General features: G+C 47.6%; 68 protein-coding genes, 1 rRNA gene and 1 other annotated feature (1 of these 70 running past the window's edge). Of the genes, 3 read left to right on the top strand and 66 right to left on the bottom strand.

Translation table 11 applies throughout. The features are described 5' to 3' along the window. The 32 genes from ACFVU8_RS29080 to ACFVU8_RS28925 form a co-directional block, all read right to left on the bottom strand. On the bottom strand, positions 1 to 778 hold the 5' portion of the coding sequence (locus ACFVU8_RS29080; protein WP_175370338.1) for a DNA-directed RNA polymerase subunit alpha. Its footprint begins 167 nt before the window's first position; 778 of the gene's 945 nt are visible here — the first part of the coding sequence; the start codon lies at positions 776 to 778; its stop codon lies off the left edge, out of view. A gap of 130 nt (positions 779 to 908) precedes the next feature. Next, on the bottom strand, positions 909 to 1,304 hold the full coding sequence (gene rpsK / locus ACFVU8_RS29075; protein ID WP_066367554.1) for a 30S ribosomal protein S11: 396 nt from the start codon (positions 1,302 to 1,304) through the stop codon (positions 909 to 911). A gap of 19 nt (positions 1,305 to 1,323) precedes the next feature. Then, positions 1,324 to 1,692 carry a 30S ribosomal protein S13 gene (gene rpsM, locus ACFVU8_RS29070; RefSeq protein WP_066367557.1) on the bottom strand — a complete coding sequence of 123 codons (369 nt, stop codon included), beginning with the start codon at positions 1,690 to 1,692 and terminating at the stop codon, positions 1,324 to 1,326. Between the two features lie 19 nt (positions 1,693 to 1,711). Continuing rightward, complete coding sequence (rpmJ, locus tag ACFVU8_RS29065; RefSeq protein WP_003322638.1) at positions 1,712 to 1,825, bottom strand: 50S ribosomal protein L36; 114 nt, start codon at positions 1,823 to 1,825, stop codon at positions 1,712 to 1,714. Between the two features lie 53 nt (positions 1,826 to 1,878). Next, the gene (infA, locus tag ACFVU8_RS29060; RefSeq protein WP_006212898.1) at positions 1,879 to 2,094 is read right to left on the bottom strand and encodes a translation initiation factor IF-1; all 216 of its coding nucleotides are present in this window, start codon (positions 2,092 to 2,094) and stop codon (positions 1,879 to 1,881) included. A 2-nt stretch (positions 2,095 to 2,096) separates the two neighbouring features. Next, on the bottom strand, positions 2,097 to 2,405 hold the full coding sequence (locus tag ACFVU8_RS29055) for a KOW domain-containing RNA-binding protein (protein WP_066367562.1): 309 nt from the start codon (positions 2,403 to 2,405) through the stop codon (positions 2,097 to 2,099). A gap of 11 nt (positions 2,406 to 2,416) precedes the next feature. Further along, positions 2,417 to 3,169, bottom strand: a complete 753-nt coding sequence (gene map / locus ACFVU8_RS29050; protein WP_175370339.1) for a type I methionyl aminopeptidase — start codon at positions 3,167 to 3,169, stop codon at positions 2,417 to 2,419. Positions 3,170 to 3,173: 4 nt separating this feature from the next. Beyond that, the gene (locus ACFVU8_RS29045; protein ID WP_066367572.1) at positions 3,174 to 3,818 is read right to left on the bottom strand and encodes an adenylate kinase; all 645 of its coding nucleotides are present in this window, start codon (positions 3,816 to 3,818) and stop codon (positions 3,174 to 3,176) included. 96 nt (positions 3,819 to 3,914) lie between these two features. After that, complete coding sequence (secY, locus tag ACFVU8_RS29040; protein ID WP_175370340.1) at positions 3,915 to 5,213, bottom strand: preprotein translocase subunit SecY; 1,299 nt, start codon at positions 5,211 to 5,213, stop codon at positions 3,915 to 3,917. Beyond that, a complete protein-coding gene (gene rplO, locus ACFVU8_RS29035) occupies positions 5,213 to 5,653 on the bottom strand; it encodes a 50S ribosomal protein L15 (RefSeq protein ID WP_066367583.1) in 441 nt (146 codons plus the stop codon). The genes secY and rplO overlap by 1 nt, the downstream gene beginning before the upstream one ends. A 41-nt stretch (positions 5,654 to 5,694) precedes the next feature. Beyond that, positions 5,695 to 5,880 carry a 50S ribosomal protein L30 gene (rpmD, locus tag ACFVU8_RS29030; RefSeq protein ID WP_175370341.1) on the bottom strand — a complete coding sequence of 62 codons (186 nt, stop codon included), beginning with the start codon at positions 5,878 to 5,880 and terminating at the stop codon, positions 5,695 to 5,697. Between the two features lie 14 nt (positions 5,881 to 5,894). Next, entirely contained in the window at positions 5,895 to 6,392 is a 498-nt protein-coding gene (gene rpsE / locus ACFVU8_RS29025) for a 30S ribosomal protein S5 (protein ID WP_066367590.1), read from the bottom strand. Positions 6,393 to 6,419: 27 nt separating this feature from the next. Next, positions 6,420 to 6,788 carry a 50S ribosomal protein L18 gene (rplR, locus tag ACFVU8_RS29020; RefSeq protein WP_175370342.1) on the bottom strand — a complete coding sequence of 123 codons (369 nt, stop codon included), beginning with the start codon at positions 6,786 to 6,788 and terminating at the stop codon, positions 6,420 to 6,422. 83 nt (positions 6,789 to 6,871) lie between these two features. Further along, the gene (rplF, locus tag ACFVU8_RS29015) at positions 6,872 to 7,414 is read right to left on the bottom strand and encodes a 50S ribosomal protein L6 (protein WP_066367610.1); all 543 of its coding nucleotides are present in this window, start codon (positions 7,412 to 7,414) and stop codon (positions 6,872 to 6,874) included. Between the two features lie 30 nt (positions 7,415 to 7,444). Next, positions 7,445 to 7,843 (bottom strand): 30S ribosomal protein S8, encoded by a 399-nt coding sequence (rpsH, locus tag ACFVU8_RS29010; protein ID WP_039877390.1) that lies wholly within the window; start codon positions 7,841 to 7,843, stop codon positions 7,445 to 7,447. A gap of 32 nt (positions 7,844 to 7,875) precedes the next feature. Beyond that, on the bottom strand, positions 7,876 to 8,061 hold the full coding sequence (locus tag ACFVU8_RS29005) for a type Z 30S ribosomal protein S14 (protein ID WP_036589425.1): 186 nt from the start codon (positions 8,059 to 8,061) through the stop codon (positions 7,876 to 7,878). 48 nt (positions 8,062 to 8,109) lie between these two features. Continuing rightward, positions 8,110 to 8,652, bottom strand: coding sequence for a 50S ribosomal protein L5 (gene rplE, locus ACFVU8_RS29000; protein WP_066367613.1), 543 nt, complete (start codon positions 8,650 to 8,652; stop codon positions 8,110 to 8,112). A gap of 30 nt (positions 8,653 to 8,682) precedes the next feature. Continuing rightward, positions 8,683 to 9,036 carry a 50S ribosomal protein L24 gene (rplX, locus tag ACFVU8_RS28995; protein WP_083205138.1) on the bottom strand — a complete coding sequence of 118 codons (354 nt, stop codon included), beginning with the start codon at positions 9,034 to 9,036 and terminating at the stop codon, positions 8,683 to 8,685. Positions 9,037 to 9,085: 49 nt separating this feature from the next. After that, the gene (rplN, locus tag ACFVU8_RS28990) at positions 9,086 to 9,454 is read right to left on the bottom strand and encodes a 50S ribosomal protein L14 (RefSeq protein ID WP_066367616.1); all 369 of its coding nucleotides are present in this window, start codon (positions 9,452 to 9,454) and stop codon (positions 9,086 to 9,088) included. A 38-nt stretch (positions 9,455 to 9,492) separates the two neighbouring features. Beyond that, entirely contained in the window at positions 9,493 to 9,759 is a 267-nt protein-coding gene (gene rpsQ, locus ACFVU8_RS28985) for a 30S ribosomal protein S17 (protein WP_066367620.1), read from the bottom strand. 43 nt (positions 9,760 to 9,802) lie between these two features. Beyond that, entirely contained in the window at positions 9,803 to 10,000 is a 198-nt protein-coding gene (gene rpmC, locus ACFVU8_RS28980; protein WP_066367623.1) for a 50S ribosomal protein L29, read from the bottom strand. Next, a complete protein-coding gene (rplP, locus tag ACFVU8_RS28975; RefSeq protein ID WP_066367625.1) occupies positions 9,990 to 10,424 on the bottom strand; it encodes a 50S ribosomal protein L16 in 435 nt (144 codons plus the stop codon). Before rplP ends, rpmC begins: the two co-directional genes overlap by 11 nt. A gap of 2 nt (positions 10,425 to 10,426) precedes the next feature. After that, the gene (gene rpsC, locus ACFVU8_RS28970) at positions 10,427 to 11,092 is read right to left on the bottom strand and encodes a 30S ribosomal protein S3 (RefSeq protein WP_175370343.1); all 666 of its coding nucleotides are present in this window, start codon (positions 11,090 to 11,092) and stop codon (positions 10,427 to 10,429) included. A gap of 14 nt (positions 11,093 to 11,106) precedes the next feature. Continuing rightward, on the bottom strand, positions 11,107 to 11,439 hold the full coding sequence (gene rplV / locus ACFVU8_RS28965) for a 50S ribosomal protein L22 (protein WP_019908228.1): 333 nt from the start codon (positions 11,437 to 11,439) through the stop codon (positions 11,107 to 11,109). Between the two features lie 31 nt (positions 11,440 to 11,470). Next, positions 11,471 to 11,749 (bottom strand): 30S ribosomal protein S19, encoded by a 279-nt coding sequence (rpsS, locus tag ACFVU8_RS28960; RefSeq protein ID WP_019908227.1) that lies wholly within the window; start codon positions 11,747 to 11,749, stop codon positions 11,471 to 11,473. Positions 11,750 to 11,825: 76 nt separating this feature from the next. Beyond that, positions 11,826 to 12,656 (bottom strand): 50S ribosomal protein L2, encoded by an 831-nt coding sequence (rplB, locus tag ACFVU8_RS28955; RefSeq protein ID WP_066367631.1) that lies wholly within the window; start codon positions 12,654 to 12,656, stop codon positions 11,826 to 11,828. Positions 12,657 to 12,683: 27 nt separating this feature from the next. After that, on the bottom strand, positions 12,684 to 12,977 hold the full coding sequence (gene rplW / locus ACFVU8_RS28950; protein ID WP_019908225.1) for a 50S ribosomal protein L23: 294 nt from the start codon (positions 12,975 to 12,977) through the stop codon (positions 12,684 to 12,686). Continuing rightward, the gene (gene rplD, locus ACFVU8_RS28945) at positions 12,977 to 13,600 is read right to left on the bottom strand and encodes a 50S ribosomal protein L4 (protein ID WP_387432056.1); all 624 of its coding nucleotides are present in this window, start codon (positions 13,598 to 13,600) and stop codon (positions 12,977 to 12,979) included. The genes rplW and rplD overlap by 1 nt, the downstream gene beginning before the upstream one ends. A 25-nt stretch (positions 13,601 to 13,625) precedes the next feature. Further along, entirely contained in the window at positions 13,626 to 14,249 is a 624-nt protein-coding gene (rplC, locus tag ACFVU8_RS28940; RefSeq protein WP_066367635.1) for a 50S ribosomal protein L3, read from the bottom strand. A 41-nt stretch (positions 14,250 to 14,290) separates the two neighbouring features. After that, entirely contained in the window at positions 14,291 to 14,599 is a 309-nt protein-coding gene (gene rpsJ / locus ACFVU8_RS28935) for a 30S ribosomal protein S10 (RefSeq protein ID WP_017692074.1), read from the bottom strand. A 245-nt stretch (positions 14,600 to 14,844) separates the two neighbouring features. After that, positions 14,845 to 16,095, bottom strand: coding sequence for a protoglobin domain-containing protein (locus tag ACFVU8_RS28930; protein ID WP_387432053.1), 1,251 nt, complete (start codon positions 16,093 to 16,095; stop codon positions 14,845 to 14,847). A 318-nt stretch (positions 16,096 to 16,413) separates the two neighbouring features. Then, positions 16,414 to 17,139 carry a Crp/Fnr family transcriptional regulator gene (locus tag ACFVU8_RS28925; RefSeq protein WP_387432050.1) on the bottom strand — a complete coding sequence of 242 codons (726 nt, stop codon included), beginning with the start codon at positions 17,137 to 17,139 and terminating at the stop codon, positions 16,414 to 16,416. 167 nt (positions 17,140 to 17,306) lie between these two features. Here ACFVU8_RS28925 and ACFVU8_RS28920 point away from each other — a divergent pair, with 167 nt between their 5' ends. Next, positions 17,307 to 17,753 (top strand): V4R domain-containing protein, encoded by a 447-nt coding sequence (locus tag ACFVU8_RS28920; RefSeq protein ID WP_387432048.1) that lies wholly within the window; start codon positions 17,307 to 17,309, stop codon positions 17,751 to 17,753. Positions 17,754 to 17,786: 33 nt separating this feature from the next. Then, positions 17,787 to 18,128 carry a cupin domain-containing protein gene (locus ACFVU8_RS28915; protein WP_387432045.1) on the top strand — a complete coding sequence of 114 codons (342 nt, stop codon included), beginning with the start codon at positions 17,787 to 17,789 and terminating at the stop codon, positions 18,126 to 18,128. A gap of 167 nt (positions 18,129 to 18,295) precedes the next feature. Here the strand turns inward: ACFVU8_RS28915 and tuf are convergent, their stop codons facing one another. From tuf to ACFVU8_RS28790, 25 genes are all read right to left on the bottom strand, one after another. Further along, the gene (gene tuf / locus ACFVU8_RS28910) at positions 18,296 to 19,486 is read right to left on the bottom strand and encodes an elongation factor Tu (protein ID WP_387432042.1); all 1,191 of its coding nucleotides are present in this window, start codon (positions 19,484 to 19,486) and stop codon (positions 18,296 to 18,298) included. A gap of 106 nt (positions 19,487 to 19,592) precedes the next feature. Next, complete coding sequence (gene fusA / locus ACFVU8_RS28905) at positions 19,593 to 21,671, bottom strand: elongation factor G (protein WP_387432039.1); 2,079 nt, start codon at positions 21,669 to 21,671, stop codon at positions 19,593 to 19,595. 47 nt (positions 21,672 to 21,718) lie between these two features. Then, positions 21,719 to 22,189 (bottom strand): 30S ribosomal protein S7, encoded by a 471-nt coding sequence (gene rpsG, locus ACFVU8_RS28900; protein WP_019908219.1) that lies wholly within the window; start codon positions 22,187 to 22,189, stop codon positions 21,719 to 21,721. Between the two features lie 43 nt (positions 22,190 to 22,232). Next, the gene (gene rpsL / locus ACFVU8_RS28895) at positions 22,233 to 22,652 is read right to left on the bottom strand and encodes a 30S ribosomal protein S12 (RefSeq protein ID WP_066367672.1); all 420 of its coding nucleotides are present in this window, start codon (positions 22,650 to 22,652) and stop codon (positions 22,233 to 22,235) included. A 136-nt stretch (positions 22,653 to 22,788) separates the two neighbouring features. Beyond that, complete coding sequence (locus ACFVU8_RS28890; protein WP_066367675.1) at positions 22,789 to 23,040, bottom strand: ribosomal L7Ae/L30e/S12e/Gadd45 family protein; 252 nt, start codon at positions 23,038 to 23,040, stop codon at positions 22,789 to 22,791. 180 nt (positions 23,041 to 23,220) lie between these two features. Continuing rightward, entirely contained in the window at positions 23,221 to 26,832 is a 3,612-nt protein-coding gene (gene rpoC, locus ACFVU8_RS28885; RefSeq protein ID WP_175370350.1) for a DNA-directed RNA polymerase subunit beta', read from the bottom strand. A gap of 114 nt (positions 26,833 to 26,946) precedes the next feature. Next, complete coding sequence (rpoB, locus tag ACFVU8_RS28880; RefSeq protein ID WP_379469883.1) at positions 26,947 to 30,492, bottom strand: DNA-directed RNA polymerase subunit beta; 3,546 nt, start codon at positions 30,490 to 30,492, stop codon at positions 26,947 to 26,949. Between the two features lie 424 nt (positions 30,493 to 30,916). Then, positions 30,917 to 31,513, bottom strand: a complete 597-nt coding sequence (locus ACFVU8_RS28875; RefSeq protein WP_379469885.1) for a class I SAM-dependent methyltransferase — start codon at positions 31,511 to 31,513, stop codon at positions 30,917 to 30,919. Positions 31,514 to 31,655: 142 nt separating this feature from the next. Next, positions 31,656 to 32,015, bottom strand: coding sequence for a 50S ribosomal protein L7/L12 (rplL, locus tag ACFVU8_RS28870; protein WP_175370353.1), 360 nt, complete (start codon positions 32,013 to 32,015; stop codon positions 31,656 to 31,658). Between the two features lie 66 nt (positions 32,016 to 32,081). Next, positions 32,082 to 32,585 carry a 50S ribosomal protein L10 gene (gene rplJ, locus ACFVU8_RS28865; protein ID WP_175370354.1) on the bottom strand — a complete coding sequence of 168 codons (504 nt, stop codon included), beginning with the start codon at positions 32,583 to 32,585 and terminating at the stop codon, positions 32,082 to 32,084. Positions 32,586 to 32,649: 64 nt separating this feature from the next. Beyond that, positions 32,650 to 32,802, bottom strand: a sequence feature (ribosomal protein L10 leader region). A gap of 68 nt (positions 32,803 to 32,870) precedes the next feature. Continuing rightward, positions 32,871 to 33,563: a 50S ribosomal protein L1 gene (rplA, locus tag ACFVU8_RS28860; RefSeq protein ID WP_175370355.1), complete on the bottom strand. Its 693-nt coding sequence runs from the start codon at positions 33,561 to 33,563 to the stop codon at positions 32,871 to 32,873. A gap of 80 nt (positions 33,564 to 33,643) precedes the next feature. Next, positions 33,644 to 34,069 (bottom strand): 50S ribosomal protein L11, encoded by a 426-nt coding sequence (gene rplK / locus ACFVU8_RS28855; protein WP_175370356.1) that lies wholly within the window; start codon positions 34,067 to 34,069, stop codon positions 33,644 to 33,646. 75 nt (positions 34,070 to 34,144) lie between these two features. After that, the gene (gene nusG, locus ACFVU8_RS28850) at positions 34,145 to 34,678 is read right to left on the bottom strand and encodes a transcription termination/antitermination protein NusG (protein WP_066367701.1); all 534 of its coding nucleotides are present in this window, start codon (positions 34,676 to 34,678) and stop codon (positions 34,145 to 34,147) included. Between the two features lie 21 nt (positions 34,679 to 34,699). Then, on the bottom strand, positions 34,700 to 34,891 hold the full coding sequence (gene secE / locus ACFVU8_RS28845) for a preprotein translocase subunit SecE (protein WP_066367704.1): 192 nt from the start codon (positions 34,889 to 34,891) through the stop codon (positions 34,700 to 34,702). A 21-nt stretch (positions 34,892 to 34,912) separates the two neighbouring features. Further along, the gene (rpmG, locus tag ACFVU8_RS28840) at positions 34,913 to 35,062 is read right to left on the bottom strand and encodes a 50S ribosomal protein L33 (protein WP_076099620.1); all 150 of its coding nucleotides are present in this window, start codon (positions 35,060 to 35,062) and stop codon (positions 34,913 to 34,915) included. Between the two features lie 400 nt (positions 35,063 to 35,462). After that, positions 35,463 to 36,107 (bottom strand): RNA polymerase sporulation sigma factor SigH, encoded by a 645-nt coding sequence (gene sigH, locus ACFVU8_RS28835; RefSeq protein ID WP_066367714.1) that lies wholly within the window; start codon positions 36,105 to 36,107, stop codon positions 35,463 to 35,465. A 166-nt stretch (positions 36,108 to 36,273) separates the two neighbouring features. Continuing rightward, positions 36,274 to 36,795, bottom strand: coding sequence for an NYN domain-containing protein (locus ACFVU8_RS28830; RefSeq protein ID WP_387432036.1), 522 nt, complete (start codon positions 36,793 to 36,795; stop codon positions 36,274 to 36,276). 2 nt (positions 36,796 to 36,797) lie between these two features. Further along, positions 36,798 to 37,559, bottom strand: a complete 762-nt coding sequence (gene rlmB, locus ACFVU8_RS28825) for a 23S rRNA (guanosine(2251)-2'-O)-methyltransferase RlmB (protein WP_175370358.1) — start codon at positions 37,557 to 37,559, stop codon at positions 36,798 to 36,800. 37 nt (positions 37,560 to 37,596) lie between these two features. Continuing rightward, positions 37,597 to 38,034 (bottom strand): Mini-ribonuclease 3, encoded by a 438-nt coding sequence (locus ACFVU8_RS28820; RefSeq protein WP_379469892.1) that lies wholly within the window; start codon positions 38,032 to 38,034, stop codon positions 37,597 to 37,599. Continuing rightward, a complete protein-coding gene (gene cysS, locus ACFVU8_RS28815; RefSeq protein WP_387432033.1) occupies positions 38,031 to 39,437 on the bottom strand; it encodes a cysteine--tRNA ligase in 1,407 nt (468 codons plus the stop codon). The genes ACFVU8_RS28820 and cysS overlap by 4 nt, the downstream gene beginning before the upstream one ends. A 53-nt stretch (positions 39,438 to 39,490) precedes the next feature. Beyond that, positions 39,491 to 40,186: a serine O-acetyltransferase gene (gene cysE, locus ACFVU8_RS28810; RefSeq protein WP_066367735.1), complete on the bottom strand. Its 696-nt coding sequence runs from the start codon at positions 40,184 to 40,186 to the stop codon at positions 39,491 to 39,493. A gap of 603 nt (positions 40,187 to 40,789) precedes the next feature. Then, the gene (gltX, locus tag ACFVU8_RS28805; protein ID WP_387432030.1) at positions 40,790 to 42,253 is read right to left on the bottom strand and encodes a glutamate--tRNA ligase; all 1,464 of its coding nucleotides are present in this window, start codon (positions 42,251 to 42,253) and stop codon (positions 40,790 to 40,792) included. A 52-nt stretch (positions 42,254 to 42,305) separates the two neighbouring features. Beyond that, positions 42,306 to 42,794: a 2-C-methyl-D-erythritol 2,4-cyclodiphosphate synthase gene (gene ispF / locus ACFVU8_RS28800; RefSeq protein ID WP_066367737.1), complete on the bottom strand. Its 489-nt coding sequence runs from the start codon at positions 42,792 to 42,794 to the stop codon at positions 42,306 to 42,308. Next, complete coding sequence (gene ispD, locus ACFVU8_RS28795; protein WP_387432028.1) at positions 42,791 to 43,489, bottom strand: 2-C-methyl-D-erythritol 4-phosphate cytidylyltransferase; 699 nt, start codon at positions 43,487 to 43,489, stop codon at positions 42,791 to 42,793. The genes ispF and ispD overlap by 4 nt, the downstream gene beginning before the upstream one ends. A 95-nt stretch (positions 43,490 to 43,584) precedes the next feature. Continuing rightward, positions 43,585 to 44,673, bottom strand: a complete 1,089-nt coding sequence (locus ACFVU8_RS28790; protein ID WP_379469900.1) for a PIN/TRAM domain-containing protein — start codon at positions 44,671 to 44,673, stop codon at positions 43,585 to 43,587. Between the two features lie 212 nt (positions 44,674 to 44,885). On the opposite strand from ACFVU8_RS28790, the gene ACFVU8_RS28785 reads away from it, so the two are divergent. Then, positions 44,886 to 45,281, top strand: coding sequence for a nucleoside triphosphate pyrophosphohydrolase family protein (locus tag ACFVU8_RS28785; RefSeq protein ID WP_379469902.1), 396 nt, complete (start codon positions 44,886 to 44,888; stop codon positions 45,279 to 45,281). Positions 45,282 to 45,500: 219 nt separating this feature from the next. On the opposite strand, the gene pssA is transcribed toward ACFVU8_RS28785, so the two are convergent. The 9 genes from pssA to rrf all read right to left on the bottom strand — a co-directional run. After that, entirely contained in the window at positions 45,501 to 46,238 is a 738-nt protein-coding gene (pssA, locus tag ACFVU8_RS28780; RefSeq protein WP_175370365.1) for a CDP-diacylglycerol--serine O-phosphatidyltransferase, read from the bottom strand. 65 nt (positions 46,239 to 46,303) lie between these two features. Beyond that, the gene (gene disA / locus ACFVU8_RS28775; RefSeq protein WP_066367769.1) at positions 46,304 to 47,377 is read right to left on the bottom strand and encodes a DNA integrity scanning diadenylate cyclase DisA; all 1,074 of its coding nucleotides are present in this window, start codon (positions 47,375 to 47,377) and stop codon (positions 46,304 to 46,306) included. Positions 47,378 to 47,390: 13 nt separating this feature from the next. Then, entirely contained in the window at positions 47,391 to 48,758 is a 1,368-nt protein-coding gene (gene radA / locus ACFVU8_RS28770) for a DNA repair protein RadA (protein WP_175370366.1), read from the bottom strand. Positions 48,759 to 49,028: 270 nt separating this feature from the next. Further along, a complete protein-coding gene (gene clpC, locus ACFVU8_RS28765) occupies positions 49,029 to 51,497 on the bottom strand; it encodes an ATP-dependent protease ATP-binding subunit ClpC (RefSeq protein ID WP_175370367.1) in 2,469 nt (822 codons plus the stop codon). 36 nt (positions 51,498 to 51,533) lie between these two features. Continuing rightward, positions 51,534 to 52,598, bottom strand: a complete 1,065-nt coding sequence (gene mcsB, locus ACFVU8_RS28760; RefSeq protein ID WP_175370368.1) for a protein-arginine kinase McsB — start codon at positions 52,596 to 52,598, stop codon at positions 51,534 to 51,536. A gap of 28 nt (positions 52,599 to 52,626) precedes the next feature. After that, positions 52,627 to 53,151: a protein-arginine kinase activator protein McsA gene (mcsA, locus tag ACFVU8_RS28755; RefSeq protein ID WP_379469907.1), complete on the bottom strand. Its 525-nt coding sequence runs from the start codon at positions 53,149 to 53,151 to the stop codon at positions 52,627 to 52,629. Between the two features lie 30 nt (positions 53,152 to 53,181). Next, positions 53,182 to 53,643 carry a CtsR family transcriptional regulator gene (locus tag ACFVU8_RS28750; protein ID WP_066367794.1) on the bottom strand — a complete coding sequence of 154 codons (462 nt, stop codon included), beginning with the start codon at positions 53,641 to 53,643 and terminating at the stop codon, positions 53,182 to 53,184. A gap of 426 nt (positions 53,644 to 54,069) precedes the next feature. Then, on the bottom strand, positions 54,070 to 55,245 hold the full coding sequence (locus ACFVU8_RS28745; protein ID WP_387432025.1) for a GNAT family N-acetyltransferase: 1,176 nt from the start codon (positions 55,243 to 55,245) through the stop codon (positions 54,070 to 54,072). A 412-nt stretch (positions 55,246 to 55,657) separates the two neighbouring features. Next, positions 55,658 to 55,751 (bottom strand): 5S ribosomal RNA (rrf, locus tag ACFVU8_RS28740); the annotation flags it as partial.

Here is a 55,751-nt window from a genome sequence, read left to right as displayed (position 1 = left end):
CAGAAAGATCAAGCTCTTCGATTGTCATCTCAAGCACTTTTTCTTTTTTGTCTTCTTCTTTTTCAACCATAATTTCGGCGTCTTTCGCTTCATCCGTAAGTCCTACGAACAATACGAGGTGCTCGTTCAAAATTTTGGCTCCGAGGCTTACAGCCTCTTCCGGTCTGATACTACCATCTGTCCAGATCTCAAGCGTCAATTTGTCATAGTTGGTTACTTGGCCAACACGAGTGTTGTCAATGACGTAGTTAACACGAGAGATAGGTGTGTAGATGGAGTCAACCGGGATAACGCCGATTGGCTGGTCTTCGCGTTTGTTCCGGTCCGCTTGGACATAGCCACGACCACGGCCTGCAAAAATTCGCATGTGAAGTCTCGCACCAGGTCCCAGCGTTGCAATATGAAGATCCGGGTTCAGGATCTCAACGTCGCTGTCCGCACGGATATCACCTGCGGTCACGACGCCTTCCCCTTCAGCATCAATCTCGAACACTTTCTCCTCATCTGAATGAATCTTCAGGGAGAGAGCTTTCAGGTTCAAAATGATTTCCGTCACATCTTCCATTACGCCAGGAACGGTGGAGAACTCATGCAGAACACCGTCAATTTGGACCGAAGTCACTGCGGCTCCCGGTAGGGAGGACAGCAGTATCCGGCGAAGCGAGTTCCCCAGAGTCGTGCCATATCCACGTTCCAGCGGTTCAACTACGAATTTCCCATAGGTTCCTTCTTCATTGGCTTCTACGGTCTCAATCTTCGGCTTTTCAATTTCTATCACGAGTGTACCCCTCCTTCAAACGTCGCTCCTATATGAAACTGTCACCCATCAGGTGCATCATGTAGTATGCCTAAACACCTATTATTAGCAGATGCGTCAGAATTATACCACAATCACGATACTGATTTCACTATACGCGGCGGCGTTTTGGCGGACGGCATCCATTGTGAGGAACTGGAGTAACGTCTTTAATGAGGTTAACTTCAAGACCAGCGGCTTGAAGGGAACGGATGGCTGCTTCGCGGCCCGCACCCGGTCCTTTAACCATAACTTCAACGGATTTCATGCCGTGTTCCATAGCGGCTTTCGCTGCTGTCTCGGCTGCCATTTGCGCTGCATATGGAGTCGATTTACGGGAACCTCTGAATCCTTGGCCGCCGGAGCTAGCCCAGGAAATTGCATTACCGTGAGGATCCGTGATGGTAACGATGGTGTTGTTGAACGTGGAACGAATGTGTGCCACGCCACTCTCGATATTTTTACGGTCGCGACGTTTGGTACGTACGACTTTTTTCGGTTTAGCCATTGTCTCTTATCCCCCCTTATTATTTCTTTTTGTTTGCTACCGTACGACGCGGGCCTTTCCGGGTACGGGCATTCGTTTTAGTACGTTGACCGCGAACAGGCAATCCACGACGGTGACGAACACCGCGGTAACAGCCGATCTCAGTAAGACGCTTAATATTTAAGGAAATTTCACGACGAAGGTCACCTTCAACCTTAACGGACTTGTCGATCGTTTCACGCAGTTTGCTGACTTCATCTTCCGTCAAATCACGGACACGTGTATTAGCGCTAATGCCTGTTTCATTAAGAATTTTCTGGGAAGTCGTTTTACCGATTCCGAAAATATAAGTCAAGGCGATCTCAACGCGTTTGTCACGTGGCAAATCCACTCCAGCTATACGAGCCATTTTACGCTACACCCCCTTCTTAACCTTGTTTTTGTTTGTGTTTCGGATTTTCGCAAATTACCATAACAGTCCCTTTGCGGCGGATGACTTTGCATTTCTCGCAAATGGGCTTTACAGAAGGTCTTACCTTCATGCTAATTACCTCCTCAAAGTTTTGCGAAGCAAAACTTTTTTCGTAGTTCCCATCTATTTACGGTAAGTTATACGACCTTTAGTTAAATCATAAGGCGATAACTGCACGACCACTTTGTCTCCGGTCAATATACGGATAAAGTGCATCCGCAATTTACCGGATACATGGGCAAGTATTTGATGACCGTTTTCCAGTTCAACCTTAAATGTTGCATTCGGCAACGGCTCAATGACCGTACCTTCCACCTCAATGACATCTTCCTTAGCCACAGTTAGTCTCCTTTCTCTTTCGCGCTTATTCCTTCGGGATCACCATATTTAGTCACTGCAAAACGCAGCTTTCCATTGGTTACCCTTCCTGTCTCTTTCAAACTGTCCACAACCTCACTGCTGATGAAAGGTATGAGCTCCAGATGAAGAATATTCTTCTTCTTCGGCCCGTCAAACTTGCGTTTGTCCCCATCGGCAATGTATACAAATCTGCTGTCAACAACTGCGATAACAATGGCAGCCTCTCCGGCATCCTTGCCTTTGAGAATTCTCACCAATTGACCAACCTGCGGGCTGCTCCCAGTACTCAAATGAAGATCACCTACGCATTCAGTTTTGTGAAAATTTCCATGCCGTCCGGAGTAACTGCTACTGTATGCTCAAAATGGGCACACAATGAACCATCCACCGTAACGACCGTCCAGTTATCTTCCAGCGTTTTGACATACCGTTCACCCACGTTTACCATCGGCTCAATCGCCAGCACCATGCCAGGTTTAAGCCTTGGTCCGCGGTCCGCTACGCCATAATTAGGAATTTGCGGTTCTTCATGCAGTTCTGCCCCAATGCCATGACCAACATACTCGCGTACCACCGAAAACCCGGCTTCTTCAATGTATTTCTGTATGGCGTGGGAGATTGTAAACAAGCGCACATCCGGCTTAACTAACGCCAGTCCTGCGTACAGGGAGCCCTCCGTAACGTCCAGCAAACGCTGAGCCTCTTCGGAAATGCTGCCCACCCCGTAGGTCCAGGCGGAATCACCGTGATAACCGCGGTACTCTGCGCCGATATCCAGCGTAACGATATCGCCTTCGATCAGCTTGCGTTTACCCGGAAATCCATGCACCAATTGTTCATTGACTGAAGCGCAAATGCTGGCAGGAAAACCGTTGTAGCCTTTGAAAGACGGCACAGCACCTTGACTGCGAATGTATTGATCGGCGATTCTGTCGAGCTCTCCGGTTGTGATCCCTGGCTCAATGGCCTGTGATATCAATCGGTGACTCTCGGCAACAATTCGACCAGCTTCCCTCATAAAGGCAAGTTCCTGTTCGGACTTACATATGATCATTACACTAACCTCGCAGTAAAGACACTATTTCGGAAGAAACGACATCGATTTCGTTTTCCCCGTTCACCTGACGCAAAAGACCTTTATTTTCATAAAACGTGAGCAGAGGCGCTGTCTTGTTGTCGTACTCATCCAGACGCTTTCCTACGCTCTCTTCGTTGTCATCTGGACGTTGATAAAGCTCGCCGCCATCAATGTCGCAAATGCCTTCTTGCTTTGGCGGGTTGAAGATCAGATGATAGGATGCTCCACACACACTGCAAATTCGACGTCCCGTAAGACGTGCCATAAGCAGGCCGCGGTCAACATTCAAGTTGATCACATGATCCAAGGAAGTGTTCAAACGACTCAGGATTCCATCCAGCGCTTCCGCTTGCGAAAGGGTTCTTGGAAAACCGTCCAATAAAAAACCTTTTTCGCAATCGGACTGCTGAAGCCGTTCTTCCACGATTCCAATGGTCACATCATCTGGTACAAGCAAACCCTGATCGATATAGGACTTGGCCTTAAGTCCCACTGGAGTTTCCTGCTTGATTGCCAAGCGAAAGGCGTCTCCAGTTGAGATATGAGGAATACCAAGTTCCTTCACGACCACAGCTGCTTGTGTTCCCTTGCCTGCCCCAGGAGGGCCCATGAATAAAAAGTTCACGATTTCTCTCTCCCTCCAAAGTTCGCCACCAAGCAAGAAACAGCACAATAGGTGCCGGGAAGTCTTCGTTGCTTAAGCCTCACCGGAACCTATCGCCTATTTATTGATGAAGCCTTTGTAATGGCGTTTGATCAAATGGCTCTCAATCTGTTTCATTGTATCCAATGCCACCCCGATCACGATCAGAATCGATGTACCACCGATTTGAACCGAATCAGGCAACCCGGAGATCTTCCCGAAGAATACAGGAAGTACGGAAATCAGAGCCAGGAACAACGCGCCTGACATAGTCAGACGGGACATTACCTTGGTCAAGTATTTCTCCGTAGCTTTACCAGGACGAATTCCCGGAATGTATCCACCATTCTTCTTCATGTTGTCAGCCATCTGCTGTGGGTTCATCTGAACGAACGTATAGAAGAACGTAAATCCGATGATCATCACAATATACAGAACCATACCGAGGGGCTCATTAAACTTCAGGTTGCCAGCAACCCATTTTGCCCACTCATGTGTTGACCAGAAGCTGGAGAGTACAACTGGGAATTGCAGTAGGGATACAGCGAAAATGACAGGGATAACGCCCGCTGCGTTAATCTTCAGCGGAATATGCGTGTTCTGTCCACCATACATCTTGTTGCCGACTACGCGTTTGGCATATTGTACAGGAATTTTCCGTATACCTTGTTGTACAAAGATTACTCCTGCAACAATAGCCACAAGCACGATCACAACAATCACGACTTTAAGAATATTCAGGAACATCTGATCCGGCTGAATAAAGCTGGACTGAGCCGTAGCTGCTATATGTCCCGGAACGCCTGCGACGATTCCCGCAAAAATCAGGATCGAGATCCCGTTTCCGATACCCTTTTCAGTGATTTGTTCACCTAGCCACATCAGGAAGGAAGTACCCGCCGTCAGTATGATGGCAACCAGCAAGTAATCGGCAAACGTTGCATTCGGCATCATCTCAGCACTATAAATCCGGTTAAACCCGATAGACGTGGCAAAACCTTGGATCAAAGCTAATACTACAGTACCATAGCGCGTAATTTGGGCCAGTTGTTTTTTCCCGTGCTCCCCTTGTTTTGCCCATTCAGCAAACTTAGGAACAACATCCATCGACAGTAACTGCACGATGATGGATGCTGTGATGTACGGGTAAATACTGATCGCAAATATTGAGAAGTTCTTGAGCGCTCCTCCGGAGAAGGTGTTCAAAAGACTCATCAACGCTTCGCCTGTCTGATTAGCCGACTGCAAAACATCCTTGTTTACACCTGGAACCGGTACATACGATCCAATGCGGTAGATGATCAAAACGAACAGGGTGAATAGGATCTTTTTGCGCAAATCTTCAACATGCCATATATTCTTAAGCGTCTTGAACATTAGATCACCTCGGTTTTACCGCCGGCAGCCTGGATTTTCTCTACCGCAGATTGAGAGAACTTATTTGCTTGTACAGTCAATTTAACGGATAGTTCACCGTTGCCGAGGATTTTGATACCGCTCTTGGAGTTCTTGACAACGCCTGTTTCCAGCAACAATGCAGGAGTTACTTCAGTTCCTTCTGCGAAGTTGTTCAGATCTTCAAGGTTCACAATCGCATACTCTTTACGGGTAGGATTGATGAAACCACGTTTAGGCAGACGACGGTAGAGTGGGTTTTGACCACCCTCGAAGCCCGGACGAACACCACCGCCGGAACGGGAGTTTTGACCCTTATGACCGCGACCGGAAGTTTTACCGTTACCGCTACTAGGACCGCGACCAACGCGGTTGCGTTCTTTACGGGACCCTGGAGCAGGAGCAAGTTCATGTAACTTCATCGTTTGCACCTCCTTATTGTTGTTAATTTATTACGAAGGATTTAGCCTTCGATTTCAGTAACAGATACCAAATGGCTCACTTTGTTGATCATTCCGCGAATTGCGGGATTGTCATTGTGAACCACTGTCGAATTGAGTTTACGCAGGCCGAGCGTCTTAACTGTAACACGTTGTGTTTCAGGACGTCCAATTACGCTGCGTACGAGGGTAATCTGCAATTTTGCCATTGACGTTCCCCTCCTTAACCGCGCAGTTCTTCGACAGATTTGCCGCGAAGTTTCGCGACCTCTTCAATGCGCTTCAGACGGGAAAGACCCTCCAAAGTTGCATTGACCATATTCATGGAGTTCGAAGAACCCAAAGATTTTGTCAAGATGTCGCCAACGCCTGCCAATTCCAATACCGCACGAACTGGTCCGCCAGCGATAACGCCCGTACCTTCGGATGCTGGTTTCAGCAACACGCGTCCTGCGCCGAAGTGACCAGTAACCAAGTGAGGAATCGAAGTTCCTACGATTGGAATGTGAATCAGGTTTTTCTTAGCATCTTCAATGCCTTTGCGGATGGCTTCCGGTACTTCGCCGGCTTTACCGATACCCGCTCCGACGTAGCCGTTGCCATCGCCCACAACAACCAATGCACTAAAGCTGAAACGGCGTCCGCCTTTTACAACTTTAGCAACCCGGTTAATGTGTACAACTCTTTCTGTCAGCTCTAAACTGTTCGGATCTACACGCAAGTCGTTAACCTCCTTTTAAGAATTATTCTAGAATTCAAGACCAGCTTCGCGAGCTGCATCTGCCAATGCTTGAATCCGTCCATGGTACAAGTATCCACCGCGGTCAAATACAACCACTGCGTGACCTTTTGCTTTAGCGCGCTCAGCGATCAATTGACCTACTTTGCTTGCAGCTTCAACACTGCCGCCATTACCGATGCTACCGCTCAGTTCTTTATCAAGTGTAGAGGCAGATACGATAGTAACGCCTGTAACATCATCGATCAATTGAGCGTAAATGTGTTTCGAAGAACGGAACACATTCAAACGTGGACGCTCAGTAGTTCCCTGAATTTTCTTACGAACACGCAGGTGTCTTTTGAGACGAGCCTTGTTTTTGTCCTCTTTTGTAATCATGCTTCCCTTTCACTCCCTTCAGTTTGCCGTAAACAGCTTCACTTTAAGATGCACGGGGTATCTTACAATTAAGATTGGGCCGATTATTTCTTCTTACCGGCTTTACCTTCCTTGCGGATGATACGCTCGCCTTCATATTTGATACCTTTACCTTTATACGGTTCAGGTTCACGTACGGAACGGATTTTGGCAGCATAAGCGCCTACGCGTTCTTTGTCGATACCTTTAACGATGATCTTCGTGTTCGCAGGAACTTCGAACTCGATACCCGCTTCCGGTGTAATTTCAACCGGGTGGGAGTAACCAACGTTCAGAACGATTTTATCTCCGGATTTGCTTGCACGATATCCGACCCCAACCAGTTCCAGAGATTTCGAGAAACCTTCAGTCACACCACTCACCATGTTGTTGACAACGGAGCGGGTTGTGCCGTGAAGTGAACGATGCAATTTGTTATCCGACGGGCGAACAACAGTGATTTCGTTATTTTCAACCGTAATCTTCATGTCTTTATGAAGCTCACGAGTCAAAGTGCCTTTAGGGCCTTTTACTGTAATAACGGCGTTGTCCAAAGTGACATCTACACCGCTAGGTACTGCGATTGGTTTGCGACCAATACGAGACATGTGTTGCACCTCCTTATCTTGTGACGTTTATTACCAAACGTAGCAGACAACTTCTCCGCCCGATTTAGATTGACGAGCTTCTTTGTCGGTCATAACTCCCTTGGATGTGGAGATAATCGCGATTCCAAGGCCACCGAGTACACGAGGAACTTCATTGCTCTTCGTGTAAACGCGAAGGCCTGGCTTACTGATTCTTTTCAAACCAGAAATAACGCGCTCTTGGTTAGGGCCGTATTTCAAGAAGATACGGATAATCCCTTGTTTGCTATCCTCAACGAATTCAGCATCACGAATGAAGCCTTCACGCTTCAAGATGTCCGCGATTTGTTTCTTCATTGTAGAAGCAGGCATTTCTACTGTCTCGTGACGCACAATGTTAGCGTTACGAATACGAGTTAGCATATCTGCGATAGGATCAGACATAGTCATGTGTGTAAACCTCCTTCCCGTTTATAAACTTCTTACCAACTTGCTTTTTTCACGCCAGGGATCTGGCCTTTATAAGCTAATTCACGGAAACAAATTCTGCAAATTTTGAACTTTTGCAGTACCGAATGTGGACGACCGCAACGCTCGCAGCGTGTATATGCACGCACTTTAAACTTAGGCTCACGTTGTTGTTTAACTTTCATTGAAGTTTTTGCCACTTAGCCTGACACCTCCTAAACATTTTCGGAGAAATGGATTAACCGACTTTATTTTGCGAAAGGTGCTCCCAGTTGCGTAAGCAACTCACGGGATTCCTCATCAGTCTTTGCCGTCGTTACGATAACGATGTCCATACCGCGGACTTTATCCACTTTGTCATATTCGATCTCGGGGAAGATCAATTGTTCTTTAAGACCAAGCGTGTAGTTACCACGACCGTCAAAAGCTTTGGTCGAAATACCACGGAAGTCACGTACGCGTGGAAGCGTTACGTTGAACAATTTGTCCAGGAAGTAATACATACGCTCACCGCGAAGTGTTACTTTAACCCCAATCGGCATATTTTCGCGCAGTTTGAAACCGGCGATGGATTTTTTAGCTTTAGTGATAACTGGCTTTTGACCAGCGATCAATTGCATATCGTTAACTGCTGCATCAAGTACTTTGGAGTTTTGAACAGCGTCACCCACACCCATGTTGATGACAATCTTCTCGATCTTAGGTACTTGCATAACAGTCGAATAGTTAAACTTCTGCATCAAAGCAGGTGTAATTTCGTTCAGAAAACGTTCTTTCATTCTTGCTGCCATGAAGATTTAACCTCCTTTCCTTAAGGGTGATTAGTCGATAATCTCTCCGGATCTCTTAGCAACCCGTACCTTTTTACCGTTATCCAATACTTTGTAACCGATGCGGGTTACTTTACCACTCTTCGGATCAATGTGCATTACGTTGGACACATGGATCGAAGCTTCCTGCTCGATGATTCCACCTTGTGGATTCAACTGGTTCGGCTTTTGGTGTTTTTTCACCAAGTTCACGCCTTCAACCAGGACTCTGTTTTGGCGAGGATAAGCAGCGATGACACGGCCTTTTTTACCTTTGTCTTTCCCGCTGATCACAAGCACCACGTCGTCTTTTTTCACGTGCAGTTTATTGTTATGGGATTCCAGAACTTTTTTCACTCTAGGCATTTATTACACCTCCTATGACTAACCTTCGGTTTTATTAGAACCGTGTGTATTAGATAACTTCCGGTGCCAAGGAAACGATCTTCATGTAGTCTTTATCGCGAAGTTCGCGAGCAACTGGTCCGAAGATACGCGTTCCGCGTGGGCTTCTGTCGTCTTTAACAACAACAGCTGCGTTTTCGTCAAAAGAGATGTAAGATCCGTCTTTACGACGTACCGAACGTTTAGTACGAACAACTACTGCTCTAACTACATCACCTTTTTTGACAACGCCGCCTGGTGTTGCTTGTTTTACCGAGCAAACGATCAGATCGCCAATTGCTGCTGTACGGCGTCCAGTACCACCCAGTACGCGGATACACATCAGTTCCTTCGCACCAGAGTTGTCAGCCACATGCAAACGTGTAAATGGTTGAATCATTATATTTTCCTCCTTCCGGAAAGGCTTTGTTAGCTATCTTAGATAATAATCGCTTTTTCTACCACTTCAACCAGTCTCCAACGTTTGTCCTTAGACAATGGACGAGTTTCCATGACTTTAACGACATCACCAATCTTAGCTACATTCTCTTCATCATGTGCTTTGAATTTCTTCGTAGACTTGATGCGTTTGTGATACAAATTGTGCTTCTTATAGGTTTCAACAGCAATTACGATGGTTTTATCCATTTTGTCGCTGACTACTTTACCAACCAGCACTTTACGTGCATTACGCTCTTCACTCATAGTTAGCCTCCTTCCTGAATTCGGATACTATATCCGCCCTCACTTAACTAATCCCAAGTACTCTTTGATGGATAATGGTTTTAGCACGAGCTATTTCCTTACGCACATCACGAATCCGAGTCGGGTTGTCCAGTTGGCCAGTTGCCAATTGAAAACGGAGATTGAAAAGCTCTTCCTTGAATCCGGCGATCTTTTGTTCAATCTCGGCAGTGGTTAAGTTGCGAAGTTCATTAGCTTTCATTTGCTTCACCACCCACTTCTTCACGTTTCACAAACTTAGTTTTAACAGGCAGCTTGTGAGCGGCAAGACGCATAGCTTCACGAGCGATTTCTTCCGAAACGCCTCCGAGTTCGAACATAATCTTGCCCGGTTTAACTACGGCTACCCATTTCTCAACGTTACCTTTACCACTACCCATACGAACCTCAAGAGGCTTTTGAGTAATTGGCTTATCCGGGAAAATCTTAATCCACACTTGACCGCCACGTTTGATGTAACGTGTCATTGCGATACGTGCAGCTTCGATTTGACGGTTAGTGATCCAAGATGGCTCCAGAGCTTGCAGACCGTATTCGCCGAAGTTCAGCGTGGTGCCGCCTTTTGCCATACCTTTCATGTGACCGCGTTGTTGCTTGCGGTGTTTAACGCGTTTTGGTACCAACATGATTAGTTGCCTCCTTCCTGAGCAGCTTGTTTCTTAGCTGGGGGAAGAACTTCTCCACGGTAGATCCATACTTTTACGCCGATACGGCCGTAAGTTGTATGTGCTTCAGCCGTTCCGTAATCGATATCGGCACGAAGCGTATGAAGTGGAACTGTTCCTTCGCTATAACCTTCTGAACGGGCAATCTCAGCGCCGCCAAGACGTCCGCCAACTTGTGTTTTAATCCCTTTTGCACCGGAACGCATAGTTCTTTGAATTGCTTGTTTCAACGCACGACGGAACGATACGCGACGCTCCAATTGTTGTGCAATGCTTTCAGCAACCAGAATTGCATCCAATTCAGGGTGTTTGATTTCATTGATGTTGATGTGTACTTTCTTACCGCCGGCAATAGCAGTAACTGCGCTACGAAGAATTTCTACTTCTGCGCCGCCCTTACCAATAACCATACCTGGCTTAGCAGTATGAATTGTTACGTTCACACGGTTTGCCGCTCTTTCAATCTCGATGCGGGAAACAGCGGAATCTTTCAATTTGCCTTTAAGGTATTCACGGATTTTGACGTCTTCCATTAAAAGAGTACCGAAATCTTTACCTGCATACCATTTAGATTCCCAATCGCGAATAATACCGACCCGGAGTCCGACTGGATTTACCTTTTGACCCACACGTTATCCCTCCCTTATTTCTCAGATACCACCAAAGTAATGTGGCTTGTGCGTTTATTGATCCGGCTAGCGCGGCCCATGGCGCGTGGACGGAAACGTTTCATTGTAGGACCCTGGTTAACGAAAACTTCGCTAACGAACAAGCTGTTCACGTCCATAGAATAGTTGTGCTCAGCATTCGCAATTGCCGAGTTAAGCAACTTCTCAACCACTGGAGAAGCCGACTTCGGAGTGTGGCGAAGAATTGCAATCGCTTCTCCAACTTGCTTACCGCGAATCAAGTCAACAACCAATTTCGCTTTACGAGCAGAAATGCGCACCGATCTAGCATGTGCTTTTGCTTCCATTGTTTTCCCTCCTCTCGAACGAAGAACTTAATTATCTTCTTGTTTTCTTATCGTCACCCGCGTGGCCTTTGTAAGTACGTGTTGGCGCGAACTCGCCCAATTTGTGACCTACCATATCTTCCGTTACGTATACTGGCACGTGTTTACGGCCGTCATATACACCAAACGTATGTCCGATAAACTGAGGGAAAATAGTGGAGCGACGGGACCAAGTTTTAACAACGACTTTCTTGTCTGCCGCGTTCAGTTCCTCAACTTTTTTCAGCAGGTAACCATCGATAAATGGTCCCTTTTTCAAACTGCGACCCATGTATGAATCCTCCCTTCATGACAAATCTTCAAACCGCGAATCGACGCTTCGCGCTTAACTTACTGCCAGAAGCGTCTTATTTCGTGCGGCGGCGAACGATATATTTATCAGATGCCTTGTTTTTCTTACGCGTTTTGTAACCAAGGGTTGGTTTACCCCAAGGAGACATAGGCGATTTACGTCCGATTGGAGCGCGGCCTTCACCACCACCGTGTGGGTGATCGTTAGGGTTCATTACTACCCCTCGAACTTCAGGACGTTGGCCAAGCCAGCGACTGCGTCCAGCTTTACCGATTTTGATCAATTCGTGATCTTCGTTACCTACGGAACCAATCGTTGCGCGGCAAACGCTCAGGATCTTACGAACTTCACCGGAGTTCAAGCGAACGGATACGTATTTCTCTTCTTTACCAAGCAATTGAGCTTCTGTACCAGCAGCACGAACCAATTGTCCGCCTTTACCTGGTTTCAACTCAATGTTGTGGATAACTGTACCAACCGGAATGTTTTCCAGTGGAAGGGTGTTACCAATTTTGATGTCGGCTTTAGGGCCAGACTCGATCTTATCCCCAACTTTAAGGCCTTTAGGAGCGATGATGTAGCGTTTCTCTCCATCAGCATAGTGGATCAAAGCAATATTGGATGTACGGTTCGGGTCATACTCGATTGTAGCAACGCTACCAGGTATGCCGTCTTTCGTACGTTTGAAGTCGATGATACGGTATTTACGTTTGTGTCCGCCGCCGTGGTGACGAACCGTAATTTTACCTTGGTTGTTGCGGCCCGCTTTTTTGCTCAGTGGCGCAAGCAACGATTTCTCTGGCTGGTTTGTTGTGATTTCTTCAAACGTAGACACGGACATTGCGCGTCTGGCCGGAGAGGTCGGTTTGTACTTTTTGATTGGCACTATATTTCCCTCCTTACTTTAAGAGTATTATTCTACCGCTTCAAAGAATTCGAGCGGTTTGCTGTCCGGGCTCAGCTTAACGATGGCTTTTTTCCACTCTGGAGTGTATCCGGAGTATTTGCCATAACGTTTCAGTTTGCCAGGTACACGCATTGTGTTCACACTAACTACTTTAACTTTGAAAATCGCCTCAACGGCTTTCTTGATTTCGGTCTTGTTAGCACGAATATCCACTTCAAAAGCGTATTTCAATTCGCTCATGTATTCGGAAGTGCGTTCCGTAATCACCGGACGTTTGATAATATCACGAGGATCTTTCATTATGCGAACACCTCCTCTACCTTCAGAACTGCTTCCTTGGTGATGATCAGTTTGTCGTACGACAGTACGTCAAGAACATTGATGCCGTCAGCCGCTACGAATTTCACCCCAGGGATGTTACGAGCGGAGAGAGCTACGTTATCGTTGTAGCTGTCAGCTACGATCAACGCTTTGCGCTCTACTTTCAGATTGTTCAGAATCGCTGCGAATTCTTTCGTCTTCGGAGCATTCAATGTCAAGCTATCCAATACGATAATGTCGTTCTCAAGAACCTTCGAGGACAACGCGGATTTAATAGCCAAACGGCGAACTTTCTTAGGCAGTTTCCAGGAATAGCTGCGAGGAGTTGGTCCGAAGACTACGCCGCCGCCTTTCCATTGTGGGGAACGAATGGAGCCTTGACGAGCACGACCTGTACCTTTTTGTTTCCAAGGTTTACGTCCGCCGCCACGTACTTCAGAACGTCCTTTAACTTTGTGTGTTCCACGACGAAGGGAAGCTCTTTGCAGCAATACAGCTTCATGCAGCACGTGCACGTTCGGCTCAATACCGAATACTGTTTCGCTCAGTTCAACTTCGCCAACTTCGTTACCACTGATATTAAAAAGTGTTACTTTTGGCATTTCATGTTCCTCCTTTCTTCAGGAATTATTTCTTAACAGTTTGTTTCACTTTCACAAAGCTGTTTTTAGGGCCCGGAATCGCGCCTTTAACCAGCAATACGTTACGTTCTACATCCACGCGGATGATTTCAAGCTTTTGAACCGTCACAGTCGTGTGGCCCATGTGACCTGGAAGGCGTTTGCCCTTAGGAACACGGTTAGCTTGGATCGAACCCATGGAACCAGGTCTTCTGTGGTAACGGGAACCGTGGGCCATTGGTCCGCGGCTTTGTCCCCAACGTTTGATAACACCTTGGAAACCTTTACCCTTGGTTGTACCGGTTACGTCAACAAATTCGCCTTCCGCGAAAATGTCAGCCTTAAGCTCTTGTCCAACCTCGAGTGCCCCGAGATCAACACCGCGAATTTCGCGAACGTAGCGCTTAGGTGTTGCATTTGCCTTTTTGGCGTGACCTTGTTCAGGCTTGTTGGAGCGACTTTCCTTCTTATCGGAAAAGCCCAACTGCACTGCTTCATATCCGTCGATATTCAGGTCTTTCTTTTGCAGTACCACACAAGGTCCAGCTTCGATAACAGTAACAGGAATTACGTTACCTTCCGCAGTAAACACTTGAGTCATACCGAGTTTTTTTCCCAAGATACCTTTCATGTTGACACCTCTTTTCTTTTCCTAAGTTCCTAATGTTAGTATTACAATTTGATTTCGATATCTACACCGGACGGCAGATCCAAGCGCATCAAGGCGTCCACAGTTTGTGGTGTTGGGTTCACAATATCGATCAAACGTTTGTGAGTCCGTTGTTCAAACTGTTCACGGGAATCCTTGTACTTGTGCACCGCACGGAGAATAGTAATGATTTGCTTCTCAGTTGGCAGCGGGATCGGCCCGGATACACCAGCACCCGAACGTTTTGCTGTTTCAACGATCTTCTCTGCGGATTGATCAAGAATTCTGTGGTCGTATGCTTTCAAGCGAATACGAATTTTTTGCTTTGCCATTTTAGTCCCTCCTTCTATCGCCCAATTTGGTATCGGACATACTCCGTGAAAATTTTCCGACGTTCGTCCCCATGGCAAAGGGGCCGGGTGTGTCAGTAACCTCTCACATCATCGCAACGTCTCAGAACAACATTTATTATTATATAGAATAGGCGGATACTTTGCAAGCGAAAATAAAAAAACGCGCATAAATTTCTTATGCAGCGTTAATTTTGGTCATAAAACTTGTTTCTTCTATATATATGTTAAAGATTTTCCGTAGCTGATTTAAAAAACACTGCCGAGGACGCGGACTGGGCCGTTGTGGACCCGATTCCTTCAATCGTCTGGATTAGAGTTCTTATTTCCTCTTCTACCGTAACAATCTCCTGAGTACTGCTCTGCATAGCTTCCACAATCTCAGAGAAGAGTCGACTGGTCTCCATAGATTTCTGCTTACCGCTTTTAGTAAGTTCCTGTACCTTGCGGATCTCCTCCACCACCTGTTGACTGAGAAGGCCGGACTTGCTCGTTAGCTCTCCAATCAGTACCACTGTGCTCTTCGTATCTTCCGCAAGCCGACTGACCTCCTGCGCGACTATAGCGAAGCCCCGTCCATGCTCACCGGCCCTGGCCGCCTCTATAGTAGCATTCAAAGAAAGAATCTTGGTCTGGTCGGCAATCTCCTGTACAGCAGCCACAATCTTTTGGATCTGCTTAGAGGAACTGGAGAGTTCATTCACCGACAGCTCCATCGCCTCGCTCCGCTCATAAATATAATTATTCCGTTCTGTGAGATCACTCAAATGCTCTCGTCCATCCTGCGCCATCTCCTGTGACTCTTGGGCGGAAGCAGCTGTACGCTTGAATGTATCATTAACTTCATTACTACTGGCCACCAGTTGCTCTACAGCTGCGTTGGTATCAATACTGAGATCTACCAGTTCACCACTGAATTCAGCTATTTTCTGCTTCAGTTCATTTTTAACAGTCTGATACTGCAGTTCCTTCTCACGGATGTTCTCTTTCTCGTACTCTTCCAGCACTAGTTGTTGCTCCAGATTCAAGAGCTTAGTCACAGTCTGGACAAAGGCCACTCGTTCCTGATCGTTGCTTGCTTCATTGTGCATAACAGTGATAAATACATTTTGGAGGTTCTGAAAAGCGGATAAGTACCATTTGGGCTCCAGCCCAACTCTCTTGTGGATGTTTGCAATGTGGAGGCGTTTAGCAATATATTCTTCATTAACATTACCGTCAAAGATTTCGATGATGTGATCGCGCAGCGTCTTTTTCAGCCGCTCAATACTACTGTGTTCCTTAATGATGGCCTCTAACTTGCGGACGCCTAACACCGAGTCGTAGAAGTGATCAATGATGTAATCAATATTGCGTTCAAGAATCGGCTTAACCTGCTGCAGCTGAGCTAAATCTTCTTTCGTAAGATCAATCATTCTCATTTGCTCATTAAGCTCCTCATGCCCTTCAAGACTGTGGAAGGTCCCATTAGCAGGCATTAAGAGAGCAGGATCATTTAAGGAATTTATATCGGGCGGTTTTGCATTATTCCTTCGTGAAGCTAAAGTGTGCATAAAAGAAAACGGACATTTCCCCATAATAACACTCCCCAAATCCCTATCATTTTACAATGATTTATACCCTCATACTATCTTACCCATCTATGCACTGTAAAGAATTTTAAGAGGTTTCTTGTAGAATTATGTTGTAATAACGCAAATAAAACAAATTATTTCTCATTTTATGTCGAATTATGCATCTTAAATTTATCATTTCTCATTTCGCTTATCCTGTTATAGGGCGCATCTTTTGATTCATTACATTTTTCTACTCATTCCTATCTCACTCATCCCAATTAAGGCATCCAAGTCTAAAATATCAATCACTCGTTTACTTACCGCAATCCATTTCCACTTAGCAAATAGATTGAGTTTTCGGCTTAGCGTTTCTGCGGTTGTTCCGATCATTGCTGCGATTTCTTTTTTGGATGCCGGCAAAAGGATCTTTCTTGGATGAGCCTTATGTGCCAGAACTGCTGCATCCTTTGAATAGAAGTACATGATGATTTTGGCCAGTCGCTGCTCCACCTCTAGCATATGCATTGCTCCAGCCCAATCTTCCGCATAATGAAGCTGCTCACTCATCGACAGTAAGAAGTTATAAGCCAGTGTCGCATTACCGGCCAATAAAGGAAGAAACTGTTCTCTACGCAAGGAACATACCGTACCCTCTTCCAGCATCTCCGCATTAACATAACTCTCTGTGTTCTTCAGCATGGAGAACTGACCACAATAATCCCCCGGGAACAGAAACCGCAAAATATGCTCCTTTCCATCCCTGCTGCTTTGAGTAAGTTTAATCATCCCCGTATGCAATACAAATAAAGCATCCGATCGTTCACCTTCAGCACATACCAGATTTCCCTTTCTATAGCGCTTCGACTGAGTAATTCCCTCTATAAGTGCTACTTCTGCATCTGCTAGACCTTTAAATACCGGTACACGCCGAACACAGGAAGATAAATAACAACTAGAACAGGACATGTTCTGCCTCCCTTTAAAATGATATTTCTACCATAACAAAGGGTTATCTTTATCCCATGTGATCCCCCTCACGATGATTTTGAACAATTGATCTATATCAAGGACTCCATTTCTTTTGGCTGTCACAATAGGCATATAGGAAAAAGATTATTCAGGAGGGAATGCTTATGCTGCAATACAGCTTTGAAGATATGAAGAAAATGAACCGCGCTCAGCTTGGTAATATGGTTCCACTAGAGCTATTCCGCACGATACGCCTTATCGGACTAAACCAGGGGCTTCCTATGGGAGGCAAGGCAACTACACTGACTATTGGGCGCAAAATCGGAGAGAGTCTGCCAGTGCAAAATTTAGACGAGCTGCTGCAGCTGTTTGAGGAATTGAAAATTGGCGTTCCACGGATTGTTTACAGGGATGAACACAAGATCAATATCGCTGTTGATGACTGTTTTTGCAAAGGGCTACCTGAGCTTGGGGAACAAATGATCTGTGATTTAGAAGGTGCAATCCTTGAGGGGGCTATGTCCAAAATTATGGGACGTAAAATTCCGATCAGAGAGATCAAGTGCAATGCTAGTGGGCATGAGCACTGTGAGTATGAAATTAGGCTGTAACTAAATAATCCGTGAGGAAAGGACGAATTACTTATGCAGAAATTGATATTATCCGAAGCTATTCAATACCAAGAGGATCGTTTTACAAAAAGGATTCTCTTTCAAGAAGGCGAAAGTGTCTTGTTCGTACTAAATTTCCTGCCTGGACAGCAATTGCCCACACATACGCATCCAGGAACTGATGTTTACATTCTGGTGCTTGATGGCAACGGCACAGTCACTGTGGACGGAGTCGATAATGAGATCATCAAAGGCGAGGTTATCCACATCTGTGGAGAGGAAGCATTCGCTTTTCATAACAGCGGAGAAATACCAGCAAGTCTGCATGTCGTATTATGCAAGATTCCTGATGCAGCCTATACTTGCAACTTATAGATATGTATGTTGTCACTAAGAAAACTCTGTTGCCGCATTCAGCGAAGCAGAGTTTTTTTGCATGTCCCTATGTATCTACGTATCAATGTATATAAAAAAACAGAGGATCTTCGTGAGAAGATCCTCTGTCCTTATGTTCAGCGACTATCCTAACGGATAGAGCTAAATTACTTAGTGATGGATGCTACTGCACCGGCACCAACTGTACGGCCACCTTCACGAATGGAGAACTTAGTACCTTCTTCAATCGCGATTGGGGAGATCAGGGAAACAGTTACAGTGATGTTGTCACCAGGCATAACCATTTCAGTACCTTCTGGCAGGTTGATGATACCAGTTACGTCAGTTGTACGGAAGTAGAACTGTGGACGGTAACCAGTGAAGAAAGGCTTGTGACGGCCACCTTCTTCTTTAGTCAGAACGTAGATTTGAGCACTGAACTCAGTGTGTGGCTTTACGGAAGCTGGTTTAGCCAATACTTGGCCACGCTCGATGTTGTTACGGTCTACACCACGAAGCAAAGCTCCGATGTTGTCGCCCGCTTGAGCGGAATCCAGCAATTTACGGAACATTTCAACGCCCGTAACTACGGATTTCTTAGTTTCTTCGTGAATACCAACGATTTCGATTTCTTCGCCCACTTTAATGGTTCCGCGTTCTACGCGACCAGTTGCCACAGTACCGCGGCCAGTGATGGAGAATACGTCCTCGACAGGCATCAAGAAAGGCTTGTCAGTTTGACGCTCTGGAAGTGGAATGTACTCATCGATGATGTTGAACATTTCAACAACTTTTTGAGCCCATTCGCCTTCTGGGTTTTGAAGAGCTTCACGAGCGGAACCACGGATGATTGGAGTGTCGTCGCCTGGGAAGTCATACTCGCTCAGCAAGTCGCGAACTTCCATTTCAACCAATTCCAACAACTCTTCGTCTTCAACCATATCACACTTGTTCAAGAAGACAACGATGTAAGGAACGCCTACTTGACGGGACAACAGGATGTGCTCGCGAGTTTGTGGCATAGGGCCGTCAGCTGCGGATACAACCAGGATAGCTCCGTCCATTTGCGCTGCGCCAGTGATCATGTTTTTAACATAGTCGGCGTGACCAGGGCAGTCTACGTGTGCGTAGTGACGAGCAGGAGTTTCATATTCAACGTGAGCTGTGGAGATAGTGATACCGCGCTCGCGCTCTTCTGGAGCTTTATCGATTTGGTCGAATGCTACAGCAGCACCACCGTAAGTTTTGGACAATACAGTAGTGATTGCAGCAGTCAGAGTTGTTTTACCATGGTCGACGTGACCAATAGTACCAATGTTAACGTGTGGTTTAGTACGTTCAAACTTTGCCTTTGCCATTTGAACAATTCCTCCTTAATATGTTTTCCTATTTATTAGAGCCGTCCGCCTACAAGTTTATCTAGATGACTGATCGGTATATCGGACGGCAAGTTAAAACGGGTAATTATTCTCCGCCTTTGTTCTTAACAACGATCTCTTCCGCAATGGATTTAGGAACTTCTTCATAGTGAGAAAGCTCCATCGAGAATACGCCGCGTCCTTGAGTACCGGAACGGAGAGTTGTGGAGTATCCGAACATTTCGGAAAGAGGTACCTTCGCACGAATAATTTGAGCACCACCACGGGAATCCATACCTTCGATCCGTCCACGGCGGGAGTTCAACATACCCATTACGTCGCCCATGTATTCCTCAGGAACAGTTACTTCCACTTTCATGATTGGCTCAAGCAAGATAGGTTTACACTTATCTTTAGCTGCTTTAAGCGCCATCGAACCGGCAATTTTAAATGCCATTTCGTTGGAGTCAACATCATGATAAGAACCATCTACGATGGTAGCCTTAACGTCTACAAGCGGGAAGCCTGCAAGTACGCCGTTTTTCATTTGCTCTTCAATACCGGCAAGAGCAGGTGCGATGTATTCTCTTGGTACAGAACCACCGACAATTTTGCTTTCGAATTGGCTGCCAGTACCCGGCTCGAGAGGTTCAAATTCAACCCATACGTGACCATACTGACCGCGACCGCCGGATTGGCGAACGAATTTACCTTCAACGCGTGCTGGAGCTTTGAATGTTTCACGGTAAGCAACCTGTGGTTTACCCACGTTGGTTTCTACCTTGAATTCGCGGCGCATACGGTCGATGATAATATCCAAGTGAAGCTCACCCATACCTGCCAGGATAGTTTGACCTGTTTCTTCGTCAGTGTGAGCGCGAAGAGTAGGATCCTCTTCTGTCAACTTACCGAGAGCAACACCCAATTTATCTTGGTCAGCTTTGGTTTTTGGTTCAACTGCGATTTCGATAACCGGATCAGGGAAGTTCATGGACTCCAAGATTACCGGGTGTTTCTCATCACAGAGTGTATCACCTGTACTTGTGTCTTTCAAACCAACGGCTGCCGCGATATCACCGGAATATACAATGGAGATTTCTTGGCGGCTGTTCGCATGCATTTGCAAGATACGGCCGATACGTTCACGCTTGTTCTTAGTAGCGTTAACTACATAAGAACCGGACTCCAGAACACCGGAGTACACGCGGAAGAATGTAAGTTTACCTACATAAGGGTCTGTCATGATTTTAAATGCCAATGCAGCAAACGGCTCTTCATCCGAAGAATGACGAACAGTCTCTGTACCGTCATCAAGGTGACCTTGAATCGCTGGTACGTCCACAGGAGATGGCAAGTAATCAACAACAGCATCCAGCATAAGCTGAATACCCTTATTTCGGTAGGAAGAGCCCGCGATTACAGGGAAAATCTTAACTTCAACTACGCCTTTGCGAATTGCAGCTTTGATTTCCGGAATTGTAATTTCTTCGCCTTCCAGATACTTCATAGTCAGATCTTCATCAAGTTCAGCAACTTTCTCGATCAACTCGGTACGCAGTTCCTCAACTTGGGCCAAATATTCTTCCGGAATATCCGTTACTTCGATGTTTTGGCCAAGATCATCTTTGAACATGTGTGCTTTTTGCTCAACAAGGTCGATAATACCAGTGAAATCACTTTCTGCACCAATTGGCAATTGAATAGCAACTGCATTGGCTTGAAGGCGATCACGCATAGTTTCGATTACGTTAAGGAAGTCCGCACCGATAATGTCCATTTTGTTTACATATGCGATCCGTGGAACGTTGTAACGGTCAGCCTGTCTCCATACGGTTTCAGACTGAGGCTCAACGCCCTCTTTCGCACTAAATACGCCTACTGCCCCATCCAATACACGCAGGGAACGTTCAACTTCAACAGTGAAGTCAACGTGCCCTGGGGTATCAATGATATTGATGCGGTGACCTTTCCACGCAGCAGTTGTAGCAGCGGAAGTAATCGTGATTCCGCGCTCTTGTTCTTGTTCCATCCAGTCCATTGTAGCTGCACCCTCGTGAACTTCACCGATTTTGTGCGTACGGCCTGTGTAGAAAAGAATCCGCTCAGTGGTAGTAGTCTTACCAGCATCAATATGCGCCATGATCCCGATATTACGTGTATTTTTTAAGGAGAACTCTCTTGCCATGGAATGGATCTCCTTCCAAAATAGAAGTTATTTGATTGACTAAAATCCTACCAACGGTAGTGAGCAAACGCTTTGTTCGCTTCAGCCATTTTGTGCGTGTCTTCGCGTTTCTTAACAGAAGCGCCTGTGTTGTTGGAAGCGTCGATGATCTCAGCCGCCAAACGCTCTTCCATAGTCTTCTCACCGCGGTTACGTGAATAGTTCACGAGCCAACGTAATCCCAAAGCAGTACGTCTTTCTGGCTTAACCTCGATAGGTACTTGGTAGTTCGCACCGCCGACACGACGAGCTTTGACTTCCAAAACCGGCATGATATTCTTGATGGCAGCTTCGAAAACTTCCATCGGCTCTTTACCCGTACGTTCTTGAATCAGCTTGAACGAATTGTACAGAATGCTTTGAGCGACACCTCTTTTACCATCCAGCATAATGCGGTTGATCAAACGAGTAACCAACTTGCTATTATACAATGGATCTGGCAGTACGTCTCTCTTAGTAACTGGACCTTTGCGTGGCATGGATATCCCCCTTTCTTAAATGGTTCTTACTCAAGTTTTAATCTTATTTCTTCACTTTAGGACGTTTTGCACCATACTTGGAGCGAGCTTGCATACGGTTAGCTACGCCAGCTGTATCCAGTGCACCACGAACGATGTGATAACGAACTCCCGCAAGGTCTTTAACTTTACCTCCGCGCAGCAATACAACGCTGTGCTCTTGAAGGTTGTGTCCGATACCCGGGATGTAAGCAGTCACCTCAAGACGGTTCGTCAAACGAACACGGGCATACTTACGAAGTGCGGAGTTTGGTTTACGTGGAGTCATTGTGCCTACACGAGTGCACACACCGCGTTTTTGCGGGGCGCTCAAATTTGTAGTCTCACGCTTCAGGGCGTTATACCCTTTTTGAAGAGCAGGAGATTTGGATTTGTCGATTTTGGCTTGACGGCCTTTACGAACCAATTGATTAATTGTTGGCATGTTGTGCCACCCCCTTCCTGAATTGATAACCTTCTTACGAACTTAAGTCCACAGACCCAGGTGGTTCATAAAAAGACAAATGAAAAGTCCTTGCTGCCGAAGTACACCCCGGTACAAAAACATTTCTAGATGCTTGCTATTGTTTTAAGACGGCTGCCATCGCAGCGCCCACTTCTATTCCGCAGGCCTTGCCCAAATTCAGCATCGTATCTACATAAGTGACCTTGACACCTTGTTTGTTACAAAGCATAACAATCCTGGAAGTAAGCCGTTGATCTCCGTCCTCTGCCACATATACTTCTGCGGCTTGGCCCATCTCCACCGCTTTGACGGTTTGCTTGGTACCGATCTTGACCTGAGCATCCTGTAATCCTCTATCTTCAGTCATGAAAGATCATTACCTCCAATGAACAAGAATAACAAGGCTACTCACGCACCTTAGACATATTAGCATTATCAGAAGGCCCTGTCAAGAAAATCAGCAATAAATTTATATATCCATACCAGGCAATCGCGTCACATCCAGCAATGCAGAAGTGACGCGAATACACTGACAATGGTTATTCTATTACTCGGCAGGAACTGTCTCTAAAGATTCCAGTTCTTCTCCCGCGTTTGGATCAGAAAGTTTTACATTGCGGTAGCGATTCATACCTGTACCGGCAGGAATCAGCTTACCGATGATAACATTTTCTTTCAGGCCGAGAAGTTTATCCACTTTTCCTTTGATGGCTGCATCTGTGAGCACGCGTGTTGTTTCTTGGAAAGACGCGGCAGACAGGAAGGAGTCCGTTTCAAGGGAAGCCTTGGTAATACCGAGCAGTACCGGTTTGGCAACTGCAGGCTCATTACCCGACAGGATAGCTTCTTTGTTCGCTGCTTCGTATTCATGAATGTCCGCAAACGCACCTGGCAGGAGATTGGTATCCCCGGCATCAATAATGCGGATTTTGCGCAACATTTGTTTGATCATAACTTCAATGTGCTTATCGTTGATCTCAACGCCCTGGTTACGGTATACACGCTGTACTTCTTGCAGAATGTAGTTCTGTACCCCGCGGATCCCTTTGATACGCAGCATTTCTTTAGGGTCAATCGAACCGTCTGTCAGCTCATCGCCAGCTTCAATCTCCTGGCCTTCGCTCACGCGCAGCCGTGATCCGTAAGTGATGGAGTAAGTTTTGGATTCCGCTTCACCTTGAACCTCGATTTCACGACGGTCTTTGGTTTCACGAATCTCCTTGATTACACCATCAATCTCGCTGATTGTTGCCTGACCTTTAGGGTTACGGGCTTCAAACAACTCCTGGATACGCGGCAAACCTTGTGTGATATCGTCTCCCGCAACACCACCGGTGTGGAACGTACGCATGGTAAGCTGTGTTCCTGGTTCCCCGATGGACTGTGCCGCGATGATACCAACTGCTTCACCGATTTCCACGTGCTTACCTGTTGCCAGGTTACGTCCGTAGCACTTCTTGCAGACACCGTGACGGGCACGGCAGCTCAGTACGGAACGAATTTGCAGTTTGGTTACGCCAGCATTGACGATCGCTTCCGCTTTGTCGGAATCAATCAGGTCATTGCGGTGTACAATGATTTCGCCAGTTTCCGGATGACGAACAGTCTCGAAGCAGTAACGACCTTCAATACGGTCATACAGATCCTCGATAACCTCTTTACCATCCTGAATACGGCTAACAGTGAACCCTTTATCTGTACCACAATCTTCTTCGCGAACGATAACATCCTGTGCTACGTCAACGAGACGACGAGTCAAGTAACCAGAGTCCGCTGTACGCAGCGCTGTATCGGCCAGACCTTTACGCGCTCCGTGCGTGGAGATAAAGTACTCCAAGACGGTAAGACCTTCACGGAAGTTCGCTTTGATTGGGAGTTCAAAAATTCGTCCGGATGGTGTTGCCATCAGTCCGCGCATACCACCAAGCTGAGTGATCTGCGATTTGTTACCCCGTGCCTTCGAATCTACCATGAGCATGATGGAATTGTAACGGTCCATTGATTTCAAGAGGATATTCGTAAGCTCGTCTTTGGTCTTCGACCAGATCTCAATGACACGGTCATACCGTTCGTCATTAGTGATCAAACCACGGCGATATTGGTTAGCAACTACGTCAACCTTCGCGTCGGAATCCTTCAGAATTTGTGCTTTTTCCTCAGGTACAACAACGTCGGATACGGCAACCGTTACACCGGAACGAGTGGAGTATGTGAAACCAAGCTGCTTGATCTTATCCAAGATCACAGATGTTTTGGTTGTGTGATAAGTCTCGAAACAACGAGCGATGATAAGCCCAAGATATTCCTTACCTACAGCACCGGCATCTGGAGCATTCATGATGCGCTCAAGAACATCGGCACCTTTTTCATAGATGAAATACTTATCAGGCGTACCATGGAGCAGGTTTGTTTTAGTTGCTTCGTTAATATACGGGAAGCTGCTCGGATAGATTTCGTTAAAGATAATCTTTCCGACGGTTGTAATCATCAACGCATTTTGTTGTTCTTCAGTAAAGCATGTTTTGTTAAGTGCCTTAACTGGAATAGCAACACGGGCATGCAGACCTGCAGTTCCACGCTGATAAGCTGAAACGGCTTCGTTTACGGTACGCAAAATCATACCGCTGCCCTTTTCTTCCTTGTTGTCCATGGTCAGGTAGTAAGTACCAAGGACCATATCCTGGGAAGGCGTAACAACCGGTTTACCGTCTTTAGGGTTAAGAATGTTACCAGAGGCCAACATGAGGATGCGGGCTTCAGCTTGAGCTTCTGCTGACAGAGGAACGTGTACCGCCATTTGGTCACCATCGAAGTCGGCGTTGTAAGCCGTACATACGAGCGGGTGAAGACGGATAGCATGACCTTCTACCAGAATCGGTTCAAACGCCTGGATACCGAGACGGTGAAGCGTAGGGGCACGGTTAAGCAGAACCGGGTGCTCTCTGATTACTTCTTCAAGCACATCCCATACTTCAGGACTAACGCGCTCAACTTTACGTTTTGCGCTCTTTATGTTGTGGGCAAGCCCTTTATTAACCAATTCTTTCATTACAAACGGCTTGAACAGTTCCAGCGCCATTTTCTTAGGCAGGCCGCATTGGTACATCTTGAGGTACGGTCCTACGACGATAACGGAACGTCCAGAGTAGTCAACCCGTTTACCGAGCAAGTTCTGACGGAAACGTCCTTGTTTACCTTTCAGCATGTGGCTGAGGGATTTAAGAGGACGGTTACCAGGACCGGTTACCGGACGGCCACGACGACCATTGTCGATCAGGGCGTCAACAGCTTCCTGGAGCATTCGTTTTTCGTTCTGCACGATAATATCAGGAGCACCGAGATCAAGCAGTCTCTTCAGGCGGTTGTTCCGGTTGATTACACGGCGATACAAATCATTCAAGTCAGACGTAGCAAAACGGCCACCATCCAATTGAACCATTGGGCGAAGCTCCGGTGGAATAACCGGGAGCACATCCATGATCATCCAATCAGGTTTGTTGCCGGAGTTGCGGAAAGCCTCGATAACTTCCAGGCGTTTGATCGCCCGGTTACGGCGTTGGCCTTGGGCCGTACGCAGTTCTTCTTTGAGGAATTCCAATTCCTTGTCGATGTCGATATCTTGAAGAAGCTTTTTAACAGCTTCTGCACCCATACCGGCCTGGAACCCGTAGCCGTATTTCTCACGGTAGCTGCGGTATTCTTTTTCAGACAGCAATTGCTTCTTCTCAAGCGGAGTTTCACCTGGGTCAGTTACAACATAGGAAGCGAAGTAAATGATCTCTTCCAGGGATCTTGGAGACATGTCCAGTGCCAGACCCATCCGGCTAGGAATACCTTTGAAGTACCAGATATGCGATACAGGAGCTGCTAATTCGATATGTCCCATACGTTCGCGACGCACTTTCGCACGTGTAACTTCTACGCCACAACGGTCACAGACAACACCCTTATAACGGACGCGTTTGTATTTACCGCAATGACATTCCCAGTCTTTTTGTGGTCCAAAGATACGCTCACAAAAAAGACCCTCTTTTTCCGGTTTCAATGTACGATAGTTAATGGTTTCCGGTTTTTTAACTTCTCCGCGGGACCAAGAACGAATTTTCTCCGGAGATGCGAGTCCGATTTTCATAAATTCAAAATTGTTAACGTCCAACAAGGAGCAACCCTCCTTAACCTAATCCTGATTTAGTACCGCTGGCCCTCCCTTGATCATGACAATCAAAAGAGGGCGCGGTCCTTTTGTAATGGAATTCCAACGTTTCGGGATCTATTAATCTACTCCGACTTCTGAGCCTTCCAAGTTGAGGCTGAGCTTGTCGCCTGACGTATCGTCCTCATCATCCAGTTCTTTCATCTCGATCTCCTGCTCATCACCGCTCAGGATTTTAACATCCATACCCAGTGACTGCAGTTCCTTGATCAATACTTTGAACGACTCAGGAACGCCTGGTTCAGGTACGTTCTCGCCTTTGACGATGGATTCGTACGTTTTCACACGGCCGACCACGTCATCGGATTTCACAGTCAGAATTTCTTGCAAGGTATAAGCAGCACCGTAAGCTTCAAGCGCCCACACTTCCATCTCTCCGAAGCGCTGACCACCGAACTGAGCTTTACCACCCAGCGGCTGTTGCGTAACGAGAGAGTAAGGTCCAGTAGAACGAGCGTGAATCTTATCATCAACCATGTGCGCCAGTTTGATCATGTGCATGACACCAACCGTAACTTCACGCTCAAAGCGTTCTCCAGTACGGCCATCATACAGAATGGTCTTACCATTACGCTGCATGCCTGCTTCTTCCATAGTGTCGAAGACGTCATTCTCACGCGCACCATCGAATACCGGTGTAGCGATGTGAATACCAAGACGCATAGCAGCCATACCGATATGCACTTCGAGCACCTGCCCGATGTTCATCCGCGATGGAACGCCCAGCGGGTTGAGGACAACCTGTACTGGCGTACCGTCCGGCAAGAACGGCATGTCTTCTTCTGGCAGGATACGGGCAACGACACCCTTGTTACCGTGACGTCCGGCCATCTTGTCACCTTCAGAAATCTTACGTTTCTGAGCGATGTACACACGAACCAGTTGATTCACACCCGGTGGCAGCTCATCGCCGTTCTCGCGTGTAAATACTTTAACGTCAACGATAATACCATCACTACCGTGAGGAACGCGCAAGCTCGTATCACGAACTTCACGTGCTTTCTCACCAAAGATTGCATGTAGCAGGCGTTCTTCAGCTGTAAGCTCCGTTACACCCTTAGGTGTTACTTTACCCACGAGAATGTCGCCAGCACTGATTTCCGCACCGATGCGGATGATGCCGCGCTCGTCTAGATTGCGCAATGCTTCTTCCCCAACGTTTGGAATATCACGAGTGATTTCTTCAGGTCCGAGCTTCGTGTCACGGGCTTCGGATTCGTATTCCTCGATATGGATCGAAGTGTATACATCCTCTTTAACCAGTTTTTCACTCAGCAGGATCGCATCCTCGTAGTTGTAACCTTCCCAAGTCATAAACGCAACAACTACGTTGCGGCCAAGAGCCAATTCGCCCATTTCTGTGGAAGGTCCGTCTGCCAGGATATCACCTTTCTTAACAACGTCGCCTCTCTTAGCCAGAGGACGTTGATTAATACAGGTACCTTGGTTCGAACGCATGAATTTGTGTAATTTATATTTAACGATATCGCCTTTAACTTCTTTGCCTTCGACACTCTCGACACGGCGCAGCCAAATTTCATTGGCAGAAGAACGTTCGATGATACCGTCATATTTGGAAACGATACATACGCCTGAATCCTTGGCAGATTTATGTTCCATTCCTGTACCCACGAGTGGAGCCTTAGGAATAAGCAGTGGAACTGCCTGACGTTGCATGTTGGATCCCATCAGTGCGCGGTTGGAGTCATCGTTCTCAAGGAACGGAATGAGCGCCGTAGCGACCGATACAACCTGCTTAGGTGATACGTCCATGTAATCGACGCGATCACTAGGCATGGATGTAATGTTATCCGAATCTTTGTTGTAACGAACGATAACCATGTCTTCTTTGAAAGAACCGTCTTCTTCCAACAGAACGTTGGCCTGTGCGACAACGTAGTTGTCCTCTTCATCCGCAGTCAGGTAATCAATTTGCTCAGTAACCTTACCTGTCTTCGGATCAACCCAACGGTACGGAGCTTCAATAAATCCGTATTCGTTGATGCGAGCGAAGGTGGACAAGGAGTTGATCAAACCGATGTTCGGGCCTTCCGGCGTTTCGATTGGACACATCCGGCCATAGTGACTGTGATGGACGTCACGAACCTCAAAGCCCGCGCGTTCCCGCGTAAGACCGCCGGGTCCGAGTGCGGAGAGACGACGTTTGTGAGTCAACTCTGCAAGCGGGTTGGTCTGGTCCATAAACTGGGACAGCTGGGAGCTACCGAAGAACTCTTTAATCGATGCGATAACCGGACGAATGTTGATAAGCGCCTGTGGTGTAATCGCATTGGCATCCTGAATGGACATTCTCTCACGTACTACACGTTCCATACGGGACAAACCGATACGGAATTGGTTCTGCAAGAGCTCGCCGACTGAACGCAGACGACGGTTACCCAAGTGGTCGATATCATCCGTATTGCCGATACCGTGCAGCAAATTAATAAAATAGCTGATTGAGGAAATAATATCAGCCGGAGTAATATGCTTGACCGCTTTGTCAATGTTCCCATTGGCAATCAGCTTGATTACCCGACCTTCTTCAATCGGCGAATAAACGTCGATCGTCTGAAGCGGGATATCTTCGCTATCAAGTACTCCGCCAGTTACGCGGTAGTTCTTGTGGGCAACATCTTTCTCAAAATGCGGGATCAGCTCATCAAGCAGACGACGGTCTACCATTTGTCCTGCTTCAGCTAGGATTTCGCCAGTGGTCTCATCCACCAAAGGCTGTGCCAGACGCTGATTGAACAGACGGTTCTTGATGTGCAGCTTTTTGTTGATCTTGTAACGACCTACATTAGCTAGGTCATAACGTTTTGGATCAAAGAAACGTGCAACCAGCAAACTCTTAGCATTATCTAGAGTAGGCGGTTCGCCCGGACGAAGACGCTCATAGATTTCGATAAGCGCTTTTTCCGTAGAGTCCGTATTGTCTTTATCCAGCGTATTGCGAATATATTCATCATTACCAAGCAATTCCAGAATCTCAGCATCACTGCCGAAACCTAATGCACGCAGAAGCACAGTAACCGGAATTTTACGGGTCCGGTCAATCCGGACATACATGATGTCCTTCGCGTCGGTTTCGAGCTCCAGCCATGCGCCGCGGTTAGGAATTACTGTAGCGGTGTAGGTTTTCTTGGCGTTCTTATCTACTTTTGTGCTGAAATAGACGCTTGGAGAGCGAACCAACTGGCTGACAATAACCCGTTCCGCACCATTGATAATAAACGTGCCGGTCTCCGTCATCAGCGGGAAATCCCCCATGAACACTTCCTGCTCTTTGACCTCACCGGTCTCCTTATTGATGAGACGCACCTTTACCCGAAGAGGAGCCGCATATGTTACGTCACGCTCTTTAGCGTCATCAACCGTATATTTCGGTTCACCCAGGCTGTAATCAATGAACTCGAGTACCAAATTACCAGTGAAATCCTGGATCGGCGAGATGTCCTGAAACATTTCCCGCAATCCCTCTTCCAAAAACCAATCATACGATTTTTGTTGGATCTCGATCAGGTTCGGGACCTCGAGAACCTCGTTAATTCTCGCATAGCTTCGCCGAGTGCGTCGACCATACTGAACAAGATGTCCTGCCAACTTTACTCACCCCTCATGTCTACTCACTTAAAAATTGATTGCGAACCCTTGTTTGGAACCGTATAATGGAACCATAACAGCAGGATCCAGCCCTAAATAAAGAAAGGCCCTTATCGAAAATCTTCGAAAAAAGAGCGCATTTATTTACGGCGAAAATACTCCTTATCCAGTAGATTTGCCCAAAACGTACATATTATACGTCAGCAAGCAACAGTTTATGCATTTGTCTTCACTATCAAGGCTTCGATATACCACCACAGACAATGAAGTACACTTTCGCAAAAACACGCCGTACGGCATGCGCTTGCCGGCCGACAATATATCACTTGACATTTCAGCAAACTAAAGACATGGAGCCTATCTTAATACTGACATTTTATAATAATACCACTATCAGTATCTCATGTCAACGGCCAAATGCCTTTTATTTTTGAGCTCTCAGGATTCGGTAGCCTCTGTCTTTCCCCACTTCTTCCACTAGCGAGAATAAACTCTCCAGCTTAGCCACTGCCGACGGTGAACCTTGTTTCTTCTGAATGACCACCCACAAGCTTCCGCCTACTTTCAGGTGCTCATAAGCTTCTTCAAAGATTTGATGAACTACTGCTTTTCCCGCCCGAATCGGGGGATTGGTAAGGATCACATCGAATTCCTGGCCCTTCACTACGCTGAGCACGTCGCTTTCCATTACCGTAACATTCCTTATCCCGTTCTGCTGCGCATTCTCGCGCGCCAGTTCAACTGCACGGCTGTTGATATCGATCATCGTTACATGCCCCTCTGGGACAAGATGTGCTGCACTGATTCCAATAGGTCCATACCCACAGCCGACATCAAGTACAGCCGAACCATCCGGGATCTCCATCATTTCTATCAGCACGCGACTACCATAATCAATATCGCCTTTGGAGAAAACACCGGCATCGCTGGTAAAGCTGAGGCTCTTCCCTCTGAGAACGGTATTAATCGTACGTCTGTTGTGACGCACTTCGGGCTGCTGCGAATAATAATGCTGCGACATGTCGCTCCTCCCTTTTCCTTAAACCATTAAATATAAAGTCATTCCCTATTCATACAGCAAACCCCTTGAACATGTTCAAGGGGTCTTTTGTAAGCCGGAAGGAATGACTTCGCTTCCGAACGCTGTACTTGAAGCTTTAATACTATTTCAATTCTACAGCTGCGCCAGCTTCTTCCAATTTTGCTTTGGTAGCTTCTGCATCTTCTTTGCTTACTTTTTCTTTGATTGGTTTTGGTGCGTTGTCTACGAGGTCTTTAGCTTCTTTCAAGCCAAGGCCTGTGATTTCGCGAACGATTTTGATAACGTTGATCTTGGAAGCACCAGCGCTAGTCAGGATTACGTCGAATTCGCTTTGCTCTTCAGCAACAGCTGCTGCTGCGCCACCTACAACAACTGGAGCTGCTGCAGTTACGCCGAATTCGTCTTCAATTGCTTTAACCAGGTCGTTCAGTTCCAATACGCTCATGCCTTTAATTGCTTCCAAGATTGCTTCTTTACTCATGATTGAACCTCCATTTTATATTTAAATTTGTTTGTGTTAATGAATTACACTGCAAAGAGCAAAGGCTTACGCGCTTTGTTCTTCTTTCTCAGCGACAGCTTTAACTGCAAGTGCGAAGTTACGCACTGGAGCTTGAAGCACGCTAAGCAGCATGGACAGCAAACCATCGCGGGATGGAAGCTCTGCCAGTGCCTTGATTTGGTCCGCGTCGATGACACGTCCTTCTACTACGCCGCCTTTCAATTTCAAAGCGTCGTTTTTCTTGGCGAACTCGTTCAAGATCTTAGCCGGAGCTACTGCATCAGTTTCACTGAATGCGATCGCTGTAGGACCAGTCAGAACTTCGTCCAACTCAGTCAATTCAGCCGCTGCAGTTGCACGGCGAAGCAATGTGTTCTTCAGGACTTGAAAGTCAACGCCAGCTTCACGAAGCTGCTTACGCAGTTCAGTTACTTGCGCAACGTTCAAACCGCGGTAGTCCGCAACAACAGTAGTTACGCTACCTTTAAACTTAGCAGTAACAACATCTACTGCATCTTGTTTAGCTTGAATTACTTTTGCATTTGCCAATGTATACACCTCCTGAAAATTTATGTGACGGCGTTCTATCCGAAAGATTCCGCGCCGTTCCTACGCAGGCATTAGAAAAGCCTCCGCAGAATCACGAAGGCTTGATAAAACGATAGTTACACGGCATGCCGGGCAACCTCTTGTTTCTATCACAACACCTCGGTAGGAAATTAAGCCTTAGGGCACCTACTGTCTACGGTAAGCATATTCAAGTTCAAAAATGATACCTTAGTTCGTCACAACTGTTATAGAATATCAAAGATGACTACAAGAGTCAATCCCTAATTATCTGAAAGCAGTAGTGTTTACACGAGCGCTTGGTCCCATAGTGGAAGAAATCGAAATGCCTTTCAGGTATACACCTTTAGCAGCAGCCGGTTTCGCACGGTTCAAAGCGTCGATAAGAGCTTTAAGGTTATCATTCAATTTTGCTTCGTCAAAGGACACTTTACCGATTGGCGCGTGAATTTGACCAGCTTTATCGAGACGGTATTCGATTTTACCGGCTTTGATTTCTTGCACAGCCTTGGTAACATCGAATGTAACTGTACCTGCTTTAGGGTTAGGCATAAGGCCTTTACCACCGAGCAGACGTCCCAGTTTACCGACTTCACTCATCATATCAGGTGTAGCTACGCAGACATCGAATTCAAACCAGCCTTGTTGGATTTTGTTGATCATATCTTGATCGCCTACAAAATCAGCACCAGCAGCTTCCGCTTCTTTCGCTTTTTCACCTTTTGCAAATACAAGCACGCGTTGTGTTTTACCTGTGCCGTGAGGCAGGACAACAACACCACGAACAGCTTGGTCTTGTTTACGTGGGTCTACACCCAGACGCACTGCTGCTTCAACGGTTTCGTCGAATTTTGCAGTCGCAGCCTTTTTCACAAGCTCTACAGCTTCTGAAGGCTCGTAAGTTGCTTCGCTGTTAATCAGCTTAGCAGCTTCTTGGTATTTCTTACCATGTTTAGCCATGAAATGTTCCTCCTTTGTGGTAATAGCGGAATTTCCTCCCACGTATTGCGGTCATACTCGACCATTGCATCGAATACTTATTAGTCTTCGATTGTGATACCCATACTGCGGGCAGTACCTTCAACCATAAGCATAGCAGCTTCTACAGTAGCAGCGTTAAGGTCGGGCATTTTTTGCTCAGCAATTTCACGAACCGCTGCACGATTCAGCTTAGCAACTTTTTTCTTGTTTGGTTCACCGGATCCTTTTTCTACTTTAGCAGCGATGCGAAGCAGAACGGCAGCCGGAGGAGTTTTGGTGATGAATGTAAAGGAACGGTCTTCAAATACTGAAATTTCAACCGGGATGATCAGGCCAGCCTGGTCAGCAGTACGAGCGTTGAATTCCTTACAGAATGCCATGATGTTGACACCCGCTTGACCAAGCGCCGGACCTACTGGTGGCGCAGGGTTCGCTTTCCCTGCAGGAATTTGCAGTTTCACCATTTTAATAACTTTTTTAGCCATGAGTGACACCTCCTTGCGTCAATAGTGGTCTTCGAACGCATTTAGCGCTCTCCCACAAGAAACCCTTGCGTTTTGTTATATTTTCTCCACTTGAGTGAAATCCAACTCCAGCGGGGTTTCCCGTCCAAACATGTTAACGTGTACCTTGATCTTGCTCTTGTCAGCCAAAATTTCTTCCACGGAGCCCACAAAATTCGCAAAGGGACCAACCATAATACGTACGGATTCCTTGATTTCGAAATCAATCTTCGTCTTAGGTTCAACCATACCCATATGCTTCAGAATTTGTTCTACCTCTTCTGGAAGCAGTGGTGTAGGTTTGGAACCCGAGCCTGTCGAACCAACAAATCCAGTAACGCCCGGTGTATTGCGAACAACATACCAGGAATCATCAGTCTGAACCATTTCCACCAAAACATATCCGGGGTAAACTTTACGCATGACAGTTTTTTTCTTGCCATCCTTGTTTACCAGTTCTTCTTCCATAGGAACAAGAACACGGAATATTTTGTCTTCCATGCCCATGGACTCAACGCGCTTTTCCAAATTGGCTTTGACCTTATTCTCATACCCAGAATAGGTATGAACGACATACCATCTTTTTTCCATACCAAGCCACCTGGAACCTCTCTAAATAATCGCTTCAATCACAGCGGAAATACCGATGTCCAGAACCCAGAAGTAAACAGCGACAACTATAATTGTACCGACAACGATCAATGTATAGTTCTTCAATTCCTTACGACTAGGCCAGCGAACTTTTTTGAGTTCACTCCAGCTTTCAGTGAAAAAGGAAAACAAGGACTTGAAACTACGTTTCACGCCGACTACACCTCCCAAAGACTATCTGGTTTCGCGATGAGGAGTTTGCGAGTTACAATACTTGCAAAATTTCTTCATCTCCATGCGGTCGGGGTGATTTCGCTTGTTTTTGGTTGTCGCATAGTTTCTTTGTTTGCAACTTGTACAAGCCAAAGTGATAATTACCCGCATGATGTGCACCTCCCGAAGACGTCCTTCTAACGGTAAAATTAGAAGACGCAAAATTGATCCTAAAAAATGCCGCGAATTTAGGCCTACCTAAAACACTTTAGCATAATGTCAAGGCCTGTGTCAACGAAAGAATTGCCCTACTGCACTGGGTATTTCCGGGTGTTATCGTCACGTGAGGTACCCTGCCTTTGGTCTTGTCTTTTCCACTGGTTTTCGCTGTCATCCTTATCATTATGGAGCATTCCGACTGTGAATAAACCTGTCTGCACGGCGTTCTAGCATTTTACTGCAAAAGTTAAGAATCTTCCGTTCCGGCTACTATAGCAAAATAATCAACCGGAATTTAGAATTCCACTAAAAAAAGACTCGTTTACCCGAGTCTCTTCTGTCCATTATATCATCAATTGTCACGCACTTCCAGATATCTTTCCAATTTGCGCTTCACTCGCTGTAAAGCATTGTCGATGGACTTCACATGCCGCTTCAAGTCCTCGGCAATTTCCTGATAGGAACGGCCATCCAGATAGAGCATCAGCACTTTACGCTCCAGATCACTAAGGATCTCCGCCATCTTGTCTTCCAGCCCGATGAATTCCTCCTGATTAATAATCAGCTCTTCGGGATCAAGCACCTGAGACCCACAGATCACATCCATCAGTGTCCGGTCGGAATCCTCATCATAAATAGGCTTGTCCAGAGATACGTAGGAATTGAGCGGAATATGCTTCTGACGAGTTGCCGTCTTGATCGCAGTAATAATCTGTCTTGTGATGCACAGCTCTGCAAAAGCTTTGAAAGAAGACAGCTTGTCTCCCTTGAAATCACGAATGGCCTTGTACAGGCCGATCATGCCTTCCTGGACAATATCTTCGCGGTCAGCCCCGATCAAAAAGTAGGAACGCGCTTTGGCACGTACAAAATTACGGTATTTGTTAATTAAATGCTCCAATGCGCCACTGTCGCCACCACGGAAAGCCTCGACAATATCTTCATCGCTTATGAAATCATACTCGGACAGCATTATTTCCTTGAGGTCGACACTCACCAAGAATCCCCCCGGCTGCAACGCAAGACACATCGTTACTTCGCGAAATATACGAACAGTATATATTATGTTACCTAAAAACGTCAACCGAAGTTTCCCCAAAAACAATCATGAATAGCATTATATGGGTTTACAATGACATTTCCGGGTCAATTTCCGTATTTTTTCATTGCCGCCGCCAATTCTCCAGCCTGCTGCGCACATCGGGGGGCAATTTGTCCTCTAGAGAATGCCTTATTGAACCAGTGCTTCCCGGCTCTATAGCTTTCTTGACTTCCTTCTGATTATCCTCTACTTCAAGCCGTAATTCTCTTGCCGAAATCCGCAGTGCGCCTTGCGCAAAAATAACATGCTGTTCCACAAAATCACTGGTGGCCACATAAATCTGCCGGCGGCGGTGACTGTATTCCCCCACCAACCGTTCGATGCATTCATCGGCGGTTTCCTTTTCTTTCGTGAAATAGACCTGAACTTTGCACTGCACAAACGACCTTCCCAGCCCCGGAACGCGGTATGCATCAAAAACGGCGATGACCCGGCGGCCCGAATATGCCTGATAATCCGCCAGCAGATCCAGAAGCCTGTCACGCGCTTCCTGCATACCCTTCTTCGACAATGCCGCAAGGTCCGGCCAGCCGCCAATCATGTTATATCCGTCTACTAGTAGCACATCGCGCCAGTCGGCCATAGCTATCCCTGCTGACGCCGGCGGCGCAGCGCTTCGTACATCACTACGCCCGCAGCAACGGAAGCGTTAAGAGAATTGATTTTTCCGGACATCGGCAACTTGAGCAGGACATCGCATTTTTCCCGAATCAGACGCCCCATTCCCTTGTTCTCATTACCGATTACAACAGCTACCGGTCCTGTGAAAATATCAGAAGCGTACAGATCCTGGTCGGTATCAACATCGGTACCCACTACCCATATACCCTGTTCCTTCAGGCGATCGATAGTCTGTCCAAGATTAGTCACACGCGCTACCGGAACATATTCCACCGCACCCGCTGAAGTTTTGGAAACCGTCGCAGTAATTTGCGCAGAACGGCGCTTCGGTACAATAACACCATGAACGCCGGTGCAATCTGCAGTACGCAGAATGGAACCGAGATTATGAGGATCTTCAATTTCATCTAGCAAAATGAGAAAAGGAGCTTCTCCTTTGGCTGCCGCCACGGCCAGCAAGTCTTCAACCTCTACATAAGCAAACGGTGCCGCTTGTGCAACTACACCCTGGTGCTGCACACCTGGAGCTAATTGGTCCAGCTTACGCTTGTCCACATGCTGAATCACAATACCCGCTTTGCGGGCTTCAGCTACGATTGGTGCAGTCAGATGCTTTTGCGCCGTTTCGGCGATCCATATTTTATTCAAAGTACGGCCTGCACGCAGCGCCTCTAGCACAGAATGCTTTCCGGCCAATATTTCTTCTTCTGTCTTCAATTCTTCCATTTTTATTGCCTCCTGTTTATGGTCATTCCTAATCAGATCATGGCCGGTTCTGCATAAACTCTATGCCGATGTGCACAATTTCCTGTAATCTTGCCTGCTGTCCCGTATAGTATAAATACCCGATCAAACATTCAAAAGCCGTAGCATGACGGTATTCCAACACATTAGCGTTCTTTGGGATCGTTCCCGACTTCGCATTACGCCCTTGGCGGGCAATATTCTGCTCTTCTTCAGTCAGCACCGGTTCCAGATGAGCAAGGATGGCACACTGCGCCTTGGCTGACACCAGTCCCGTTGCCGTACGATGCAAATGATTGGGCCGCAGATTCGGCAGGGATACGAGGTATTGCCGGACGGCAACCTCATAAATAGCATCACCTACATACGCTAGTACGACAGGTGAGAGGAGCCGCGCCGGCTTGGATGAATCATACGGAAACCATCCTGCAAAGTTCATTGTTTCTTCATCACTCATTTACGCCGCCACCGCATTCCCTGCGGAGTGTCTTCAAGCAGAATTCCCATCGCGCTCAGTTCATCGCGAATCTCATCAGAACGAGCCCAGTTCTTATTCGTGCGTGCCTCTGCCCGTTCAGCAATCAACCGTTCCACTTCCTCCCCTGCTACTTCTTCTTCAGCTTCAGACGTCAAGATCAGCACCTTGTTCATCTCTTCAAAAGCCTTCAGCAGCGCAGCCAGATCGGCAGCAGCAGCGTGATTATCCGCCAAAGTCAGGTTCGCCAGGCTCACCCAATCAAATACAGCCGTAATGGCATCTGGCGTATTGAAGTCATCCTGCATCTTGGCATGGAACACCGCCAGAATACCGTCAATCTTATCATTGATTTCTTTATTTGCGGCAGCTCCGTCCGCCGTTCCGGCTAGTTCCAGGCGATGCTTCACATTGCTTACCGCACCGGATATCCGCTCCACACTTTTCTCTGCCGAGGCCAACGCATCCGTCGTGAAGTTCAGCGGGTTGCGGTAGTGTGTGGAAAGCATGAAGTAACGGATCGCTCCCGCCTTGAAGCGCTCACGGATATCCTTTACCAAAAGGCCGTTTCCGAGTGATTTCGACATTTTCTCGTCACCAATATTAAGGAAACCATTATGCATCCAATAATTAGACAGCGGCTTGTCGGTCAGCGCCTCAGTCTGTGCGCATTCGCATTCATGGTGCGGGAACTGCAGATCCTGTCCACCACCGTGGATATCCATAGTGTCACCAAGGAACTCACGCGCCATAGCCGAGCACTCGATGTGCCAACCTGGGCGACCTGCTCCCCATGGACTTTCCCAATATACTTCTCCAGGCTTCGCAGCTTTCCAGAGTACAAAATCTTCGGGTTTCTCCTTGCGGACATCCACTTCTACCCGAATCCCAAACTGCAGTTCCTCCAGGTTCTGACGCGACAGCTTGCCGTAATCCTTGAACTTCGCCGTACGGTAGAACACGTCCCCGCCGCTTTCATAGGCATAGCCCTTATCTTCAAGATCCTTAATGAACCCGATGATGATCCCCATACTATCCGTTACTCGCGGATTCAATGTGGCCGGCTTGACATCCAGTCCTTTGAGATCCTCGTAGTAAGCTGCTATGAACATTTCCGCCACTTCGGCCACCGTAATGTTCATCTCTTCTGCCTTGCGGATCATCTTGTCATCGACATCCGTGAAGTTCGTAACATACCGAACCTCGTTGCCGAGCTGCTCCAGATAATTACGAACGGTATCGAATACGATAACCGGACGGGCATTACCGATATGCATATATCCGTATACAGTAGGACCGCATACGTACATTTTCACCTTGCCCGGTTCCTGCGGTACAAACTGTTCCTTACTGCGCGTCATAGTATTGTAAATTTGCAAAGCCATCTCATTCCAATCCCTTCTGTTATCGCCGGTTCCCCTTTTGAATACCGGTAAACTTAAATTTCATAATCGCCAATGTACTGCTGGCTTTCGAGACGCCGCTGCTCGGCCTTCTGTTTGTCTTCTGTACCGCCCAGCTGCTCCCTTATCTCTTCAATCTCCTTCTGCAAAAAGCGGAGTGAATCGACAAGCGGATCTGGCATCTTCGTATGATCGAGTCGATCCGATACGCGTTCCCCGTTGCGTTTGACCACACGACCCGGATTCCCTACAACCGTGCTATTGTTCGGCACTTCGCGCAGGACGACCGCATTGGAGCCTATATTAGAATTGTCGCCGATTCGGAAGGATCCTAATACCTTCGCACCGGAACCAATGACTACATTATTACCTATTGTAGGATGGCGTTTGCCTTTTTCCTTACCTGTTCCCCCCAGCGTGACCCCTTGATAAATGATGACATCGTCACCAATCTCACAGGTCTCGCCGATAACAATACCCATGCCATGGTCAATAAACAGCCTGTTGCCGATAACAGCCCCGGGATGAATCTCCACGCCGGTCATAAATCTGCTGAATTGCGACACTATGCGCGCGAGTGTATAAAAATGACGCTTGAAAAAATAATGAGCGAGCCGATGACCCCAAATAGCGTGCAGACCTGCATAGGTGAAGACAACCTCAAACCAGCTTCGGGCCGCGGGATCATTGTCAAAAACAGCCCGAATGTCCGACTTGATATGCTTAAACATCGCGCTCCCCTTCTCTTGACTTCCTTGCCTCCTGCTTACAGGTCTGCGCGGAAGATAATGTCTTCTGGAACAACACCCTGTCTGTCTCTCTCTATAAAAAGCTTCTATAAGACCCACTCGGGAATGTCCCAATTCCTTCAAAGACTCTCTGCTCCAGCATATGCTGCATTACCTACTTTGACTGCCCGCATACAAACAATCATTTCCTATGCCACAATGGAAAATCAATAAAAAACGCCCCTGCAGCATAATGCTGCAGAGACGTTAAAACGCGGTTCCACTCTGCTTGGACGAGTTCCAGGCTGCCGTGAATATCATAGCAGCAGGTACTCCGTCCCCCTTGGCGTCCATAACGGGGACGTGCCGGCGCAACCTAACGAACCCTTGCAAAAGGACGCTCAGCCGTGCAGCTCACAGGCGCATGTTCCGTGGCAGACAAATGAATAACTCTCAGCCTGAAAAGGTTGAACTCTTCGCGGTTATTCTCTCTGGCAATTGCCTTATTGCACGTACTTTTCCTGATCACAGCTATTATAGTATTCTTCTATCTTAGCGAAAAGATGAAGGACTGACAAGGGGCAGTCCGCAATCGCCCAGCAGCGCCTAGGCTCCTTTAATTTGCGATTTCAAGCGTTCAATGACCCGGTTTTGACCCAGCAGGGCAATCGTGGCATTGAGATCACGGCCATGAGTTTGTCCTGTCAATGCGACACGGATCGGCATGAACAGCGCTTTACCCTTATTTCCGGTCTCCTTCTGTACTTCCTTGATCAAAACAGCGATATGAGCTGCATTGAACTCGGAGGCACCCTCAATCTTCGCCAAGAATGCAGATAGCACTACAGGGACCGTATCTTCCGCCAGTACCTGAGCGGCTTCCGCTTCCAGCTCCAGGTCACTGCGGAAGAACAACTCTGATAGGCCTACAATATCGGAAGCCGACACTAGTTGTTCCTGATAAAGAGCTACCAGGCTTTCCGCCCAGGCCTGCTCTTCTTCATTAAGCTCAGCAGGAAGTCTTCCCGCTTGCTGTAGATGAGGAATGGCCAGTGCGGCAATCCGCTTCGGATCGGCATTTTTAATATAATGGTTGTTCAAGTGGGCCAGCTTGTTTGTATCGAACACAGCTGGACTCTTGGACAGTCTGTCCGACGTAAAGATACGGATGAGTTCTTCCTGGCTGTAGATTTCCTCTTCCCCTTCTGGCGACCAGCCGAGCAGAGAAATGAAATTGAACATCGCTTCCGGCAAATATCCGAGCCCATCATACTGCTCAATGAACTGAATAACCGACTCATCGCGCTTGCTGAGCTTCTTGTGGTTCTCGCCAACAATCAACGTCATATGTCCGAATAGCGGCGGTTCCCAGCCCAGTGCTTCATAAATCATCAGCTGGCGTGGCGTGTTGGAGATATGGTCTTCTCCGCGCAGCACATGCGAGATTTTCATTAGATAGTCGTCCACCGCAACCGCGAAGTTGTAAGTTGGGATTCCATCTTTTTTCACAATAACAAAGTCGCCCATTTCCTTCGTATTGAAAGAAATATTACCTTTAACGATATCATCAAAAGTGTACGTACGGTCTTCCGGCACCCGGAAACGGATGCTGGCTACACGCCCTTCGGCTTCAAACGCAAGGCGCTGCTCCTCGCTCAGATCACGGTGCTTACCGGAATAGCGCGGAGTCTCGCCCCGAGCCATCTGCTCTTCGCGCTCTGCTTCCAATTCCTCTTCAGTGCAGTAGCAGCGATAAGCCAGTCCACGGTCTAACAGGTCCTGCCAGTGAACACGGTACAAATCGAGCCGCTCGGTCTGACGGTACGGTCCATATTCGCCGCCCACATCAATACTTTCATCCCACTCAATACCCAGCCACTTCAAGTATTTCAGTTGGCTTTCCTCGCCTCCGGCGATATTCCGTTTCACGTCCGTATCTTCGATCCGGATAATGAATTTCCCGCCCTTATTGCGGGCGTACAGATAATTAAACAACGCCGTTCTGGCGTTTCCGATATGTAAATGTCCCGTAGGGCTCGGTGCGTAGCGCACCCGGATTTCATCCGCCATTTCAATCCCTCCGCTCATGTTGTTAGAAGTTAAAATCTCTGGTTCAGCCATCTCATGATGATATCACATCTTTAAGCAGACAGACAATAGATTGGGCTGCTATCCCCTCGCCGCGTCCGGCAAAGCCGAGCTGCTCAGTTGTGGTTGCTTTAACATTGACCTGAGTGCTCTCTGCTCCCAGTGCACGCGCGATAATTTCCGTCATTTGTGGAATATACGGTGCCATCTTCGGCTTTTGGGCAATAATAGTGGAATCGATGTTCCCAAGCTTGTATCCCCGTTCCCGCGCAAGCGCCCACACCTCTTCTAACAGTTTCAAGCTATCAGCGTCTTTGAAAGCCGGATCGGTATCCGGAAAATGACGGCCGATATCCCCGAGACCCAGTGCGCCCAGAATGGCGTCACTTACCGCGTGCAACAGCACATCGGCGTCCGAGTGGCCCAGCAGCCCCTTTTCATATGGGATGGTCACTCCACCGATAATGCATGGCCTGCCTTCCACCAACTGATGCACATCAAACCCTTGTCCTACAGCAATCATTTGTCTCCCTCTCCCCTGGTTCTTTCTGTGAATTCCGCAAAATCAAGATCTTCACGCGTCGTAATCTTAATATTCCTGTAGCTGCCCTCTACTACAGACACAGCAATACCGGCGCGTTCGGCCAGACTGGAATCATCTGTACCAAGAAATCCATCCTGCTCTGCCGCTTCATAGGCCATCAGCAAATCAGACAGACGAAAAGTCTGCGGGGTCTGAATCGCCCACAGACTTCGCCGATCCGGTGTAGACACCACGGTCCCCCCGCTGTCCACCTGCTTGATCGTATCCTTGACCGGAACGGCCAACACAGCGGCTCCGCTCTGAAGCGCCTGCTGGTAACAGGCCTCAATCTCACGAGGATGCACGAACGGCCGGACACCGTCATGGACCATTACCCATTCGGTGCTCAGTTGGAGTAGTCCTCTGTACACCGAGTGCTGTCGCTCGGAGCCGCCTGGAACAATCGCCTTGACCTTGTCCAGCTTATAGGATGCTATCCATTCCCGGCATCGATCCATATCCTCAGCTCCAGTAACGAGGACGATCTCCGAGATCCGCTCATGCCGCTGAAACACCTCCAGCGTATGTACAGCAATCGGTTTGCCCTCCAGCAGCAAGTACTGCTTGCTTTCTGCCGTTCCCATCCGTGTTCCTTTGCCTGCCGCTACAATCACGACGCCCACACTGTTTGACATTCCCTAAGCTCCTGTCTTTCACGTATACCCCCATCATAACGTGTTTGACCGGCATTTCCAACCCATTTCAGACCTTATACAAGTGATGTTCAGGCTTATTGTGCCTTCTCCAGCAGCTTCGGCTTGGCAAAGATCATCCGGCCGGCCGAGGTCTGAAGAACACTGGTCACCAGAACTTCCATCGTCGTACCAATATATTCACGTCCGCCTTCTACGACAATCATCGTTCCGTCATCGAGATAAGCCACTCCCTGACCATGCTCCTTGCCATCCTTGATGACTTGTACAATAATCTCTTCTCCTGGAAGCACGACTGGCTTCACTGCGTTGGCAAGATCATTGATATTTAGCACGGATACCCCCTGCAGCTCGCATACTTTGTTCAAGTTAAAATCGTTGGTGACAACTTTGCCCCGCAGCACCTTGGCTAGCTTGACCAGCTTGCTGTCCACCTCGGAGATCTCTTCGAAGTCGCCCTCATAGATCAGAACTTTTACATCCAGTTCTTTCTGGATTTTGTTCAAAATATCAAGTCCACGTCGTCCGCGGTTACGCTTGAGCAGATCGGAAGAGTCGGCAATATGCTGCAGTTCCTCCAGAACAAATTCAGGAATGACAATCGTTCCTTCGATAAATCCGGTCTTGCAGATATCGGCAATCCGTCCGTCGATAATAACGCTAGTGTCCAGAATTTTATGTTCCTCCAGCCCGCGGCCCTCTGGCTCGTCCGCTTGCCCGAAGCGACCGCTGGTCCAAAGTTTGGCCAGTTCCTGCTTCTTCTCCAGCCCGATCCGCATCCCCATATATCCCAAGGCAATCGTAGCAGCTACCTGAAGCAGCTGTCCGGCCTTCCCAAGCCAGCCCATAGCCGGATGCAGCAGAATCGACAGCACCAGACCTCCGGTCAAACCAGCGGCCCCTGCAGCCAACTCATTCATGGGTACACGCGAACAGAACTGAACCGCATCCCGCAGCTTTGCACCTCCCCATTCTGCGCTTAATGTTCCCGCAATCAGAAAAATAATGGCTCCCAGCACCGCGAATAAAATGCTTCCCTCCACTGGCAGGCTATCTGCCAATCTCCCTGCACCTATAGGAAAACTTTTTTCTGCCGCATGATATAACGAATAACCGCCCCAGCCTCCGCAGATTGCAACGAAGGACAAAATCAATTTTTTCCACATAACTCGCGCACCTCCTTCTATATTCATCCTAAAATGATGTATTCCTCACCAGTATGTTCCAATTTTTAGGACAATAATCGCAGGCACCGTTATTTTTTCTACGCAAAGAGTTTATATAGGGCTATTGCAGCGGGATGTCTTACTTCCGGGTTGAAAATAGTGGATGCCCTGGCATATAATGAACTCAATTACGAACCCAGGGGTGAATGGAAATGAGCGCACTAAGTTTACAGGCCTTTCAGGATCAAGTCTCCGAACTGCTGCTCCGTCACCGTAGTCTGCTGGATGTGCTGTCCAAGAACGGACAGAGCAGTGCATCCGTCAACCGCGCCGTTGTCAAAGCCATCACAGAATGCGGCTGCATTCAGCTGCATGCCACGAAACAGGTTTTTGAGCCCGGTTCCGGGCTAGAACATGCGAAAGAACTCGCCGGTACCCATGTAGAGGGCCAGTTGTGTGAGAATTGCCGGGAGGTAATTGGCTCTGAGCTCGGCCGGGAGTTGTTTTATATGTCCGCCCTGTGTAATTTACTTGATATCAACATGGACGAGGTTGTAGAGAAGGAATCACAGAAATGCGCTACGTTGGGATTGTTCAATCTATCCTAAGTTCAAGCAAGAGTGCCGTTTTCACTTCTGTTTGTAATTCATGTTTCGAAACATCGCCATTTTATAAGGTTACGCATATAAAAAGAAAACGGGTACCTCCTTCATTGGACGGTATCCGTTTTTTTGCATTGACGAAGAAAAAGACTCTGCTGTCCATACAGGACGGCAAAGCCTTTCTCATATCACAATATTCTATTCTACAACTGTATGCTCCCGCTGTTAGCCGTTCTTGGAATGATACACTTTATCTTCTGAACGTCTTCTCCGGCGGTGGCGGCGTCTTGCTGTCAAACGATCGAGATTCTGCTTAAAGCCGTATAACGCATAAAGACCCAGCAGCACGAAGATCAGTTTGGCAATTTGTTCAGGGAAAATCACGGCCACGACCACGGCAACAACAATCACCAGCGGCGCGCCAATCATTGCTTTCTTAGGCAGACCAATCTTTTTGAAATTCGGGTATTTCACCGTACTTACCATCAGATAAGATAAGAGCAGAGTCGCCACAATCATGAATCCAGGGGACACATCTTTATGGAAAAGCGCCAATGTGGCGACAACGCCACCAGCGGCAGGTATTGGCAAACCGATAAAATAGCCGGGAACTCCCGGGCGTACGTTAAAACGGGCTAGGCGGAGTGCGCCGAACACCGGAAAAATGGCAGTAACCGTCCAACCCAATGCTGAATTGAGGTCCTGCAAACTCGTCATATACATAATCAACGCGGGAGCAACCCCAAACGATACAATATCCGACAATGAATCGAGCTCCTTGCCGAATTCACTCTCACACTTGAGGGCACGAGCCACACGGCCATCCAGACCATCAAGTAACATTGCAATAATAACCATGATCGCAGCCATACTAACCTTGCCATCCAGCGCCATCATGATTCCAAACATTCCGAGCATCAGGTTACCGATGGTAAACAGACTCGGAATTGATTTTTGTATCAAATTCTTCACCTCTACATTCTAACTTTGAGCCTCTGCATCACTAATATTACGTGATTGTATGATATTTACATTTGCCTGTCAATAAGCACTTGTTTCTGCAAACGTTTTAAACCATCCTGAATATTGCGGGCTCGCACCTCACCGATCCCGTCAACTTCGTCCAATTCTGCAATGCTGGCCGTCATTAAGTTAGGGAGCATCTCGAAGCGCTCCACCAGATTGTGAATGATCACATTCGGCAGTCGCGGAATTTTGTTAAGCAGGCGGTACCCACGCGGTGTTACTACTTCTTCCGAAGCAACGGCTGTTGAGGAATAACCCAATAAGCGGGCGATATGGTTATCGTCCATCAGTTCATCGTCCGACGCCCGTTTAAGCCCAGCAATAATTTCGCGGATCTTTTCCTCTTGTTCTTCCCTTGCATAGTCTCTGTACAAAAGCCATGCTTCTTCCTCTGTATTTCCGACCAGTTCTTCCATCTGCATGCTGATCAAGCGGCCTTCATTGCCCAACTCGTTGATGTAGCGTTTGATTTCCATTTTAATTCGGAGCACCATTTCCACCCGTTGGATGACTCCAACCACTTCCGCTACTGTTACAATCCCCTCATATTCGGAGGCGGACAGGTTGGTCAGACCTTGAGTCAGTACCGCTCTGTACTTCTCCAACGTCTGAATGGCTTGATTCGCCTTCGCAAGAATGGCACCAATCTCCTTCAGAGCATAGCGGATAGAGCCTTGATACAGCGTAATTATATTCCGGCGCTGGGAGATGGAAACCACCAGTTTCCCCGTTTGCTTAGCTACGCGCTCAGCTGTCCGGTGGCGGATACCTGTCTCAATGGAGGAGATCGAGGAGTCCGGGATTAGCTGTGTGTTGGCATACAGTATCCGCTTAAGGTCCTCGCTTAGGATTATGGCCCCGTCCATCTTGGCCAGCTCATACAAATAGTTTGGCGAAAAATCGCAATTAATGGAAAATCCGCCGTCTACAACTGCCATCACCTCTGGACTGTATCCAACGACGATAAGCGCGCCGGTCTTGGCACGTAGTACGTTCTCCAGCCCTTCCCGGAAAGGTGTGCCGGGTGCCGCCAGTCTGAGCAGATCATTCATATTATCTGATAGGTTTTCTTTCATGTCCCTGTGCCCCCTAATCTAACGCGACCGATAGTGCATCTGCTACGGTACTGACGCCAATAATCTGAATATCTTGCGGGTGCTTCCAGCCCTTCATGCTCTTCTCAGGCATGATGACCCGCCGGAAGCCAAGTTTCGCTGCTTCCTTAACACGTGTTTCTGCACGCGACACGCCTCTCACCTCACCGGTAAGCCCAACCTCCCCGAAGAATACATCATACGGTTTAGTCGAAATATCCCGAAAGCTTGAGGCGATGCTGACAGCCACGGCAAGATCAATCGCTGGCTCATCCAGCTTCACGCCACCGGCTACATTGAGATAGGCATCCTGATTCTGTAAGAACATGCCCATCCGTTTCTCCAGCACGGCGATGATCAGTGCCATCCGCTGGTGATCCATCCCTGTACACATTCGCCTTGGAGACGGAAAATGTGTCGCTGCGACAAGGGCTTGCAGCTCCACAAGCACCGGCCGCGTGCCCTCCATACTGGCCACAACTGTCGATCCCGCCACCCCAAGCGGGCGTTCTGACAGGAAAAGCTCGGAAGGGTTCTCGACCTCAACAAGTCCTCCCTCACCCATTTCGAAGATGCCAATCTCGTTGGTAGAACCAAAGCGGTTCTTGACCGCCCGAAGTAGCCGGTACGTATGATGGCGCTCCCCTTCGAAATACAGCACACAATCCACCATGTGTTCCAGCATCCTCGGTCCAGCGATGGCGCCCTCCTTGGTGACATGCCCTACAAGTACTGTGGCAATCCCGCGGATTTTGGCGATTCGCATGAATCTTGTCGTACATTCCCGAACCTGTGTAACACTGCCAGGTGCACTTGTAACCTCAGGCAAAAATACGGTCTGAATGGAGTCAATGACAAGGAACTGCGGCTGAATCTGTTCTATCGCTTCCTCGATGCTTTCCATGTTGGTCTCACACAGCACGTATAGCTCACCTGACAACGCCCCGAGGCGATCTGCGCGCAGACGAGTCTGGCGCACCGATTCCTCCCCAGAGATATACAGCACGCGCAGCCCCTGCGTCGTTAAAGCATGTGAGGTCTGAAGTAGTAACGTGGATTTCCCAATGCCGGGATCGCCGCCCACCAGCACCAGTGAGCCGGGCACAATGCCGCCCCCCAGGACACGGTTGAGTTCGCCAATGCCTGTCAGGATACGCGGCTCCTTGTCACTTTCTATATTTATGATCGACTGCGCTTTTTCTTTACTATGAAAAATAGGGGCGCTCATGCCCTGGGTTTTGACTACGCTTTCTGTTTCCTCCACCATGGAGTTCCATGCCTGGCAGCCCGGGCATTTTCCAAACCATTTGGGTGATTCATACCCGCATTCGGTGCAGTAAAACTTTGTTTTCGCTTTGGCCATGACTTCTCCTTACTGTCCGAACTTTTGTAAAAAACAGAATATTTCCTGCCAATAAAAGTTTACCATTTCTGTCCCTTGAACGAAAGGCCATTCCGGAAGCGATTTGCACCTGTTTCCCTTTAGGATGGGCGGTTTTCCTAAAAAGAATGCTTTCGTGCAAGTAGAAACAGCTTTGCCGTCCTCTAAGGGACGGTATCCGTTTCAGCGAGAACTATTTAAAAAAGCCCCCAATTCTCTTATCGGAGAATTGAGGGCTTTGTATAACAATTCTTATTCAGCTTCCACTTCTTTTTCCAAAGGCAGGCTTTCTGGTTTGACTTCCCGGTTAACTACAAGCTCGTTATCAACCTCATCAATGGTCAGCGAATCGCCTTTTTGGATATTGCCTTTCAGCAATTCCTCGGACAAACGGTCTTCAATATGTTTCTGGATTGCCCGGCGAAGTGGACGAGCACCAAAGGCAGGATCATATCCTTCCTTGGCCAGGAACGCCTTGGCCTTATCCGTAAGAACAAAATCAACGTCATATTCACGCAGCCGCTTGCGCAGCTCGTCGGACATCAAAGTCACGATCTCGGCAATATGCTTCTCTTCCAGAGAGTGGAAGACGATGATCTCGTCAATCCGGTTCAGGAATTCAGGGCGGAAGCTCTTCTTCAGCTCTTCCATAACTTTGCCCTTCATATTGCTGTAATCTGCTCCTGCATCTTGTACAGCGGTGAAGCCCAGCGTCGAATTCTTCTTGATCGCCTGTGCTCCAACGTTGGAGGTTAGAATGATCAGTGTGTTGCGGAAGTCGACTACCCGGCCCTTAGAGTCGGTCAGACGACCGTCTTCAAGCACTTGCAGCAGAATGTTGAATACTTCCGGATGCGCCTTCTCGATCTCATCCAGCAGGACAACAGAGTAAGGTTTACGGCGTACTTTTTCGGTCAGCTGTCCACCTTCTTCATATCCTACATACCCTGGAGGAGCTCCGACCAGACGGGACGTGGAGTGCTTCTCCATGTATTCCGACATGTCGATCCGAATCACAGCATTCTCGTCGCCGAACATTGCTTCAGCTAGCGCACGAGCCAGCTCTGTCTTACCCACACCAGTTGGTCCAAGGAAGATAAAGGAGCCCATTGGACGCTTCGGATCTTTCAGACCCGCACGTGCCCGGCGGAGTGCCCGGCTCACAGCCTTCACGGCTTCATCCTGGCCGATGACACGTTCATGAAGCAGAGCTTCCATGTTCAGCAAGCGGTCCGTCTCTTCTTCTTTCAGCTTGCTGACCGGAATGCCGGTCCAGCTAGCCACAACCTGTGCGATATCCTCAGGCGTAACCTCGGAATCGGTACGGCCTTGTTTTTCTTTCCACTGGTTCTTAGTGGTATCCAGTTCCTCACGGATTTTCTGTTCAGTGTCACGCAGCGCAGCCGCTTTTTCAAACTCCTGGCTTTGTACCGCAGCATCCTTCTCTTTGCGGATATCATCCAAGCGGCTTTCCAGTTCCTTCAGATTCGGCGGAATCGTGTAGGAGTTGAGTCTTACCTTGGAGCCCGCTTCGTCGATCAGGTCGATCGCTTTGTCCGGAAGGAACCGGTCTGGAATGTAACGGTCAGACAACTTAACAGCTTCTACAATCGCTTGATCCGTAATCTTCACACGGTGGTGAGCTTCATAACGGTCGCGAAGTCCGAACAGAATCTGTACAGCTTCCTCTGGAGAAGGCTGATCCACCGTAATCGGTTGGAAGCGGCGCTCCAGGGCAGCATCTTTCTCAATATATTTGCGGTATTCGTCCAGCGTCGTTGCCCCGATGCACTGCAGCTCTCCACGGGCCAAGGCCGGTTTCAAGATGTTGGAAGCATCAATGGCACCTTCCGCGCCACCTGCACCAATCAGAGTATGCAACTCGTCGATGAAGAGCACGATGTTACCCGCTTGGCGAATCTCGTCCATAATTTTCTTCAGGCGGTCTTCGAACTCACCGCGGTATTTTGTTCCGGCCACTACGGAACCCATGTCCAGGGTCATGACACGTTTATCGCGTAGGGTCTCGGGAATTTCATTGTTAATGATCTTTTGTGCTAAGCCTTCGGCAATAGCTGTCTTACCAACCCCTGGCTCACCAATTAACACCGGGTTGTTCTTAGTACGACGGCTGAGCACCTGAATTACGCGCTCAATTTCTTTGCTCCGGCCAATAACCGGGTCAAGGTTGCCGTCCTTAGCGTATGCCGTCAAATCACGAGCCAGACCATCCAGCGTTGGTGTGCTGACATTAGCTGGAGTACCGGTGTGGCTGGAAGCCGCCTCACTGCTGCCCAGAAGCTGCAGCACTTGCTGGCGGGCCTTGTTCAGGCTAATGCCCAGATTGTTAAGTACACGGGCAGCTACGCCCTCGCCTTCACGGATAAGCCCGAGCAGGATATGCTCCGTGCCGACATACGTATGACCCAGCTTGCGGGCTTCGTCCATCGACAGCTCGATAACTTTTTTGGCGCGAGGAGTATAAGCAATGTTCGTAGGCTGCTCTTGGCCTCTGCCAATCAGTGTTTCCACTTCGTCCTGAATCTTCTCAAGACCCAGACCCAAACCGATTAATGCTTTTGCGGCAATTCCGTCTCCTTCGCGAATAAGCCCAAGCAAAATATGTTCTGTCCCAATATTGTTGTGTCCCAAACGAACGGCTTCTTCCTGCGCCAAAGCAAGCACTTTTTGTGCGCGTTCCGTAAATCTTCCAAACATCATATCTCCTGCACCTCCATGAATATTAAATATCTATAATTAATGTTGTGATCCCAATGTTTCGCGGAGCAGCTTCGCCCGATACATATCGCGTTCGGTGGATGTCATCTCGTCGCCAAACATTTTCTGCAAAAATCCAGGCTGTGTCTTGACATTCAGCTCGTTGAGCACGGAGAGCGATGGCCCTTCCAGGATACCCAGATCAACCCCAAGCCGGACATCCGACAGACGTTGAGCGGATTCCTTCAGTTCCATCACTGCTGCATAGGACAAAATACCGTAAGAACGCATCACCCGGTCGGTAATCCGCAGCGCTGAATCGGCCAGCAGACGCTCACGGGCATTTCGTTCATGCTCGATAATCTGTGTCACTACGCTGTGCAGGTTCTCTATGATTTCACTTTCAGTTTGTCCAAGGGTGATTTGATTGGAGATCTGAAAGATGTTCCCTACTGCTTCGCTACCTTCACCATAAATTCCTCTTACGGTCAATCCCACCTGATTCACAGCTGAGAGAATGCGATTAATCTGATGCGTCATGACGAGAGCTGGCAAGTGCAGCATCACGGATGCCCTGAGACCTGTTCCAACATTTGTTGGACAGCTAGTGAGGTATCCTCTTTTATCATCAAAAGCATAATTGACTGAAGCCTCAAAGATATCGTCAATGGCTGCGGCGCGCTCCCATGCTTCCTTGACATGGAGTCCGGGGAAAAGGCACTGAATCCGCAGATGATCCTCTTCGTTGATCATAATGCTGACCGACTCATCGTCGTTCAGAATCACGGCTCCGCCGCGAGAATCATTGGCGAGGTTAGGGCTGATGAGATGCTTCTCCACCAGTACCTTCTTATCCAGTTCCTCCAGATCATCCAGCCTCAATAGCTGAAAGGTGCCAAAATCTGCTGCAGCCTCTCCTTGAAACACAGGACTAAGCTGCTCTAATACCTCTTCCGACTGCTCCAGTGATGCAAGCAGAGGGAAAGGGAGATGCTGCAAATTGCGGGCAATTCGCATACGACTGCTGATGACAATCTCAGAATGGTCACCGTCGCTGCGCATCCAGTCACTAAGTGCTTTTTCGGTAAAACGGAGACTTGACATGTCATATCCCCCCTATATATCAAAGACTTTACTCTTGTGCGATTTCTTTTTCAAGTTCACGAATCTGATCCCGCAAATGGGCCGCGGTTTCGAACTCTTCCTGGGTGATGCTCTGCTGCAACTGCAGCTTCAGTTCGTCGATTTGACGTCTGAAGACAATCCGTGCTCCGGCGCGTTTCGGAATCTTGCCCACATGCGCCGTGCTGCCATGCACACGCTTGAACAGCGGGTCCAAGGCACTGTTGAAATACTTGTAACAAGAGCTGCAGCCGAAGCGGCCAAGTTTACTGAACTGGGAATAAGTCATTCCGCAATTTTCGCACTGGAGACTTTGTGTGGTCTTCGCTGCCGCAGTCTTCTCCTTACCTGCCCCTTCGAGATCAAGCAGACCAGAGAGCAAACTGTGAATGGAGAAGCCTCCGGCTGTTCCCGGAATCAGCTCTCCCTTTTCCCGCGCACAGCTCTCACAAATATGAAATTCCGTCTTCTCCCCATTCACGATCTTAGTAAAATGGAGCGTTGCCGGCTTGGCGCCACATTCCTGGCATAACATAAGGTAAAGTCCCTCCCTTAGGATTGACGTTTATTTGCCCAATAAAGAGATTAGCATGGCCTTCATAAGCTTGGCACGAATCTCATCCCGGTACGGAAGCTTAACCGTCAGGCATTCCCGGGAAATGGCAGCACGCATAAGACATGCTTCCCGCTGGGTTAGAAAACGGGCTTCCTCCAGCTGATAAATTAGCCCCTCGGCAGTATTTTGATCAATTCCGGCCCCAATCGTATGATTCAGATGGGTATGCAAGGCCACATTCTGAGGTAACTCAAAACGCTGAATCCGGATATAACCGCCGCCTCCGCGTTTGCTCTCCACGATGTAACCTTTTTGAAGAGTAAAGCGTGTACTGATGACATAGTTGATCTGTGACGGCACGCATGAGAACTGGTCCGCCAGGTCATTTCGCTGGATTTCCACCGTACCTTCGGGACTTTCATGCAAAATATTCTTCAGATATTGTTCGATAATATCGGAGATATTACGCATCACTCATCCTCCAGTATTCCAATCTTGATGTTGCAATATTGCCATTGAAAGAATATCAACAGTCCGGTCAAAGCGGTCTTTAAAGAACTTACCCAACTACTAAACGGCGAATCCTGAACGTCATAGCCACTTCATGGTACGGTACAGACACTAATAGTGTGACCTTAGTGTTCGAAATTACATACCTTGTAACTCAGTGGGAAGTTCATAACACCTCTTGTTTTGGCTTGCGTTGACTTTGACTTTCTTTGACTTTTTTAATATTATAACATATTTTTTTGCAATGCCAAGTGGCTACTCTTATTTTTTACAAAATGCGATCATTGTATTCGAAGCTTGAGCGTAAAATCACACCTTTAGGGGTGTAAAAAGCTCCTTCACAGCGACTGCCATGAAAGAGCTTGGTTCGTGTATCAATGATTAGGATTAGAAAAAGTCAAACAATGCTGTCTTCTGTGCCGGGATAATATCCTCCAGCCACTGTACTTCTGTATCACTTCCGGTTAACCTTCCTACCTTGGCCATTTCCGCGGGACGTTTATAGCCTAGCAGTAGTATCGTCAAAGTTCCAATATCGAGGACCACATCTCCTTGTGAGCGCTCACCTTCGATCTTTTCCAGGAACGCCGTCCCTTGGTCAGTAACCTGCCATTCCCAAAGTCCATGATTCCACGGCGCATGCTGATCCTCAATAAATAGCTTTAACTGACGGGAAGAAGCTAGTCCACTGAAAGAATACTCCTCTACAAAAGCCTTGGCATTCACAATCCGGCCCATAAAATAAGGATGATTCTCCTGGGTTATTCGAGGATCCGGCAGCAGGAAAGGCAGAATATCATCACTTGGCACAAACTTTAGAGCTGCTCCAGTCACCATAGAGTCATGATTAGCTAGGAAGGTCCATAGTGCTTGACGCGAGGCTTCATTCAAATAAACAAACTCTCTAATGATCAGTTCTCTATTCTCCAACCTATACAGGATATAACCTTCTGCATCACCCTCTGGTGAATAAAAGACTGCATGATGTGTATTCTCATTCAGGACGGAGTGTTCCCACCAGTCTTTGCTTCGAACGAGAGTTCCGTTATATTGGGAGGCAAATCGCTCATATAATGGTTCAAGCTTCTTAAGATCCTCCCGCACATCGCGGCGGACAATTCCTTTAACATCGATTTTTCGAGGAAACTTCGAGACAGGAATAGTATAATTCTTGGTCTCACAATAAATTTCCCAGCCAAACTTACGATAGAACGGGATCAGGAAAGGATGCAAAAAGGATAAGGTTTGTCCAGCTTCATTCATGGTCTCCAGCGTATGGGACAACAATTTGGCTACAAGTCCTTGTCTGCGGTTCTCCGGCCATGTGGATACACCTGCAATCCCCCCCATAGACACGGTACGGCCTTGTAAGTTGACCTCTAATGGAAGCAGCGTTAGCATGGCGGTAAGCGCCCCGTTCTCAAAGATTCCCCAAATCCGTTCCGGCTTGAATCTTTCTTGTCCCTTTTCTTTGTCTTCGGTGGAAAGTTTATACTGAAAAGCATATTGGGATAAGCTTACGCTATCCTCAAATTCAGTGGAATTCAATTGCCTGATCTCCATTAACTCACCTCATCTGTACGATAATCGATCTAATGTGAGTATACAGGCATCCGACTTTCATTGCTAACTCAAAGAAAAAATCTAATATATTAACAACTTATCCACAGACCCAGACCTCAAAGTTTTCTCTACAAGGATTAAATTTCAACAAACCCAAAAGTTATCCCCGAATTACCGGATTTTATCCACATATTCAAGTTTTTATCCACAAAAACCGTGTATTACTCAGCTTTTCACTTGACGATCCAATATAAATGTGCATTGTATCCACAAAAATGTGACGATCAATCTTACGATATTGTGTCCACATGTGCGTAAGTTTTCTGTCTTTTTCTGAATTTATCCACAACATTTCCACAGGTCTGCACAACGCAAAAAACCATTGTTGAAATACTCAACAATGGTTTAAATTGCTTGGCGGCGTCCTACTCTCCCAGGACCCTTCGGTCCAAGTACCATCGGCGCTGGAGGGCTTAACGGTCGTGTTCGGGATGGGTACGCGTGGA

Source organism: Paenibacillus sp. NPDC058177 (assembly GCF_042883835.1).
Classification (GTDB): Bacteria; Bacillota; Bacilli; order Paenibacillales; family Paenibacillaceae; genus Paenibacillus_AQ; species Paenibacillus_AQ agri.
Note: the sequence above shows the minus strand (reverse complement) of the source record. Positions and strands in the feature narration are given on the sequence as shown.

Excerpts from the sequence above, each read along its gene's own strand:
- rplV (WP_019908228.1), bottom strand. The coding sequence starts at position 11,439 with ATGGAAGCAAAAGCACATGCTAGATCGGTGCGCATTTCTGCTCGTAAA.
- rpsS (WP_019908227.1), bottom strand. The coding sequence starts at position 11,749 with ATGGGTCGCAGTTTGAAAAAGGGACCATTTATCGATGGTTACCTGCTG.
- ACFVU8_RS28745 (WP_387432025.1), bottom strand. The coding sequence starts at position 55,245 with ATGGAGATCAGGCAATTGAATTCCACTGAATTTGAGGATAGCGTAAGC.
- mcsB (WP_175370368.1), bottom strand. The coding sequence starts at position 52,598 with ATGTCAAGTCTCCGTTTTACCGAAAAAGCACTTAGTGACTGGATGCGC.
- rpsK (WP_066367554.1), bottom strand. The coding sequence starts at position 1,304 with ATGGCTAAACCGAAAAAAGTCGTACGTACCAAACGTCGCGACCGTAAA.
- ACFVU8_RS28930 (WP_387432053.1), bottom strand. The coding sequence starts at position 16,095 with ATGCCTGCTAATGGGACCTTCCACAGTCTTGAAGGGCATGAGGAGCTT.
- clpC (WP_175370367.1), bottom strand. The coding sequence starts at position 51,497 with ATGATGTTTGGAAGATTTACGGAACGCGCACAAAAAGTGCTTGCTTTG.
- rpsL (WP_066367672.1), bottom strand. The coding sequence starts at position 22,652 with ATGCCAACAATTAATCAATTGGTTCGTAAAGGCCGTCAAGCCAAAATC.
- rplX (WP_083205138.1), bottom strand. The coding sequence starts at position 9,036 with ATGCCTAGAGTGAAAAAAGTTCTGGAATCCCATAACAATAAACTGCAC.
- ACFVU8_RS28915 (WP_387432045.1), top strand. The coding sequence starts at position 17,787 with ATGCAGAAATTGATATTATCCGAAGCTATTCAATACCAAGAGGATCGT.
- rpsM (WP_066367557.1), bottom strand. The coding sequence starts at position 1,692 with ATGGCTCGTATAGCTGGAGTGGATTTGCCACGTGACAAACGCGTTGAG.
- nusG (WP_066367701.1), bottom strand. The coding sequence starts at position 34,678 with ATGGAAAAAAGATGGTATGTCGTTCATACCTATTCTGGGTATGAGAAT.
- rplL (WP_175370353.1), bottom strand. The coding sequence starts at position 32,015 with ATGAGTAAAGAAGCAATCTTGGAAGCAATTAAAGGCATGAGCGTATTG.
- ACFVU8_RS28875 (WP_379469885.1), bottom strand. The coding sequence starts at position 31,513 with ATGTCGCAGCATTATTATTCGCAGCAGCCCGAAGTGCGTCACAACAGA.
- rpmD (WP_175370341.1), bottom strand. The coding sequence starts at position 5,880 with ATGGCAAAATTGCAGATTACCCTCGTACGCAGCGTAATTGGACGTCCT.
- ACFVU8_RS28785 (WP_379469902.1), top strand. The coding sequence starts at position 44,886 with ATGAGCGCACTAAGTTTACAGGCCTTTCAGGATCAAGTCTCCGAACTG.
- rplD (WP_387432056.1), bottom strand. The coding sequence starts at position 13,600 with ATGCCAAAAGTAACACTTTTTAATATCAGTGGTAACGAAGTTGGCGAA.
- rpmG (WP_076099620.1), bottom strand. The coding sequence starts at position 35,062 with ATGCGGGTAATTATCACTTTGGCTTGTACAAGTTGCAAACAAAGAAAC.
- gltX (WP_387432030.1), bottom strand. The coding sequence starts at position 42,253 with ATGGCGGATGAAATCCGGGTGCGCTACGCACCGAGCCCTACGGGACAT.
- cysE (WP_066367735.1), bottom strand. The coding sequence starts at position 40,186 with ATGTTTAAGCATATCAAGTCGGACATTCGGGCTGTTTTTGACAATGAT.
- rplF (WP_066367610.1), bottom strand. The coding sequence starts at position 7,414 with ATGTCTCGTATTGGTCGCAAACCAATCGCAGTACCTAGCGGTGTAGAT.
- cysS (WP_387432033.1), bottom strand. The coding sequence starts at position 39,437 with ATGGCTTTGCAAATTTACAATACTATGACGCGCAGTAAGGAACAGTTT.
- ACFVU8_RS28830 (WP_387432036.1), bottom strand. The coding sequence starts at position 36,795 with ATGGCCGACTGGCGCGATGTGCTACTAGTAGACGGATATAACATGATT.
- rpmJ (WP_003322638.1), bottom strand. The coding sequence starts at position 1,825 with ATGAAGGTAAGACCTTCTGTAAAGCCCATTTGCGAGAAATGCAAAGTC.
- rplO (WP_066367583.1), bottom strand. The coding sequence starts at position 5,653 with ATGAAGTTACATGAACTTGCTCCTGCTCCAGGGTCCCGTAAAGAACGC.
- rlmB (WP_175370358.1), bottom strand. The coding sequence starts at position 37,559 with ATGGAAGAATTGAAGACAGAAGAAGAAATATTGGCCGGAAAGCATTCT.
- rplE (WP_066367613.1), bottom strand. The coding sequence starts at position 8,652 with ATGGCAGCAAGAATGAAAGAACGTTTTCTGAACGAAATTACACCTGCT.
- rpsJ (WP_017692074.1), bottom strand. The coding sequence starts at position 14,599 with ATGGCAAAGCAAAAAATTCGTATTCGCTTGAAAGCATACGACCACAGA.
- rplK (WP_175370356.1), bottom strand. The coding sequence starts at position 34,069 with ATGGCTAAAAAAGTTATTAAAATGGTGAAACTGCAAATTCCTGCAGGG.
- mcsA (WP_379469907.1), bottom strand. The coding sequence starts at position 53,151 with ATGTTATGCCAGGAATGTGGCGCCAAGCCGGCAACGCTCCATTTTACT.
- rpsH (WP_039877390.1), bottom strand. The coding sequence starts at position 7,843 with ATGACTATGTCTGATCCTATCGCAGATATGCTAACTCGTATTCGTAAC.
- rplN (WP_066367616.1), bottom strand. The coding sequence starts at position 9,454 with ATGATTCAACCATTTACACGTTTGCATGTGGCTGACAACTCTGGTGCG.
- ispF (WP_066367737.1), bottom strand. The coding sequence starts at position 42,794 with ATGATTGCTGTAGGACAAGGGTTTGATGTGCATCAGTTGGTGGAAGGC.
- ACFVU8_RS28820 (WP_379469892.1), bottom strand. The coding sequence starts at position 38,034 with ATGAGTGATGAAGAAACAATGAACTTTGCAGGATGGTTTCCGTATGAT.
- ACFVU8_RS28790 (WP_379469900.1), bottom strand. The coding sequence starts at position 44,673 with ATGTGGAAAAAATTGATTTTGTCCTTCGTTGCAATCTGCGGAGGCTGG.
- rplR (WP_175370342.1), bottom strand. The coding sequence starts at position 6,788 with ATGATTACAAAAGAGGACAAAAACAAGGCTCGTCTCAAAAGACACCTG.
- tuf (WP_387432042.1), bottom strand. The coding sequence starts at position 19,486 with ATGGCAAAGGCAAAGTTTGAACGTACTAAACCACACGTTAACATTGGT.
- rpsQ (WP_066367620.1), bottom strand. The coding sequence starts at position 9,759 with ATGAGTGAAGAGCGTAATGCACGTAAAGTGCTGGTTGGTAAAGTAGTC.
- map (WP_175370339.1), bottom strand. The coding sequence starts at position 3,169 with ATGATCATATGTAAGTCCGAACAGGAACTTGCCTTTATGAGGGAAGCT.
- rplW (WP_019908225.1), bottom strand. The coding sequence starts at position 12,977 with ATGAAAGATCCTCGTGATATTATCAAACGTCCGGTGATTACGGAACGC.
- rpsG (WP_019908219.1), bottom strand. The coding sequence starts at position 22,189 with ATGCCACGCAAAGGTCCAGTTACTAAGAGAGACGTACTGCCAGATCCA.
- ACFVU8_RS28890 (WP_066367675.1), bottom strand. The coding sequence starts at position 23,040 with ATGACTGAAGATAGAGGATTACAGGATGCTCAGGTCAAGATCGGTACC.
- disA (WP_066367769.1), bottom strand. The coding sequence starts at position 47,377 with ATGAAAGAAAACCTATCAGATAATATGAATGATCTGCTCAGACTGGCG.
- ACFVU8_RS28925 (WP_387432050.1), bottom strand. The coding sequence starts at position 17,139 with ATGTCCTGTTCTAGTTGTTATTTATCTTCCTGTGTTCGGCGTGTACCG.
- rplC (WP_066367635.1), bottom strand. The coding sequence starts at position 14,249 with ATGAAAGGTATCTTGGGAAAAAAACTCGGTATGACTCAAGTGTTTACT.
- secY (WP_175370340.1), bottom strand. The coding sequence starts at position 5,213 with ATGTTCAAGACGCTTAAGAATATATGGCATGTTGAAGATTTGCGCAAA.
- fusA (WP_387432039.1), bottom strand. The coding sequence starts at position 21,671 with ATGGCAAGAGAGTTCTCCTTAAAAAATACACGTAATATCGGGATCATG.
- rplP (WP_066367625.1), bottom strand. The coding sequence starts at position 10,424 with ATGTTGGTACCAAAACGCGTTAAACACCGCAAGCAACAACGCGGTCAC.
- rplA (WP_175370355.1), bottom strand. The coding sequence starts at position 33,563 with ATGGCTAAACATGGTAAGAAATACCAAGAAGCTGCTAAGCTGATTAAC.
- ACFVU8_RS28750 (WP_066367794.1), bottom strand. The coding sequence starts at position 53,643 with ATGCGTAATATCTCCGATATTATCGAACAATATCTGAAGAATATTTTG.
- ispD (WP_387432028.1), bottom strand. The coding sequence starts at position 43,489 with ATGTCAAACAGTGTGGGCGTCGTGATTGTAGCGGCAGGCAAAGGAACA.
- radA (WP_175370366.1), bottom strand. The coding sequence starts at position 48,758 with ATGGCCAAAGCGAAAACAAAGTTTTACTGCACCGAATGCGGGTATGAA.
- rpmC (WP_066367623.1), bottom strand. The coding sequence starts at position 10,000 with ATGAAAGCTAATGAACTTCGCAACTTAACCACTGCCGAGATTGAACAA.
- ACFVU8_RS28920 (WP_387432048.1), top strand. The coding sequence starts at position 17,307 with ATGCTGCAATACAGCTTTGAAGATATGAAGAAAATGAACCGCGCTCAG.